The sequence below is a fragment of the Phyllobacterium sp. 1468 genome (assembly GCF_031455525.1).
In the GTDB taxonomy this organism is placed as follows: Bacteria; Pseudomonadota; Alphaproteobacteria; order Rhizobiales; family Rhizobiaceae; genus Phyllobacterium.
In genome coordinates this window covers 1-56,365 of sequence record NZ_JAVDSX010000008.1, presented here as the reverse complement: position 1 = coordinate 56,365, position 56,365 = coordinate 1, and the positions used below count along the sequence as shown (strand labels likewise).

55 protein-coding genes (1 of these 55 cut by a window edge) are annotated in these 56,365 nt (G+C 57.3%); 35 read left to right on the top strand and 20 right to left on the bottom strand.

From position 1 onward, the window contains the following. From J2X72_RS19720 to nikR, 3 genes are all read right to left on the bottom strand, one after another. Positions 1–448, bottom strand: the 5' portion of a protein-coding gene (locus tag J2X72_RS19720; protein ID WP_310074748.1) for a class II aldolase/adducin family protein. Its footprint begins 236 nt before the window's first position; only the first 448 of its 684 coding nucleotides appear in the window; its start codon is at positions 446–448; its stop codon lies beyond the left edge, outside the window. 42 nt (positions 449–490) lie between these two features. Next, complete coding sequence (locus tag J2X72_RS19715) at positions 491–1,528, bottom strand: ABC transporter substrate-binding protein (RefSeq protein ID WP_310074746.1); 1,038 nt, start codon at positions 1,526–1,528, stop codon at positions 491–493. 153 nt (positions 1,529–1,681) lie between these two features. Beyond that, on the bottom strand, positions 1,682–2,101 hold the full coding sequence (nikR, locus tag J2X72_RS19710) for a nickel-responsive transcriptional regulator NikR (RefSeq protein WP_210003453.1): 420 nt from the start codon (positions 2,099–2,101) through the stop codon (positions 1,682–1,684). A 148-nt stretch (positions 2,102–2,249) separates the two neighbouring features. Between nikR and J2X72_RS19705 the strand changes: the two genes are divergently transcribed. Continuing rightward, complete coding sequence (locus J2X72_RS19705) at positions 2,250–3,302, top strand: HoxN/HupN/NixA family nickel/cobalt transporter (protein WP_112531442.1); 1,053 nt, start codon at positions 2,250–2,252, stop codon at positions 3,300–3,302. An 8-nt stretch (positions 3,303–3,310) separates the two neighbouring features. Here J2X72_RS19705 and J2X72_RS19700 read toward each other — a convergent pair whose 3' ends face one another. From J2X72_RS19700 to J2X72_RS19685, 4 genes are all read right to left on the bottom strand, one after another. Continuing rightward, positions 3,311–4,831 (bottom strand): ethanolamine ammonia-lyase reactivating factor EutA, encoded by a 1,521-nt coding sequence (locus J2X72_RS19700; RefSeq protein WP_310074745.1) that lies wholly within the window; start codon positions 4,829–4,831, stop codon positions 3,311–3,313. 13 nt (positions 4,832–4,844) lie between these two features. Then, positions 4,845–6,083 (bottom strand): cupin domain-containing protein, encoded by a 1,239-nt coding sequence (locus tag J2X72_RS19695; RefSeq protein WP_310074744.1) that lies wholly within the window; start codon positions 6,081–6,083, stop codon positions 4,845–4,847. Positions 6,084–6,243: 160 nt separating this feature from the next. Next, positions 6,244–7,026, bottom strand: a complete 783-nt coding sequence (locus J2X72_RS19690) for a class II aldolase/adducin family protein (RefSeq protein ID WP_310074742.1) — start codon at positions 7,024–7,026, stop codon at positions 6,244–6,246. Positions 7,027–7,099: 73 nt separating this feature from the next. Then, positions 7,100–7,426, bottom strand: coding sequence for a non-heme iron oxygenase ferredoxin subunit (locus tag J2X72_RS19685; protein ID WP_224506489.1), 327 nt, complete (start codon positions 7,424–7,426; stop codon positions 7,100–7,102). 207 nt (positions 7,427–7,633) lie between these two features. On the opposite strand from J2X72_RS19685, the gene J2X72_RS19680 reads away from it, so the two are divergent. The 6 genes from J2X72_RS19680 (at position 7,634) to J2X72_RS19655 (ending at position 13,826) form a co-directional block, all read left to right on the top strand. After that, positions 7,634–8,920: a Rieske 2Fe-2S domain-containing protein gene (locus J2X72_RS19680; protein WP_112531446.1), complete on the top strand. Its 1,287-nt coding sequence runs from the start codon at positions 7,634–7,636 to the stop codon at positions 8,918–8,920. A 34-nt stretch (positions 8,921–8,954) separates the two neighbouring features. Further along, the gene (locus tag J2X72_RS19675) at positions 8,955–9,476 is read left to right on the top strand and encodes a 3-methyl-2-oxobutanoate hydroxymethyltransferase (RefSeq protein ID WP_183663074.1); all 522 of its coding nucleotides are present in this window, start codon (positions 8,955–8,957) and stop codon (positions 9,474–9,476) included. Positions 9,477–9,645: 169 nt separating this feature from the next. After that, positions 9,646–10,464 carry an IclR family transcriptional regulator gene (locus tag J2X72_RS19670; protein WP_224506490.1) on the top strand — a complete coding sequence of 273 codons (819 nt, stop codon included), beginning with the start codon at positions 9,646–9,648 and terminating at the stop codon, positions 10,462–10,464. 21 nt (positions 10,465–10,485) lie between these two features. Further along, positions 10,486–11,496, top strand: coding sequence for an FAD-binding oxidoreductase (locus tag J2X72_RS19665; RefSeq protein ID WP_310074735.1), 1,011 nt, complete (start codon positions 10,486–10,488; stop codon positions 11,494–11,496). 36 nt (positions 11,497–11,532) lie between these two features. Continuing rightward, on the top strand, positions 11,533–12,483 hold the full coding sequence (locus tag J2X72_RS19660) for a LysR family transcriptional regulator (RefSeq protein WP_210003446.1): 951 nt from the start codon (positions 11,533–11,535) through the stop codon (positions 12,481–12,483). A gap of 407 nt (positions 12,484–12,890) precedes the next feature. Continuing rightward, positions 12,891–13,826, top strand: a complete 936-nt coding sequence (locus J2X72_RS19655) for a LysR family transcriptional regulator (RefSeq protein WP_310074733.1) — start codon at positions 12,891–12,893, stop codon at positions 13,824–13,826. 12 nt (positions 13,827–13,838) lie between these two features. Here J2X72_RS19655 and J2X72_RS19650 read toward each other — a convergent pair whose 3' ends face one another. From J2X72_RS19650 to J2X72_RS19640, 3 genes are read right to left on the bottom strand one after another with little or no spacing between them, the layout of a single operon-like run. Further along, entirely contained in the window at positions 13,839–14,693 is an 855-nt protein-coding gene (locus J2X72_RS19650) for an alpha/beta hydrolase (protein ID WP_310074732.1), read from the bottom strand. 2 nt (positions 14,694–14,695) lie between these two features. Beyond that, positions 14,696–15,373 (bottom strand): RraA family protein, encoded by a 678-nt coding sequence (locus J2X72_RS19645; protein WP_183663056.1) that lies wholly within the window; start codon positions 15,371–15,373, stop codon positions 14,696–14,698. Positions 15,374–15,411: 38 nt separating this feature from the next. Next, on the bottom strand, positions 15,412–16,521 hold the full coding sequence (locus tag J2X72_RS19640; protein ID WP_310074729.1) for an alcohol dehydrogenase catalytic domain-containing protein: 1,110 nt from the start codon (positions 16,519–16,521) through the stop codon (positions 15,412–15,414). A 153-nt stretch (positions 16,522–16,674) separates the two neighbouring features. On the opposite strand from J2X72_RS19640, the gene J2X72_RS19635 reads away from it, so the two are divergent. Beyond that, complete coding sequence (locus J2X72_RS19635) at positions 16,675–16,971, top strand: hypothetical protein (RefSeq protein ID WP_112531621.1); 297 nt, start codon at positions 16,675–16,677, stop codon at positions 16,969–16,971. 16 nt (positions 16,972–16,987) lie between these two features. Here J2X72_RS19635 and J2X72_RS19630 read toward each other — a convergent pair whose 3' ends face one another. The 4 genes from J2X72_RS19630 to J2X72_RS19615 form a co-directional block, all read right to left on the bottom strand. Beyond that, the gene (locus tag J2X72_RS19630) at positions 16,988–18,031 is read right to left on the bottom strand and encodes an amidohydrolase family protein (protein WP_310074727.1); all 1,044 of its coding nucleotides are present in this window, start codon (positions 18,029–18,031) and stop codon (positions 16,988–16,990) included. 32 nt (positions 18,032–18,063) lie between these two features. Continuing rightward, a complete protein-coding gene (locus J2X72_RS19625) occupies positions 18,064–18,927 on the bottom strand; it encodes a phosphate ABC transporter substrate-binding protein (protein ID WP_112531456.1) in 864 nt (287 codons plus the stop codon). Between the two features lie 116 nt (positions 18,928–19,043). Beyond that, the gene (locus J2X72_RS19620; protein WP_183663047.1) at positions 19,044–19,583 is read right to left on the bottom strand and encodes a chromate transporter; all 540 of its coding nucleotides are present in this window, start codon (positions 19,581–19,583) and stop codon (positions 19,044–19,046) included. Continuing rightward, entirely contained in the window at positions 19,576–20,163 is a 588-nt protein-coding gene (locus tag J2X72_RS19615) for a chromate transporter (protein ID WP_162702022.1), read from the bottom strand. Before J2X72_RS19615 ends, J2X72_RS19620 begins: the two co-directional genes overlap by 8 nt. Positions 20,164–20,636: 473 nt before the next feature. On the opposite strand from J2X72_RS19615, the gene J2X72_RS19610 reads away from it, so the two are divergent. The 13 genes from J2X72_RS19610 to J2X72_RS19550 all read left to right on the top strand — a co-directional run bounded on the left by J2X72_RS19610 (position 20,637) and on the right by J2X72_RS19550 (position 35,020). Next, positions 20,637–22,148, top strand: coding sequence for a tripartite tricarboxylate transporter permease (locus J2X72_RS19610; protein WP_310074724.1), 1,512 nt, complete (start codon positions 20,637–20,639; stop codon positions 22,146–22,148). Beyond that, entirely contained in the window at positions 22,145–22,681 is a 537-nt protein-coding gene (locus J2X72_RS19605) for a tripartite tricarboxylate transporter TctB family protein (RefSeq protein ID WP_310074722.1), read from the top strand. Before J2X72_RS19610 ends, J2X72_RS19605 begins: the two co-directional genes overlap by 4 nt. 47 nt (positions 22,682–22,728) lie before the next feature. Continuing rightward, a complete protein-coding gene (locus J2X72_RS19600) occupies positions 22,729–23,733 on the top strand; it encodes a tripartite tricarboxylate transporter substrate-binding protein (RefSeq protein WP_310074720.1) in 1,005 nt (334 codons plus the stop codon). A gap of 76 nt (positions 23,734–23,809) precedes the next feature. Beyond that, positions 23,810–25,588 (top strand): thiamine pyrophosphate-binding protein, encoded by a 1,779-nt coding sequence (locus tag J2X72_RS19595; RefSeq protein WP_310074718.1) that lies wholly within the window; start codon positions 23,810–23,812, stop codon positions 25,586–25,588. A gap of 33 nt (positions 25,589–25,621) precedes the next feature. Beyond that, positions 25,622–26,482 carry an NAD(P)-dependent oxidoreductase gene (locus tag J2X72_RS19590; RefSeq protein WP_310074716.1) on the top strand — a complete coding sequence of 287 codons (861 nt, stop codon included), beginning with the start codon at positions 25,622–25,624 and terminating at the stop codon, positions 26,480–26,482. Positions 26,483–26,580: 98 nt separating this feature from the next. After that, a complete protein-coding gene (locus J2X72_RS19585; protein ID WP_310074714.1) occupies positions 26,581–27,810 on the top strand; it encodes a hypothetical protein in 1,230 nt (409 codons plus the stop codon). 67 nt (positions 27,811–27,877) lie between these two features. Next, positions 27,878–29,383, top strand: a complete 1,506-nt coding sequence (locus J2X72_RS19580) for an ethanolamine ammonia-lyase reactivating factor EutA (RefSeq protein WP_210283542.1) — start codon at positions 27,878–27,880, stop codon at positions 29,381–29,383. Between the two features lie 20 nt (positions 29,384–29,403). Further along, complete coding sequence (locus J2X72_RS19575; protein ID WP_183663034.1) at positions 29,404–30,399, top strand: LysR family transcriptional regulator; 996 nt, start codon at positions 29,404–29,406, stop codon at positions 30,397–30,399. 72 nt (positions 30,400–30,471) lie between these two features. Further along, the gene (locus tag J2X72_RS19570) at positions 30,472–31,113 is read left to right on the top strand and encodes a YjbE family putative metal transport protein (RefSeq protein WP_310074709.1); all 642 of its coding nucleotides are present in this window, start codon (positions 30,472–30,474) and stop codon (positions 31,111–31,113) included. A gap of 115 nt (positions 31,114–31,228) precedes the next feature. Then, positions 31,229–32,188 carry a tripartite tricarboxylate transporter substrate-binding protein gene (locus J2X72_RS19565; protein WP_310074707.1) on the top strand — a complete coding sequence of 320 codons (960 nt, stop codon included), beginning with the start codon at positions 31,229–31,231 and terminating at the stop codon, positions 32,186–32,188. Positions 32,189–32,213: 25 nt separating this feature from the next. Next, positions 32,214–33,716, top strand: coding sequence for a tripartite tricarboxylate transporter permease (locus J2X72_RS19560; protein WP_310074704.1), 1,503 nt, complete (start codon positions 32,214–32,216; stop codon positions 33,714–33,716). Next, entirely contained in the window at positions 33,713–34,231 is a 519-nt protein-coding gene (locus tag J2X72_RS19555; RefSeq protein WP_112531468.1) for a tripartite tricarboxylate transporter TctB family protein, read from the top strand. The genes J2X72_RS19560 and J2X72_RS19555 overlap by 4 nt, the downstream gene beginning before the upstream one ends. Positions 34,232–34,261: 30 nt before the next feature. Then, positions 34,262–35,020, top strand: coding sequence for a class II aldolase/adducin family protein (locus J2X72_RS19550; RefSeq protein ID WP_112531469.1), 759 nt, complete (start codon positions 34,262–34,264; stop codon positions 35,018–35,020). A gap of 15 nt (positions 35,021–35,035) precedes the next feature. Here J2X72_RS19550 and J2X72_RS19545 read toward each other — a convergent pair whose 3' ends face one another. Genes J2X72_RS19545 through ltnD form a run of 4 tightly spaced genes read right to left on the bottom strand, consistent with a single transcriptional unit; the run spans position 35,036 to position 38,364 of the window. Then, positions 35,036–35,320: an acylphosphatase gene (locus J2X72_RS19545; protein WP_310074700.1), complete on the bottom strand. Its 285-nt coding sequence runs from the start codon at positions 35,318–35,320 to the stop codon at positions 35,036–35,038. A gap of 33 nt (positions 35,321–35,353) precedes the next feature. Beyond that, positions 35,354–36,634 carry a 3-oxo-tetronate kinase gene (gene otnK / locus J2X72_RS19540; RefSeq protein WP_310074698.1) on the bottom strand — a complete coding sequence of 427 codons (1,281 nt, stop codon included), beginning with the start codon at positions 36,632–36,634 and terminating at the stop codon, positions 35,354–35,356. 3 nt (positions 36,635–36,637) lie between these two features. After that, positions 36,638–37,414 (bottom strand): 2-oxo-tetronate isomerase, encoded by a 777-nt coding sequence (gene otnI / locus J2X72_RS19535; RefSeq protein WP_310074696.1) that lies wholly within the window; start codon positions 37,412–37,414, stop codon positions 36,638–36,640. 14 nt (positions 37,415–37,428) lie between these two features. Next, positions 37,429–38,364, bottom strand: a complete 936-nt coding sequence (ltnD, locus tag J2X72_RS19530) for an L-threonate dehydrogenase (RefSeq protein ID WP_112531473.1) — start codon at positions 38,362–38,364, stop codon at positions 37,429–37,431. Between the two features lie 190 nt (positions 38,365–38,554). Between ltnD and J2X72_RS19525 the strand changes: the two genes are divergently transcribed. From J2X72_RS19525 to ampC, 6 genes are all read left to right on the top strand, one after another. Beyond that, on the top strand, positions 38,555–39,556 hold the full coding sequence (locus tag J2X72_RS19525) for a LacI family DNA-binding transcriptional regulator (protein ID WP_112531474.1): 1,002 nt from the start codon (positions 38,555–38,557) through the stop codon (positions 39,554–39,556). A 15-nt stretch (positions 39,557–39,571) separates the two neighbouring features. After that, positions 39,572–40,240 carry an aldolase gene (locus J2X72_RS19520; protein ID WP_310074691.1) on the top strand — a complete coding sequence of 223 codons (669 nt, stop codon included), beginning with the start codon at positions 39,572–39,574 and terminating at the stop codon, positions 40,238–40,240. A gap of 80 nt (positions 40,241–40,320) precedes the next feature. After that, on the top strand, positions 40,321–41,391 hold the full coding sequence (locus J2X72_RS19515; RefSeq protein WP_310074688.1) for an ROK family protein: 1,071 nt from the start codon (positions 40,321–40,323) through the stop codon (positions 41,389–41,391). Between the two features lie 197 nt (positions 41,392–41,588). Next, positions 41,589–42,107, top strand: a complete 519-nt coding sequence (locus J2X72_RS19510; RefSeq protein WP_310074686.1) for a DUF992 domain-containing protein — start codon at positions 41,589–41,591, stop codon at positions 42,105–42,107. A gap of 117 nt (positions 42,108–42,224) precedes the next feature. Further along, the gene (locus tag J2X72_RS19505; protein WP_310074683.1) at positions 42,225–42,824 is read left to right on the top strand and encodes a DUF922 domain-containing Zn-dependent protease; all 600 of its coding nucleotides are present in this window, start codon (positions 42,225–42,227) and stop codon (positions 42,822–42,824) included. A gap of 62 nt (positions 42,825–42,886) precedes the next feature. Then, complete coding sequence (gene ampC / locus J2X72_RS19500; RefSeq protein WP_310074681.1) at positions 42,887–44,083, top strand: class C beta-lactamase; 1,197 nt, start codon at positions 42,887–42,889, stop codon at positions 44,081–44,083. A gap of 122 nt (positions 44,084–44,205) precedes the next feature. On the opposite strand, the gene J2X72_RS19495 is transcribed toward ampC, so the two are convergent. Next, positions 44,206–44,565, bottom strand: a complete 360-nt coding sequence (locus tag J2X72_RS19495; RefSeq protein ID WP_310074679.1) for a hypothetical protein — start codon at positions 44,563–44,565, stop codon at positions 44,206–44,208. Positions 44,566–44,990: 425 nt separating this feature from the next. On the opposite strand from J2X72_RS19495, the gene J2X72_RS19490 reads away from it, so the two are divergent. The 8 genes from J2X72_RS19490 to J2X72_RS19455 all read left to right on the top strand — a co-directional run bounded on the left by J2X72_RS19490 (position 44,991) and on the right by J2X72_RS19455 (position 55,710). Then, positions 44,991–45,578 carry an ANTAR domain-containing protein gene (locus J2X72_RS19490; protein ID WP_310074678.1) on the top strand — a complete coding sequence of 196 codons (588 nt, stop codon included), beginning with the start codon at positions 44,991–44,993 and terminating at the stop codon, positions 45,576–45,578. 10 nt (positions 45,579–45,588) lie between these two features. After that, entirely contained in the window at positions 45,589–46,875 is a 1,287-nt protein-coding gene (locus J2X72_RS19485; RefSeq protein WP_310074675.1) for a CmpA/NrtA family ABC transporter substrate-binding protein, read from the top strand. A gap of 354 nt (positions 46,876–47,229) precedes the next feature. Then, a complete protein-coding gene (locus J2X72_RS19480; RefSeq protein WP_310074672.1) occupies positions 47,230–48,528 on the top strand; it encodes a CmpA/NrtA family ABC transporter substrate-binding protein in 1,299 nt (432 codons plus the stop codon). A 10-nt stretch (positions 48,529–48,538) separates the two neighbouring features. Continuing rightward, on the top strand, positions 48,539–49,432 hold the full coding sequence (ntrB, locus tag J2X72_RS19475) for a nitrate ABC transporter permease (protein WP_310074669.1): 894 nt from the start codon (positions 48,539–48,541) through the stop codon (positions 49,430–49,432). Positions 49,433–49,443: 11 nt separating this feature from the next. Beyond that, complete coding sequence (locus tag J2X72_RS19470; protein ID WP_310074667.1) at positions 49,444–50,241, top strand: ABC transporter ATP-binding protein; 798 nt, start codon at positions 49,444–49,446, stop codon at positions 50,239–50,241. Position 50,242: 1 nt separating this feature from the next. Continuing rightward, positions 50,243–52,708, top strand: a complete 2,466-nt coding sequence (nirB, locus tag J2X72_RS19465; RefSeq protein ID WP_310074665.1) for a nitrite reductase large subunit NirB — start codon at positions 50,243–50,245, stop codon at positions 52,706–52,708. 4 nt (positions 52,709–52,712) lie between these two features. Then, a complete protein-coding gene (gene nirD / locus J2X72_RS19460; RefSeq protein ID WP_183662987.1) occupies positions 52,713–53,045 on the top strand; it encodes a nitrite reductase small subunit NirD in 333 nt (110 codons plus the stop codon). 1 nt (position 53,046) lies between these two features. Continuing rightward, complete coding sequence (locus J2X72_RS19455; RefSeq protein ID WP_310074664.1) at positions 53,047–55,710, top strand: molybdopterin-dependent oxidoreductase; 2,664 nt, start codon at positions 53,047–53,049, stop codon at positions 55,708–55,710. A 45-nt stretch (positions 55,711–55,755) separates the two neighbouring features. On the opposite strand, the gene J2X72_RS19450 is transcribed toward J2X72_RS19455, so the two are convergent. Continuing rightward, positions 55,756–56,118, bottom strand: coding sequence for a CAP domain-containing protein (locus J2X72_RS19450; protein WP_224506651.1), 363 nt, complete (start codon positions 56,116–56,118; stop codon positions 55,756–55,758). Positions 56,119–56,365: the final 247 nt, after the last annotated feature.

The window sequence follows — 56,365 nt, the reverse complement described above, 5'->3', positions numbered from 1 at the left end:
GATGTGCGCCAAGCGTCGTGGCAAGCGCTTCACCGAGTTTCTTCGTGTTGATCGATGCTATCTCGCCGAACTGCATGATCTCGCCGATCACAGCTGCCTGCATGATCACCGGCTCGACGGAATTGCCTGTCATGCTGAAAAGCGTTGACCACAGCGGGTGAGCGTGGATGACCGAACCCACATCCGCGCGGCGACGGTAAATCTCCGAGTGTATATGAAACTCCATCGGCGGCACTGCACCGCCGTCGACCGGCTTGCCATCGAAATCTGTCATCACGATATCGTCGATAGTGAGTGCCGAGCGGACCGATGCACCGGAATTGATCAGCATGCGATTTTCGCCAGGAACACGCCAACTGGCATGGCCGTTGAAATCTATGATTCCCGCGCGTTCGAGCATGAGGATCGCATCGACCAGCATGCGCTTCTGTTGAGTGTAATTGTCCATGTCCTGCCAGTTTTCCAAGCCAGATTGCGTCTGGGACCCGCGCTATTTTTTTGGTTGATACGGGCCCAGTTCCTTGACCGCTTCATCTGCGAACGACGCGTCAAGGATTTGGGCGACAGTTGCGCTTGCCGGTACGAGACCTTCGCTCTGGAAGTATTTGAGATCGTTTTCGAGACTGGCGGCGTTGAGCTTGCCGTCTGGATCAATGCCTTGCGGAACAATGGCGCGATAGACGGAAGCATCCTTGATCGGTGTATATTCGGTCAGTATCGAGATCACTTCGTCTGCGGCCGGGCCGGCCAGCTTGCCATTGGCAAGGGCATCATTGTAGTCACGAAGCGCATGGATATAGGCGCGCATGAATGCTTTTGCGGCATCTGGCTGTTCCCCGACGAACTCCGCCGAGTATAGGACCACCGCGAGCTGGTGATTGGGGTAAATCTCGTCATCACCCATAATACGAACGGCGACACCGCGGCGCACAGCTTCTGTTGCGGACGGTTCTGTCGTGAGAGCGGCATCGACAGCCTTGTTCTCGAGCGCGATGATGTGCTGGGGAAACGAGAGGAATACACGCTCGACATCGCTGGGTTTGAGCCCGGCCTTTTTCAACGCCTCGTTCATGGTCGATGTCGAGGCGCTGCCAGTGGCACTGCCCGCGACCTTCATGCCCTTGAGGTCGGCGAGCGACTTATACTTGCCGCTTTCCACGAGATCCTTGCGGACCAGAAGTGGCTGATAGCCGTAACCTGGTGGCGTCGAGCCCTTATCGGCGACAACCTTGATTCCGATCCCTCGTGCCACGGCGTTGTACAATCCCGCCGATACCGAGCCGCCGGCAACGTCGAGCTGGCCAGCTCCCAGCGGAGCAACCATCTTCGCGCCGGAATCGAAGGGCACGAACTCCGCCTCGATACCTTCTTCACGGAAGTAGCCTTTTTTGTCGGCGATGAAGAAAGCGATATCACTGCTCGCGTTGACGATACCGATTTTCACCTTGGTGAGTTCCGCTGCCATCGCACTCATAGCATTCAACGACAAGCAGGCAACAAACGCTGCTCCCAGCAAAAGTTTCTTCATGATGCACTCCCGATACCCGCGCAGCTGGTTGTTCCGCTATAAAGAACAACGTTCCTCTAAATGAGCTTAGCATTGTGAAGGACGATGTCAACCTGACGCGAGCGCGCAAGCATGCTCACCATCCTGCGTAAACACCTGGGTGATGTTTGCGGGTCAAAGCTGGGTTTTTGGCAATCCCGCCGGTACCAAATGCAGATGTCCGTATCTCACCGCACGTTCTGAAATGACATGTTCAGCAAAATGCTGAATCTGGTCCGGCGGTCCTTTGAGGACACCGATTTCGAGGCAGTTGTCGTGATCGAGATGAACATGCATGCTCGATACCGCAAGGGAATGATGATCGTGGAAGGTATTTGTCAACCGGCGGGCAAGGTCGCGTGCCCCATGGTCGAAGACATAGCTCAGAACACCGATCACCTGCGTCGCTGTCCCTGTTTCGATCGATGTCAACTTCATCCCGGCCCTCGCCAGGTCGCGGATGGCCTCGGAGCGATTTTGGTAGCCCTTTGCCGCGATCACCCTGTCAAGTTCCTCCATCAGATCGTCATCGAGGGTAATCGTTATTCTTTGCATCTTCGGCTCCAAGTTTTTTTAAACGGGCGAGTAAGATTTTTTCGCGTAGACATCATACTTTGCGATTTTCTATGGTTGCTTCCGATACAACGGCCCTCTGCGCATGTTTACCAGCACACGCGATACCTGGCCAGCGGAGGAGGCTTATATGATCCCCAATCCTTTCGACGATCAGCCGGCGCGGCTGAAGGCCAAGGTCATCGTGACCTATGTCATCCTGATCGCGGCCAACGTCGGCGCCTGGGCTTGGGCGTGGATTGCCTTTTCCGATCGCCCTTCATTGCTGGGGACTGCTCTTCTCGCCTACATGTTCGGTCTGCGCCATGCTTTCGACGCCGATCATATTGCCGCGATCGATAATGTCGTCCGCAAGTTGATGCAGGAGGGCAAGACGCCTTATTCGGTCGGCTTCTTCTTTTCGCTGGGGCACTCAAGCATCGTCGTCATCGCTTCCCTGATCATTGCCGCGACAGCCGCTGCGATGCAGAGCAATCTTGAATCGTTCCATGATGTCGGCGGTGTCATCGGCACATCTGTGTCGGCCGTGTTCCTCCTCGTTATCGGCCTGGCCAATCTTTTTATCCTGCGGGGTATCTGGTCAGCTTTCAGCCGCGCGCGGCGCGGCGAGAAAATTGTCGACGAGGACCTCGACGCACTGCTGTCAGGACGAGGACTCATCGCTCGCATCTTCCGGCCGATTTTCCGCGTGGTTTCGCGGTCCTGGCATATGTATCCGATCGGCTTCCTGTTCGGGTTGGGTTTCGACACCGCAACGGAAATCGGCCTGCTCGGAATTTCGGCAGCGCAAGCGACGCAGGGCATGTCATTCTGGACGATCCTCGTGTTTCCTGCGCTCTTCACAGCGGGCATGTCGCTCATGGACACGACCGATAGCGTCCTGATGACTGGTGCCTATGGTTGGGCGTCGATCAACCCCATGCGCAAGCTTTGGTACAATCTGACAATCACCGGAGCGTCTGTCATCGTCGCTGTCTTTATCGGCGGCGTGGAAGCTCTTGGTCTGATCAGCGACAAGCTCGGACTTCAAGGAGCGTTCTGGCAGTTCGTTGGAGGGCTGAACGATAATCTGGCCAATTTCGGTTATGCAGTCGTCGGTATATTCGTCATGAGCTGGATCGTTTCGGTCATCGTCTATCGTGCCAAAGGCTATGACAATCTGCACGTCGAAGTATCGGCGTGAAACTTTTCTCACGCCGGTTCGACTGGTTCGAGACCCTTCTGGCCAAGGCCCATATTGGGAAATACCAGTGACTTTATGACGACGGGCACAGCGCCGGACGTTTCGAGCATGGCGCCGATATCAATGAAATCGAACTCGTCGAGCTTGATGCCGTCGATCGAGATGATTGAATTGACGCCGTCCGCACTGACGAAATGCATCCCCACCAGTCCCCCGACGTCGCTGTCGCCGACGAGGATCAGGGGGTGACCTTTGGCAAGGATCTGTGACAAGCCCTCTCGTATCCCCCGACAGAAATCATCGAGGCGCCTGTAGCTTGCCGATCCCTGCCATTCGTAGCAAATGGCCACAGGGCTGTCGCCGTGGGTCAAATCGAGCCGTGCCAGTGCTTCCTTCACCATTAAGCCAACACGTTCGGCGTCGATATCATCATCGAATGCGAATGCGGGCTTTATGACGGGAACATTGCGAACGGGCAGGGCATCGAGTGGCCTGACGAAGATCGTACTGCCGCTAACCTGTACAGTATATTGCGAGGCGCCGACGACGGTCGCCCGGATACCCTGTTCGGGACGTTCAAGGCGCGGCCTCCAGTCGTCGAGCCGCTTGCGCAATTGCCGGGCCAGCAAGGGTCCGAGATCGCTGAACCCTGCATTGGTATCGGCATAGAGAAATTCCGAAACGCCGCCGGAAATCGTGACTATGTCCGGTGGTGGTCCCGCCGGCAGGGCAGGCAGGCGATGGAGACCAGCGGTTTCGCTGCGCATTGCGCCACCCTTCATTGCCTCGAACAGATGGTCGACCATGGACGCGGCAAGTTTTTCGGCATCACCCGGGGTGAGAACCGCGCCGAGCCGCAGCGCCACGTCCGCTCGTTTCGCAAAATATTTGCCGGCTTCTTCCAACCGCGTAACGCGCCGGTCTGCATCGAAGGCGACGACGCGGGCGCCAATGTCGATGGCGCTGATATGGCGAATGGCGCCGTTTTCGCACAGGGCGAGTTTTGACGTTCCTCCGCCGATGTCGACGTTGAGTACGCGCTGGCGCGTTCTGCCGGAAAGAGCGACCGCGCCAGAGCCGAACGCAGCCAGAGTGGTCTCCAGACCATCTCCCGCACTCACCACCACAAATTTGCCGGTCTGCGCCGAAAAAATCTCGCCAATGGCACGCGCATTGCTGCGCCTGACAGCGACGCCGGTGAGGATGAGCGCGCCCGTGTCGATATCCTCAGGCTTAAGGCCGGCGGCTTCATATTGCGCCTCGAAGAACGATGCGAGCGCGTCGGCGTCGATAGCATCATCGCTGCGGTAGGGCGTGAGCAAAACATCGGATTGGTGCAGCAGCGTCCGTTCTACAACCATGTAGCGTGTATCGAGCCGCTCCAGCACGATGCGGGAGAAGGCGAGGTGAGACGTTGATGATCCAATGTCGATACCGACACTGGTCAACTGTATCTCATCCTCGAGTTCCATGCTGCGGCCGATATTGGAGAAGAATATCCGGCCGCCTTCCTCTGGTTCCTCTGACATTGAATTCAGCTGCTCAGACGACGGTAGACATTTTCTTCGTCGTGTCATCCGGCTTGACGTACCATTCCGGCTTCATGCGGATCTCGACGCCATTGCGGTTCAGCTTCTCCTCGTATTCCTTGCGGATATAGGGGTCTTCCATCCAGTACGGAATAGCCGTGCCGCCTTCATTGACGTCGATGGCCGTATAGTCGGTGTGCTTTTCACCCGGCGCGCCGGGGTCGCGGCCAGGGTTATGCGGGCCGAACCACGCCATCAGGCGGAAAGGCTCCTTGGAAACACTGAAGTGCTGATGATACCAGCGCGCACCACCCGGGGCGGCAGACACCATGCCGAATGGACCATAATCAAGGCGCTTGATCTTGTCGGCATGGCCATCCTTCCACGGATTGACGCCGTATTCCTCGGGCCAGGTGTAGGTGTACCCTTCGCCTTTGAGGCAGATCAGAATTGCCGCCGACGTGTGCGCGTGGGCTTTGGAATAGCGGCCGTTCTCGTGCTGGCCGATCCAGTAGTAGAAAGTATTATTGGTCATGAACGGTTCGACGCGGCGGTAGCCTGGCGAGCGTCTGTTGTCGAGCGGCAGTTCGCAATTGACGGCGTCCGGCATGAAGTTGGTCCGCCGCATGGCGAGCCCCCGAACGGGGTCGGGCTCGATTTCCTCGCGATACTTGTAGAAGTCATCGGCTCCGGAAAAGCGGTCGCGGAAGACATATGGGTTGTTGAAAACCGCATCGGCATTCTGGATCTGGTTGAGGACATTGGGCGCGGTCGTGCCGCCAAGCAGAAGTGCCGGACTGTTGGTTGCGTTGACGATCCGGTGCATGGCGTTCATCGGTATCGAAAACATCGACCCTTCCTGCCATTCGAAGATGTGCTTGCGTCCTTCACCCTCGAGCCACACCTCGGTGGAGCCGCGTCCTTCGACGACGATGTAGATTTCCTCATACATGTGCTTTTCCGGATGAAGCGCGCCCGCCGCTGGCACCTCCACCAGATGGCAACCCCATTTGGTTTCTGTCCCAAGCAGCTGGATATAAGTGCCGCGTCCGCCGGTGCGCTTCCACGGTTTCAAGGGAAGGTTTTTGACACTTGATACGCCGAGGTCGCGAAAGACAGGAATGTCTTCTTCCACCATGAACTGGTCATAAGGGGTCGGCTGCTTCTTGAACTCACCGAAACCGGCTTTCTTCGTGCCGGCGGGTTCATGCCAGTGGGTGCCGGTGCCGCCGCCTAGTGGATCCTGGTGCATTGATTCCTCCTGTCGATGCATTTCCGCTGCGCCTGCAGGCACTCGCGGATATTATACTTGCTTCATAGCCTAACAGCCGCTCGGAGCGGCGGTAGTTTGATTTCGGAAAGACCATCTTTCCGGTTGCCAGCGAGGCGCCGCTCGCTCCGCCGGCGTTTTGCTACTTCTGTTCGCTCCAGCTCACCGGGAACAATCCCTCGCGCAACGCGCCGCGCACATAGTAGCTCCAGAGTTTGCGAATGTGATGATCGCGGCGAAAGCTGTGGGCAAATGAATCAAGCTCGGCGTCCGTCAACGGCTTGACCTTGCCGATGGCGGCAGCGCGATAAGCCGCTTCCGCGTTCTCTACGAGATGAAGCGAATCGATGAATGCCCCGCGCACCGTCTCCGCGGTCACGATCTGGCCATGGGCGCGTATCTGCATGGCATGGTGAGCGCCGAGCGTGGCGGCGACACTGCGGCCCTGTTCACTGTTGCTGACATGGGCCGGGTCCGCATGAACGGGAATGCCGCTCCGCCAGCGTATCGCGTGATTCTTGAAGGGTAGAAGGTGCATATCTTCGACAAGGGTGAAGACATTGGTTGCATCATTATGGAAATGCGCAATCGATTTCACATCCGGTCGCTCACGATAAATCTCACAATGAAGGAAAACTTCTGAAGGAGGTTTGACGCCTTTTGGACCTGCCACAACCTTGCCGTCCATGTCGCAGACGAGAAGATCTTCGGGCGACACTTCGGCACGGCTTTTCTCCTGGGGCTGTACGAGCAAGGTCTCGTTGCCGGGCAAGAGGGCGCTGACATGACCACTGTATTCAAGTATTTTCAGGCTGTTCAGGAGCCGCGTGGCAATCGCGATTTCAGCTCGCAATGACGTTTCCGATGGAAGCGCTATCCCCGCCTTTTCGGGGTTTCCATCTGTTGTCCGCGCATGAGAATCCATAATCCCTCCCGTCGTGTTTCTAATAAAATCCCATATTATACAAATCTGTTATGCCCGCGATATCACATATGCTTTACACCTCGATCATCACGTCGTCGTTCTCGACGACCACTTTGTAGGTTCGCACGGGTACCATGCAGGGTGGGGCGACGACCTCGCCGGTGCGAAGATCGAATGCACCATTGTGAAAATCGCATTCGATCGTATGGCCGTCGATATATCCTTCCGACAGCGAGCCCGGGCCGTGGGTGCAGGCATCGTCTGTCACGTAGAACGTCCCATTGACGTTGAAAACGGCCAGCACGAGATCGCCGGATTCGACTCTGATGGCGCTGTCGAAATCAACATCATCCGCAGAACAAAGCCTTATCCTCGAACGCGTTTGCGTCATCTGGTCCATATCCTTTCTCCCTGCTGCCGCCGCGCGCTTGACTAGCTCGCCAACAGCCTGTAGTTTTCTAAAACGAAACAACGTTCTGTATAAAGGAACGCGATGCAAGAATAACCGATCAGAGCGGGACGTCAACTCGAAACTGACGATTAACGTTCTGGCTCGGCCAAACAGCAGCCGGATTTCGTCGCGACTGGACGATTCGAGGAGGATTGAATGCTTAGAAAAGAACAAAACGACCTTCTGACGCAGACTGGCCCAGCCACACCCATGGGCGACATGTTTCGCTGCTACTGGATACCGGCGCTGCTTGCGGAAGAACTGCCGGCCAATGATTGTCCGCCGGTTCGCATAAAACTGCTCAGCGAACGTTTGCTGGCGTTCCGGGATAGCGAAGGCCGCTATGGACTGATCGACGAGTTTTGTGCCCACCGGGGTGTTTCATTGTGGTTTGGCCGCAACGAGAAGGGCGGATTGCGCTGCCCCTATCACGGCTGGAAGTACGACCACACGGGTCAATGTATCGAGGTGCCGTCGGAACCCAAGGAAAGCGGCTTCTGCAACAAGATCAAGCTGAAGTCTTATCCACTCATCAAGATCGGCGATATTCTCTGGACCTATATGGGGCCAGCCGACAAAGAGCCGCCGCATCCGGAATGGGAATTTGCGCTTGTGCCGCCTGAGCAGACGTTCACATCGAAGCGCTGGCAGGAGTCGAACTGGTTGCAGGCCATGGAAGGCGGCATCGATTCGAGCCATGTTTCCTTCCTTCATAGCGGAAGTCTCAACAGCGACCCGCTGTTCAAGGGTGCCCGCGGCAACAAATACAATATGGCAGACTCCAAGCCATTTTTCGAAGTCACGGACAATGAAGGCGGACTATTCATCGGCGCCCGCAGGAATGCCGAGGAAGGCCACTATTACTGGCGTGTAACGCCGTGGGTCATGCCGTCGTTCACCATGGTGCCGCCGCGCGGCAACCATCCTGTCCATGGCCATTTCTGGATCCCGATCGACGACGAGAATTGCTGGGCGTGGAGCTTCGACTACCACCCAGTCCGGGCTCTGACGCCCGAAGAGCGCCAGGCAATGCTCGACGGCAAGGGCATTCATGTCACATACGTTCCTGGAACCTTCCGTCCCGCCGCCAACAAGGACAATGATTATCTCATGGATCGCGAGGCCCAGCGTCTTGGCGTAACCTATTCCGGCGTCGAAGGCATCGCCATGCAGGATGCCTCATTGCAGGAAAGCATGGGACCCATCGTCGACCGGACAAAGGAAAACCTGGTATCGACGGATAACGGGATCATCATGGCGCGTCACCGTTTGCTGAAGGCTGTCCGGGCATTCAAGGACAAAGGTATTACCCCTCCGGGTGTCGATCCTGCCCACCACCGCGTGCGGTCGGCGGCTGTCGTGTTGCCTGTCGATCAGTCCTACATCGATGCAGCCGCCGAAGCGTTGACAGTGATTGAGGGGAAAGCGCCGGCCTCTGTCTGAGCCACGGTGACGGTCCGTTCCAAAGGAGAACGATATGCAGCTTGGTCTCAGTGAAAGTGCGCGCGCTACCACGGCAGAGGAAGCCCGGTTCAGAATTGGTTACCCGAACTCCAGGCCGAGGAAGTCGCGCATCATTGCTCTCGATTCTGACAGCGTCGCGGCTCTGAAGTCGTTGGTGGATCAAGCTTCGGATGGTGCCCACTTTCTGCGATATATCGAACCAAAGGGCGCTACGAACTCGCTGAAAATGTTGTCGGTCGATGCAATACTCGAGGATATTGATGGAAAGCGGACCAATCTCGTCGACGAAATTGCCGACGCGGATGTTATCGTCATGGTCACATCCGCCGGAGCATCGGCTGAAGCCGCCGAGGTAATCGGCAACGCCTGTTTCGTGCGCAGCAAGATGACCACAGGTCTGGTCCTCAATTCGGCCAGCGTTCCTTCCGAACAGTTGAAGCGGACATTGACCACGATGCGTCCCTTCGCGGCAATGCTCGTTGTTTCGACGGGCGCTGAATATGTCAGCGAAATGCTGAGCGCGTTGCGAGTTTGAGATGCTGCTGCCAAGGGACGGAGATATTGGCACCAGCATGACCGGGGGGTGGTGGGTTCCAAAGGAATTCTGGTCTCGGAATGGCTATCGAATGGGTGGTCTGGGAAATTGCGAGGGCTGTGTTATGAACGGCACTGTTGTCCACGCGATCAAACGGAATGCTGAACCCATGAACCCACCTTCCAAAGACACGTCCAGTTCAAAGAAAACGCCATCGTCCAAGCGCAATCGGCTGTCGTCCGTCACGACGGCAATACGGTTGCTGAAAGCCTTTTCAGAAGACGAGGTGGAGATCGGCGTCAGCGCACTGGCATTGAAGCTGAAGGTGGCAAAGAGCACCGTTCATCGCCTTGCCGTGACATTGGTTTCGGAAGGGCTGCTGGAGCAAAACCCGGAAACCGAGCGCTACAAACTCGGGGTCGGGTTATTCGGTCTTGGGACGCTTGTACGCCGGCGTATGAATGTTTCCAATGAAGCGCGCCCGTTTCTTTTCGACCTGCGCAAACACACCGGCGAAACCATCATCCTCGGCATCCCGACAGACATCGAAATCATGCATGTCTATGATCTGGAAAGCCCGCAGGCATTGTCGATAAAATCGGATCTCGGCGTCCGCCGCCCCGCACATTGCACGGCAGTCGGTCGCGCTATCTTTGCATTCGCCCCGGAAGAGACGATCGAACACGTTCTGGCAGGACCGCTCGCCCGCCGTACGCCGCGTACGCCGGTCGATCCCAAGCAGATACGGAAGATATTCGCCGAAGTCCGTGAGCGCGGTTATGCCATTGAAGACGAGGAAAGCGAACCGGGGATCCGGGTCATCGCTGCACCGGTCCGGGATTCAAATGGTGTGGTCGTCGCTGCTGTCGGGATTGGCGGACCCTTGCAGAGATTGTCGATCGAGGCGCTCGAAGGGTTTGCACCACCACTTCTGGAAACCGTTGCAGCGATATCGGCGCGTCTCGGATACTCGGCAAGGCATCGATAGGCAGAAATGGGAAGCCCACGCATGGCAGTCATCACGCTGAATGGAAGCGACCTCCGCTGGGAGTGCGACGAAGGCGACACGATCATGCGATCGGCACTCCGGGCAGGCCTGGGTTTTCCATATGAGTGCAATGTCGGGTCATGCGGTAATTGCCGCTTCGATCTCCTTGAAGGTGAAATCGAAGAATTGCGTGCGGATCCGCCGGGCTTGAGCGAACGCGATCGCGCGCGCGGCCGCCGACTGGGCTGCCAGGCCAGCCCCTCGTCCGATTGCGCCGTCAAGCTGCGGCTGATGCCGCAGTATGAGAGCCTTTTCAGGCCGCAACGCCAGGCTGCGACCTTGGTTGCAACGTCTGACATCACGCATGACATCCGGGAGTTTCGCTTCCGGTCGGAGGCAACGAGCCGTTTCCTTTCAGGTCAATATGCCTTGCTGCATCTGCCCGGAATACCGGGTGGTCGCGCCTATTCAATGGCGAATACCAGCAATGATGACGGGGAATGGCACTTTCAGATACGCCGTGTGCCGGGCGGCGAGGCAACAGGATACTTGTTCTCGCAACTGCGCGTTGGGGATCGTATCGAGCTCGATGGCCCCTATGGCATGGCATATCTTCGTGAGGATTCGCCGAGGGATATCGTTTGTATTGCCGGCGGTTCGGGCCTTTCACCGATGGTGTCCATTACGCGCGCGGCGGCTGTTGTACCAAGCCTTGCCGGAAGACGCATAGATTTTATCTTCGGCGGGCGCACGGCGAAGGATATTTGCGGCAAGGAAATGCTGCAAATGCTACCGGGATTTGGTACAAATATTCACTACCATCCAGTTGTTTCCGGAATGCCTGAAGCCGATGATGGCTGGGATGGTTACAGAGGCTATGTCCATGAAGTCGCTCATAGTCTTTTCGCCGCGCGGCTTCCTTCGTGCGAGATCTATTTTGCAGGTCCCCCCGCAATGGGACAAGCAATACAGAAAATGTTGGTCGACCTTGGCGTTGACGCAACCCAAGTGCATTTCGACCAGTTCTATTGATCATTTGGCCGCAACCGACAGCCGCTGAAAGCCGCAATGAAACCTCGTCAGCTGATATACTTCATAAAGGTCGTTGACGTAGGCAATATTACGAAAGCGGCGGAACAGTTGAATCTGGCGCAGACCGCTCTGGGAATACAGATACGCAATCTCGAGGAATCGCTGCATGTTCAATTGCTCGACCGCCATTCGAGGGGTGTCAGTGCAACACCTGCAGGGCTTTTGCTTTATGAACGTGCGCATGAAATTCTGCAGCGGATCGAGGACACGCGCCGTGACTTGATTTCACTGGCTGGCGAGCGTGCGCGCATCAGGCTTGGTGCTACGCCAAGCATCCTGAAGCTGATCGGAACCGAACTGGTGGTCGCCGCAAAACAGCAACTGCCCGGTATCGCGTTGCATGTGGTGGAGGAGTTGAGTTTCGTCCTGACCGACGCGCTCGAGCGCGGCGAACTTGACTATGTCCTTGCCTATGACATCGAGGAGAATCCGGGTCTCAGACGCCTTGCCCTCATGAAGGAAGACTTGCTCCATATCGCGGCACCGGGGGGAGATACTCCCGAGGGTGGAATATCGTTCAAACAGGCGGTTGCAGGCGATCTGGCACTTGTGTCCAGCCGGGATATTATCTGGCGCCGTATTCATAAGACGGCCTCCCGCCTGTCGCTGGATGTAAACGTGACCTATCAGGTCCAATCGATGGAAGCGATCAAGGCTCTGATTCTTCATGGTCTCGCAGAAAGCATCATGCCGTTCGGTATCGTGTCGGAAGAAATTCAATCGGGAGCATTGATTGCCCGGCGTATCGAACGGCCGTCGGTAAGGTTGACACTCTATCTGGCTCACGCTGCCCACAAGGGATTAAGCGACGACACTGCATTCATCGCGTTTGTCGATGGAATGATAGACAGGCTCGCCGCTACGATCGGGCCATACGCGCACCCGATTGACCGCTCCCAACCGCCCCAAATAGAAGCAGACAATTGACCTCGATCGCATAGACAATCTCCGCCGCTATGCAAAATCGATGTACCAGCCTTGCCAAAGCGTTGTTTCCCGCGTTGTCCGCCTGATTTACATTGCGGTGCACAATGGCAGGAAGGACGTGTTGTGACTATAATTACCCAAGACCGCAATGCTGGAACGCGTTGGTTCCGCAATGTTCTTTCAAGCATCGCCAACATGGCGAGTTGCCTCAGCGCCGCAAAAGAGTGTGCATTGGCCGTTGAAAACAGGCGCACGCCACCGGCGTCGGCACTACGGACCTTGGGTATTGACCCGGCGTCGCTCAAGGATGTTTTCAAGCGCAGCTAGATGCCGATTTAGTACCAGCTTTTAAAGGCTTGACGGTCAAATCCCTTTACTCAGCCATTAAGTTTTTTTATTGTGGCTCAATGAAAAACGTCACCTTTCGAAAGCTCCAGTCGCTGCTGGCGATCGAGACTCATCGAAAGATCGTAGATGCGGCGAAGGCCTTGAGGCTGACCGCACCGGCCATCACATTACAACTGAAGCAGCTGGAAGAAGATGCGGGCGTGACGCTTTTCGAGCGCATGCCGCACGGCATGTTTCCGACAGAAGCCGGAAAAGTTTTTCTCGAAGCGGCGAAAGAGATCGATGAGCGTTTGCAGCGACTTGATGACGACATCAACGCCTTCCGCCGCGTGAAACGCGGGCATATCACGGTCGGGGCCGTGTCCACAGTCAAATATTTTGCGACGCCGTTGTTTGCAGCCTTCTCCAAAGAATATCCCGATGTGCATCTGGAACTGATCATTGATCGCCGGGACGAGACGATCGCCCGGCTGAAGGATCGCGCCGTCGATATCGCGCTGCTGGGACGTCCACCGCGGGATATTTCAGTTCGCGCCACGGTATTCGGCGAGCACTCGCTGGTCGTCGTCAGCGCGCCCGGTCACGCCTTGGCAGGCAAGCGCGATATTACCAAAGCAGAGATTGCCAACGAACATTTTCTGCACCGGGGGAAGGGGTCCGGTACCAGAACGTTTTTAGAGCGCTTCCTGAAGGATATACCCGGCCGGCTTGATGGCCCGAGCACAGAGATGGAAACTGTCGAGGCCATCAAGCAGGCTGTCATGGCCGATCTCGGCATTGCCTTTCTGTCGATGCAGAGCGTAGCCGCCGAGGTTCAGGCAGGCCAGCTTGCCGTTCTCGATGTCGTGGGATTGCCGATTCGCCGCCAGTGGTTTGCCATCAGCCGCAGCGATCGCGCAGTCACGCCTGTCATGGCTGCGTTTCAGTCGTTCCTTGCCACGCGGGGTGAAACGTTCTTGCCGAATTTTGGCGACCCGGCAAAGGTGCCAGCCTGAACGGTATCAGTTTTACCTCGGAATCGCCTGCAGAAAATCGAGCACCTTGGCATTGCAGTTTGCCGCGCTTTGCTCCGGGACCGGTATATCCCAATAGTCTGACCCCGGGATGCATTCCTGCAGATAGCGCGCGGCCGAGGTCGCATGCGACGCGTCGGCTCCGGGAATAATAAGCGTTGGAATGTCGAGGCATAGCAGGTCTTCAGGCTCCGCGCCGGGCGACGTATCCCGATCGAGCAGCGTTCGCACCATCCCGGCCACGATGGCCCTGTAATGGTCGAGGTTGAGACGCGAATACTTGGCCGCAAAGTCGGGGAAATTTCGAATAACCGATACCCAGGGACCGCCTCGCGGATCCGCGCCGAAAGCCTTGGTGCTTTCCTTCGCCAGACTGACGACAGCCTCGAGCCCGTTCTGGTTGACAAAAGCGAGGTGTTCGGCAAACCGCTGGTGACCGGTCATTCGATACCTGGCCCCGCCAACCGGCCAGAACAGGATCATACTTAAAGTCTTGTCGGGATAGGTCGCACCGAAGGCCGAAACTGCGCTGCAGCCCATGCACCCGCCCATGAGATGGGCCTTGTCGATGCCGAGATGGTCTAGCAAGCCCTTGCCCTGTTCGACATAATGCGCCCAGGTCACCCGCTCGACGCGCCCGCCTGATTGCCCTGTTTCCCGTCGGTCAAAGACGATACAACTGTATTTCTTGGAAAGTTGGTCCAGAAACTTGATCTGCGCATAGATGCCCTGGGTGGACCACTTTTCGATCGTTGCGTCGAAGCCGCCCGGCGAATACATGAGCAACGGCTCGCCCGAGCCAACAACTTCGTAGCGCGTCGATATTCCGTCGATAGTGGCCGTCGCCATTTTCAAACTCCTTCGCAACCGAGCCGCTTCAGGCTTTCATCGACCCAAAGTTTGGGATCGAGCTTGCCCGCAAGCGTGTTGGCCACCGTTTTTAATTCGGCTTCATGCTTCGCCTTGGCGAGCGGATAAATCTCGCCAGTCAGTTCATATGGAACACAGAGCAGTCCATCGTCATCGCCCATGATCAGATCGCCCGGATTGATGACCATGCCATCGAGCGAGATCGGCGCGTTGATTTCGCCCGGACCGTCCTTGTAGGGACCGCGATGCGTGATGCCTGCTGCAAACACCGGAAAGCTGTTGTTCTTGATCCAGCCGTAGTCGCGAACGGCGCCATTTATCACAACGCCGGCAACGCCGATCTGTATGGCGTGCGAAAGCATCATCTCGCCGACAAGCGCATTTGACAACTCTCCGCCGGCATCGACGACGATCACGTCGCCGGGCTTCGCCATCAGCAGTGCCTTGTGAATCATCAGATTGTCGCCGGGCCGGGTCTTTACCGTGAAAGCCGGTCCCGCCAAAGGCCCGCCTGCGTGCAACGGGCGGAGATTCGGTCCGCCTGCGGTCAGCCGCGACATGACATCGCTGACATTGGCCACCGGCAGTTCGCGAAACTGCCTGACCGTTTGTTCGTCCACCCTGCGTGTCCGTTCGAGTATTCGAAATCCATGTGCCATGGCGGTGTTCCTTTCCAGATTCTTATGAGATATCGAGGCTATTCCCAGGGTAGCAATGATGCATGGATCACATCCGGCACGCCGTGTCCGCCGACGGACCGGATGGCGAGGGCCGCGTCCTTCAACCCGAAACGGTGGGTCGTGATCTTTTCGAGATCGAAGCGTTTGGAGGCGATCTGTTCGAGAGCAAGTTCACAGGCCTGATAGCTGTGGCCTCGGGCACTCTTGAGTGTGATCGCCTTGACGGTCATCTTCTCGAGGGGAAAGTTCGGAAATTCCTTCAGTTCGCCCTGAACGAGAATGGTGCCGGCTTTACGCACCAGAGCCTCGATGCCGAGCAGGATCGGAATCGTACCTGCACCCGCCGTACAATCCAGTGAGACATCAACGCCCTTTCCGCCTGTAATCTCCATGATGCGGGCAAGCGGGTCCTCTTTCTGCACGTCGATGACGTAGTCGGCTCCGAGCGACTTTGCCACTTCGAGGCGCGCCGCGTCCTTGGTGGTTCCGGTGACGATGATGAGCGAAGCGCCCGCCTGCTTGCATATGACGGTCTGCGAAAGCCCTTGCTGACCAGGTCCCTGGATAAGCACCGTGGAATTGTAGCCGACATTGGAATCGAAAAGTGACCATTCGACACCGTTGGCCATGGGCGTTACCAGGCCTGCAAGTTCGGGTGTCACGCCTGCCGGAACGCGGTGCACCACGGCATTCCACGGCAGATAGACGTATTGCGCAAAGCCTCCCCAGAGATGCGGGGTGCGTTCTGCACTGGTATAGCCATAGCGAATACCGTCCGGATTATTGCGCCAATCGGTGTTTTCGCAATGGCGGTATTGGCCTTGATGGCACCATTTGCATTTGCCGCACATGACATAATGCTCGACGAAAACCAGGTCGCCTTCCTTGAAGCCCTTGCGCCGGGTGAATTCACGGCCTGCCTTGGCGATATAGCCGATGTTTTCGTGGCCCATGATGGTCGGAGCATTTGAGGGCGGCGTTTTGAACAGCTTGACATCGGTCCCGCAGATACCCGCCACTTCCATCTTCAGTAGCGCCGCGTCTTCAGGAATATCGGGCATCGGATATTCGCGAATCTCCATCTGGCTTGGCCCGGTGCGGACAGCAGCTAAGACTTGTTCTGTCATTTCAAACTCCCTGGAAGTTCTCGTCGCTGACTGGCGAACATGCAAGTTCTGTCAGTGGTGCGGTTCTGCGTTCAGTTTTGACAAATTCGCGTTTGTCATCCTATTTAGATGTCCGGTACCGGCAGCATTTGCGCCGGCCCTCAGGTTGAAACCATGCTCAAATCCGCCATTCCCGACCGCGAACGACTTACCGCTATCAGGCGCGTAAAGACCTGGACGGCGGAGCGTTTCAGTCTTTCGGACGACATGACAGTCTCGGTGATCGAGGTCGCTTGCGGATTGCCCGGATGCCCGCCGCTCGAAACCATCGTGACATTCTGGACCACGAGCGATAGCCGGCACGCATTTAAGGTGTTCAAACCCATCAGCGAGGTCACGCCGGAAGACTTGCCGCCATCGTGGATGAAGCAGGCCATCGTCTCGAATGGCGATGACCTGTCCTGCTGCTGAGTGCAGTGACCTCATCTCAGTTTGCCGGCTTGGCGGGATGCCCGCGTTTCGTCAGCTGCGCGTCAAGGCGCGGATAGACCCGCCGTGCATTGCCTTCAAAAATCTTGTAGCGGCTTGGCTCGTCCAGTGTCGCAAGCTGGTCGATATAGCGCTTGGTGTCGTCATAGTAATGACCGGTTTCCGGATCGATGCCTTTAACGGCGCCCAGCATTTCCGAGGCGAATAAGATGTTGTCGACCGGGATGACCTTGGCCATCAGTTCGATCCCCGGATAGTGGTAGATACATGTGTCGAAGAAGACGTTCTTCAAAAGATGGTCGGCCAGCAGCGGTTTCTTCATCTCCTGCGCAAGACCGCGATATCGGCCCCAATGGAAGGGTACTGCGCCACCTCCATGCGGTATGACGAGTTTCAGCGTCGGAAAATCTTTGAAAAGATCGCCCTGTATGAGCTGCATGAAGGCTGTCGTATCGCCGTTGATGTAGTGCGCGCCCGTGTGATGGAAATTCGGGTTGCACGATGATGTCACGTGGATCATCGCCGGCACGTCGAGTTCGCAGAGCTTTTCGTAGAGCGGGTACCATTGAGGATCGGTAAGCGGCGGATCCGTCCAGTAGCCGCCGGACGGGTCGGGATTGAGATTGACCCCGATGAATCCAAGCTCGTTAACGAGACGCTCCAGTTCCGGAATACAGTTCTTCGGGGGAGATCCGGGATGCTGCGGCAATTGACCGACGGCGGCGAAATTATCGGGGAGCAGTTGGCAGATCCGGTAGATCAAATCATTGGAAAGTGTGGTCCACTGCATGCTGACAGCCTCGGTTCCCACATGGTGGGCCATACCCGCAGCGCGCGGCGAAAAGATCGTCAGGTCGCTGCCGCGTTCGCGTTGAAGCCTGAGTTGCGGCTCGACGGACTGGCGCAGCATGTCATCGGTGATGCCAAGATCCGTGCTCGTCGGGCGCCGCATGGGATCAGCGAGGCCGGCCAGCTGCTTGTCCCTGAACTGGTGCAGTGCCTGGGGTTCCGTGGTGTAGTGACCGTGAATATCGATGATCATGAAAATTGCCCAAGAATGAAGTTGTGTTGGATTCAGATTTTCCAGAAAAGCTCATCGACTTCGTAGGGTCGTGAACTCAGCCGTTGATCGAAGGCGTAGTCGAGCAGCGTCTGCATTGGCTTGCGTGTCGCTCCCAGTCCGTAGGGCAAAGCAGCTGTCCCCTTGGCACCGGATTTCACCCGCGCCTCTTCAAAGAGCGCCATCAGTTCACCGCCAAGCCAGGGATGCTGTTCGAGAAGTTCTTTTCTGACGGAAACGATGTGGTTGACCGGGAATATTCCCGTTTTTTCGGACCACTTCAGTGCTGCATCTTCTGCATCCCGTATGACAGGACGCACATCGGCGGGATCGACATTGCGTTCACCCATGATTGCTGCAAGTTCGCCCGACAGCAGGAGTTCACGCAGACCCTTGCCGCTGGTGTTGCGGACCGCATTTTCCGGATCCCTGTATTCGGCGACATGGGCATCTTCCATGGTCACCCATGTGATGCGATTGAGGTCCACGCCATATTCCGATTTGAGAATACCGCGGATCCAGACGCCGGTGGTCTGTGTATAGGCGCGCACGCCAACCTTCTTGTCTTGAAGTTCGGCCGGATCGCCGAGGTCCGATCCTGCAGCGCAAACCAGATTGTCGTGATGCAGCCTGCGCCAGAGCGGGATGGGAAGCGCTGTAATGGGTTTGCCCAGGTCAACGGCAACGAGGTGGGTCGTCAACGCCATCTCGCTGACATCGAGATCCCCGCCCCGGACCATCGTCCGGAAAGCCTTCGGCAGGGGATCAAACTCCTCGAACTCCAGTTTGAGACGCGGCGATTTTACGCTGCCATCCTTGAGCGGCCGCCCGTGATCGTGCTTGCCAAGGGCTATGCGTAATACCAGTGGTTCGACCATTTCTGCCTCCTCCCGCAGCTTTAATAAAGATAGCATGTTCTTCTATGAGGAACTGCGTTCTATTTTACGCATAATACCGCGAATTGCGCGCCGGTCAATTGCCGAGAAGGGCGTAACTAGATTTTGCCGGCTGCACTCAGGCAGAAATAGAGCGCTCCAACGGTGCCAAGGACCGGATAGGGACCAACCCTTGTGAGTGTGAGAAACGCCGCGGCGGCGAGAGTTGTAGCGATTTCGAAAAGGCTCAGCCCCGCAGACTGCGAAACCGCCAGCCCGCCTGCGACGATCAACCCAACTGCAATCGGTGTCAGCCCTCGTTCGACGGCGCGTCCCCAGGGGGAAAGGCGATGTTGCTGCCACCAGCTGCCAAAAATGCAGATCAATGCCGAGGACGGAATGAAGATCGCCAGCGTGGCGATGACTGCACCCCAGAAACCGCTGATCCCCCAGCCGATCAGCGCCACAATGAGCGTGCTAGGACCGGGCGAGGCGCGCGAGATGGCGTAGAGATCAGTGAACTGGCGGCTTGTCAGGAGGTGCTGCACATCGACGGTCTGGTGCTGCAAGCTGGCAACGATGGTCTGACCCCCGCCAAAGGAGACGAGAGAGAGCGGAACACACAAAAGGACGAGGCCGAGGAGCTTGTCGTCATCCATGCTTTTTGTCCCTGCTCAACAGGTAGGATACCAGTACGCTGGGCGGAATGCTTGCGAAGACGACTGGAACGAGCGGCCAACGCAACACACCAACCATGATAAATACGGCTAGTGCAATAATAATGGGTAGCGTCTGTCCATGCAGTCGCCGCGCCGTCTTCATCCCCATCGTCAGCGTCGATGCTATTCCGACGCAGGCAAGTCCCCGCAGAACCGAATGCGTCTCGGGATACGCACTCAATTGCCGGTAAACCGTGCTCAGCAGGATGATGACAGTGAAAGCCGGCGCCACCATCGCGAATGTGGCAATGATGGCGCCTGGAAGGCCGCGCAATTTCAGGCCGATATAGACCGCGAGATTTACCGGATTGGCACCCGGCAATATCTGGGCGATGGTTTGTGTCTGCAAGAAATTCTCATCGGTCATCCAGCCGCGCCTTTCGACAATCTCCCGATACGTCCAGGCTGCCATTCCTCCGCCAAAGGACGAAGCACCGAGTTTGAGAAAGGACACGAGCAAGGATCCGAGCGATGCGTGCGGCTCCTCTGGTGGGCTAGATGCGTCGACACGTTGTTCCAAGAAATCTTCTCCCCGCCGCAAGGCCAGCTGCCACCCGATCTCACCTGATATGCTGAAGCGGCGAGGGCGCCGATGACACTGATTGGAATCTTTGTAGCCGTGATGCCGGGGCACACAGACTTATAAAAATCACATAAAAACTTTGCCTCTAATGCAGAGGAAGTCCACGCTATTTCGCCTTAGCGGCCAACTAAGAAAAACTTAGTGCGTTGGGATTTCCCCTTATCTTCCGTGCGGCGGCGACAAACTCGTTAGCTAAGCCGCTGCGCCAGCCCACACAAAAACAACTGGTCTGAGCGTAATATTTTGCTTTGGACAAAATGCATCGGATTGACCCTAATTGGAGAGCCGCTGCCGTTTTAGCCAGCGCAATAACCGTGCATGCGCCCTGCTCGTGGAGGAGCTTAGCAGCAATTGCATGACGGACAGCAATCCAGGATTGCCGTTCGTTGGATGGGAGGATTGATACTGCAATGATCGACACCATGTTTGCCGCGCTCTACGGCCTAGTGAGCTCGCCCCACATAATGGGCCTCATGCTGATAGCCGTGATCTTCGGATTGCTGGTCGGTGTCACGCCGGGTATTGGCGGGAAGCTTTCCATCGCAATGGCCATTCCATTCGTCTACGGCATGGACAAGGTTTCAGGAGCGGTGTTCCTCCTGACGATGCACGCCGTAAACGGCACCAGCGGCCAGATATCCAGTATCATGTTCGGCATACCCGGTGACGGGGACGATGCCGCGACGACTCTCGATGGATATCCGCTAGCCAAGCAGGGGCAGGCGGCGCGGGCACTCGGTGCCAGCATCACTGCATCCGGCGTCGGGGGCATCATCGGCGCGATCGTATTCGCCATCATGATACCCGTTCTCGAACCCGTCATCCTGATGTTCAGTCCTGCAGAGTTCTTCTTGATCGCGCTTCTTGGCATCAGCTTCATCGCGTTTCTTTCCAGCGGCAAGAAGATCGTCAAAGGCCTGATCGTCGGCTTTTACGGCTTGATGCTGTCTACGATTGGCATGGACCCGATCACGGGTACGCCGCGCTATGCCGGCGACATGCTGTTCCTGTGGGATGGCGTCAGTCTCGTCACCGCCGTACTCGCTCTTTTTGCAGTGCCGGAGATGATCGCGCTCAGCACCAAGGGCGGAGCCATCTCGGCGGTGCCAATGGATAAGGGCTTCAACTATCAGCAATTGCTTTCGGGCGTCATGGACGTGCCGCGCCATTGGTGGCTCGTCCTGCGCACGTCGGTAATCGGCGCTGTGATCGGCATGATCCCGGGCCTTGGCGGTTCGACCGCTGCCTGGCTTTGCTATGGCCATGCGGTACAAAGCTCGAAGACGCCGGAGCGTTTCGGCAAGGGCGCTATCGAGGGTGTGATCGCGCCTGAGACCGCAAGTAACGGCAAGGAAGGCGGCTCGCTGCTGCCGACCCTCTTCTTCGGTATTCCCGGAAGTTCCGGAATGGCCGTGCTGCTCGGAGCGTTCCTCATTCTCGGCATCCAGCCGGGCGCGACGATGGTCACCCAACACCTTGACCTCGTCTGGACGTTGATATGGGCATTGGTCGTCGGCAATCTGATTGCAGTCGGCATCCTGCTCGTCGTTTGCCGCTGGGTCGCGGTGCTTACCTTCGTCAATGGCCGCTATCTGGTGCCGTTTATTCTCGTCTTCGTATCACTTGGCTGCTTCGTCAGCGATTATCAGTGGCAAAATCTCATCATCCTCGTGCTGTTCAGCGCGATTGGGTATGGCTTCCTTCGGGCCGGGTGGCCACGCTCGCCTTTCGTGATCGGTCTCGTTCTTGGAGGCAAAGCCGAAGCGTCACTCAATCAGGCGCTGCAGCTCTGGGGTTACAGCTTCTTCCTGCGTCCCATCTCGCTTGTCCTGATCGCCATGATCGTTGGACTGATGGTCTATGCGTTCTACCGCAATTTCAGGCCGCATCGCGCCAATTCAAGTGTTGGAGTGAACCTATGAAACAGCTCAGCTTCAGCACCTGGCTTACCTTCGTCATGCTCGCGATCTTCGGCACGATGGTGGCAATGGCTACTCAGTTCCCGCCGAACGCACGGTTCATGCCATTCGTGGTCGGCATTCCGGGCATCGCGCTGTGCCTGCTGCAACTCGGCATGGATCTGTTGCGCGCACCTGGCAACCAGCTGGCCGAAAACTTCCAAGCGGCATCGAAAGCTGGCGTGCCGGCCAATCTCGTCCCCGAGGAAGAGCCGGAGTTCGGTCCGCACACCGTGTCGGGCGAACTGACGATGTGGGCTTACTTTGTCGGCTTTATCGCGGCGGTCCTCGTCTTCGGCTTCTATATCAGCGTGCCGGTGATGTTGTTGTCGTTCCTCCGCAGGCAGGCCGAGGCGAGCTGGAAGTTCGCACTGTTCCTCGCGGTAACGGCGACAGTCGTTCTCTACCTGATGTTTGGCGTGTTGCTGCGCGTGCAGCTCTTTCACGGCTTTCTGACGCCAATCGTTTTGCGAGCTCTCGGGTTCGAAGTGAGTTAACCGACTAAATACTATCAACAAAAGGCAGTAAAAAGGGAGGGAATGGAATGATCAAACAATCAATTCGCGCGGCAGCTCTAGGTGCCGTCTTAGTCGCCGGGCTCGGGTCCGCGATAGCGCTGGCGGACGATGCCGCCGACTTCTACAAGGGTAAAACCGTGACCTATATCGTCGCGACGGCCCCCGGCGGCGGTTACGATACGAACGGCCGTCTCATCACGGAGTTCATGCAGAAGCACCTGCCGGGATCGACGTTCGTCGTGCAGAACATGCCAGGCGCCGGCCACCTCATCGGCACAAACTATATCTATGCTTCCGATCCGGACGGTCTAACCTTCGGTACTTTCAACACCGGCCTTATCTATGGACAGTTGGCCGGCGATCCCGGCATCAAATTCGATCTGACCAAAATGTCCTGGATCGGCAAGGTATCCTCCGATCCGCGCGTCATAGTGGTTTCGAAGGATTCCGGAATCACGAGCTTCGATCAGCTGAAAAACCTGAAGGAACCGATAAAGTTTGCGGCCGCCGGTGTTGGCAGCGCGTCGACGATCGAAACGACGATGCTGGTCAAGTCGATCGGCCTGCCAATCCAGGTCATCACCGGCTACAACGGCAATGAAGATCAGCTGGCGATGCGCCGCGGCGAAGTGCAAGGCATCGTTGGGTCGCGCTCGACGTTCCAGCAGTTCGTCGATGACGGAAATGGCAAGTTCATCGCGCAGATCGGCGGCTCCGAGTCCGACGTTCCGCAGCTTGCCTCGATGGTTACGAGCGAGGAGGGCAAGAAGGCCATCGCGCTGGTTGAATCGCAGAGCGATATTTCGCGATTGACCGCTGGACCTGCGGGCATTCCAGCCGATCGCCTGAAAGTGCTGCGCGACGCCTATGGCGCGGCAACGTCCGATCCCGAATTTATCGCCAAAGCCAAGACGCTCGGTCTGCCGCTTGATCCGCTGATCGGCGATGCCGTGGGCGATTCCGTGAAAACGGCCATGGATCAGACGCCGGAAATCGTCCAGTTCCTCAAAGATTCTCTGAAGAAGGAATAGCAGAACTTTCTTCCGACATGGGGCGACCGGACCACTTTGGTCGCCCTAAATTTGCTCAACGGGACAAGGACTGAAGATGGATAGCTCGGCGCCAACAGCATCAGTGACGCAGAATGACGGACTCGGGTGGCAATCCGATATTATTGCTGACCTGATCAAGCAATATGGGTTTCCCTTCATAACGCTCAATCCTGGCGCCAGCTATCGCGGGCTGCATGATTCACTCGTCAACCACAATGGCGATGAGCCGCCAATGCTGCTGTGTCAGCACGAAAAAATCGCGGTCCAGATAGCGCATGGCTACGCGAAAGCGTCCGGCCAGCCTTTGGCTGTCATTGTACACAATGTCGTCGGTCTCCTGCACGCCACCATGGGTATCTACTACGCCTATACGGATCGCGCCCCGGTCTTCGTTATCGGCGCTACCGGGCCGATGGACGAGGGCAAGCGGCGACCCCGGGTCGATTGGGCCCACACGGCGAACGTTCAGGGGACGCAGATCCGCGACTATGTGAAATGGGATTATCAGCCGGGCGGCATGGGCGGCATTGTGGACAGTTTTGCCCGCGCTTACTCGATCATGATGACCGAGCCGCAAGGCCCGATCTACATGTGCTACGATGCCGCCTTGCAGGAAGCGCCGTTATCCGAACCGATTGCGTTGCCATCGCTGAAATCCACGAAAACACCGAGCCGGATCGCTCCCGATCCCGCCGCACTTGAAGAGGCCACAGACCGCTTGGTCGCAGCGGATTGGCCTGTGCTGGTGCCGCAATTCGTCGGTCGCGACAAGAACGGCTATTCGGACATGGTTGCCCTTGCGGAAACGCTAGGCGCCCCCGTCGCCGACACGCAATGGCGGCTTAATTTTCCAACGGAGCATTCGCTCGACATGCGGATGAACCGGGATGTCTTCAAACAGGCCGATCTCATTACCCTGCTCGACTGCCGGGATTGGGAGCGGCCAACGCACGAAAATGATCGTATCAATCGTACGCTGAAGCCGCTATTCCCCGAGCATTGCGAGTGGCTGGATATTGGCTTTGCCGACATCGAGATTTCGAAATGGGCAACCGACTATCAGCGGTTTCCCGAATGCGCGCAGCGCGTGCTCGCCGATACGGCTCTTGCCCTGCCTGCACTGACATCGATCATTGGCAAGCGTGCCAGGGATGACGCGAAACTTGCCCGGAAAATTACGGAACGCGGGCAGGCTGTTGCCGAAATGCATGACGCACAGCGGGCGAAATGGCGTGAACAGGCAAAGGTCGATTGGGATGCAAGCCCGATCACTTTGCCCCGGCTCGCCACCGAAGTGTGGAACAAGATCCAGCATGAGGATTGGGTTTTAACGACCAACGCATTCGAGGACTGGGCGCTGAAGCTCTGGGACTTCGATACCCCCTACCGCTGGCCCGGCAAGGCGCTCGGAACAGGAACACAGATCGGCATGGCGACAGGCGTGGCGCTTGCCCATCGCGGCACCGGGCGTCTCGTTGTCGATTGCCAGACCGATGGCGATTTGCTGTTCGATGTCGGTGCTCTTTGGTTTGCGGCAAAACACAAAGTGCCGTTCCTTTGCGTCATGCACAATAACCGCGCCTATTACAACGATTGGGAGCACCAGATCACCGTGGCGCGCCAGCGAGGAACGCCCGTCGAACGCGCCTATATCGGCATGGACATCATGGATCCGGCCCCGGACTTTTCCACGATAGCCCGCGGATTTGGCTGGTACGCCGAGGGCCCGATCGAAGATGCCAAGGACATCGCCAGTGCGCTCGACCGGGCGATAGCGCAGGTCAAAAGCGGTGTTCCCGCGCTGATCGACATCATCACCCAACATGCCGGGTGAACCGTTGGAGTATCGACTTATGGGGAGGCAGACATGAGGGTTGGAGTCGTGGGAGTTGGAGAGATGGGGCTGGCGATGGCCGGCCACATACTCGACCATGACATCGAAGTTGCTGTCTTCGACGTCAACCAGGAAAAACTCGGAAAGGCTCGCGAGCGCGGCCTCGCAACGAAGGAAAGCCTCGCCCAACTGGCCGATGTGGCGGATGTGTTCATTCTTGTTGTGGCAACGGATCAACAGGTGATCGACGTTTCGCAGGAACTGGCCGAAAACGCCGCCGACGGAGCTATCATCGTCGTAGCCGCCACTATTAGCCCCGAGACAATGCTCGAGCTCGGACTGCAGATCGAAGCCAGGGGCAAGCGGTTTGTAGACGCGCCTGTCGTCTACGGAGCCTCAGGCGCCCGCGAAGGTACCCTGCTTTCGCTGTGCGGCGGTTCGCAACAAGATATCGAGCGCATTCGGCCAGTATTGATGAGCTACAGCCGCGACCTCATTCACGTAGGGCCACGCGGAGCCGGTCAGATTGCCAAATCCTGCAACAACCTCCTGCATTGGGTTCACTGCGTGGCCAACTTCGAGACGCTGCTGATCGCCAAGCGTTACGGGATCGATGCACAGCGAATGCGCGAAGTGCTCCTGCAATGCCCGGGAACCAACGGCACCCTCAGCCGGTGGGACAGCACGCGCTTCACCTGGCAGGAAAAGGATATGGACGTGACGCTGGACCTTGCCCAGAAGGGCGGCCTGATGCTGCCGCTTTCCGGACAAGTCGATCAGATCATCAAGACGTTGCATGCCGATGATGTCAAAGCACTGCTGTATGGGCCTGAGGCAAGCTATCTCGGCAGGGTGGTGCGGCCATTGTCCGCGTCGGAAGGCGGCGTTGGCTGACGGGAAGACGGTTTTTCCGAAATGGCGATAGCGAAGCCCCGGCCAGAAACGGATACTTCCGCAATCAGGAATAGAAACGTAAATCGAGAGTGAGTTCTATGGCGACCAGTGCTGAAAAAGCGACGACATTTGCTTCCGAACCCGTTGCGGTTCAAGACCCGAACAATTCGAAATTTCTGGTAGACCCCTACAAGGATTGGTCGACGGGTGAGGGAATCCCTATCCATTTCGATTTTGGTCACGACCTGCTCGAACTTGAGACAGGACCATGGGATCGTTACGATGCCCGCGGTTGTTTTGCGCATACCGTAGGTATGGGCGACTTCATGGCCAACTATGTCATCGAGGTTTTGCCCGGGCGCAAGACCAGTCCCGTCAAGCACCTCTATGAAGCATTCTTCTTCGTACTCTCCGGATATGGCTCGACGACAGTCTGGCTGCCGTACGGCGAAGTCCGGACCTTCGAATGGGGACCGAAGGCGCTGTTCGCCATACCGCTGAACTGCGCTTACCAGATACACAACGGATCGGGGCGCGAACCGGTGCGGCTGTCATGCACGAATGATGCTCCGCTGAGCATCAATCTTTATCACAATCTGGATTTCATCTTCAAAAACGACTTCGCCTTTCCCGAACGGACCGGGCAGTCGAAGCACTTCGAAGGCGAAGGGGTGCTTTATTCCTACGGGACCGAGTCAGCCCGCAAGATCCAGAATGTCTGGGAAACCAATTTCGTTCATGACCTCACCAGCTTCAAGCTTTACGAGTTCGAAGGACGAGGCAAGGGATCGCTCAACGTTAACTTCGTGCTTGCCGATGGCACCATGCACGCGCACGTGTCGCAGATGCCCGTAGGCCGGTACAAGAAGGCACACCGCCACGCCGCGGGTACACATGTTCATGCGGTCGATGGTACGGGCTATTCGCTGCTCTGGTACGAGGGCGAGTCGGAGTTCAAGGAGTTCCCGTGGAAGCACGGCTTCATGTATACGCCGCCATTCTGGATGTATCATCAGCACTTCAACACGGGGCCTGAACCAGCGCGCTATGTCGCGTGCAGCTTGGGAAGCCGACGCTACCCCTTCATATCACTCCGGCGTAAAAGTGCGGAGGGCAAGGGCGCAACGTCGGTGAAGGACGGCGGCCGCCAGATCGAGTACGAGGATCAGGATCCGCGCGTCCATCGCAAATTCCTGGAGGCGCTCAAGGAGACGGGCGTGCCGTCTGCCATGGGCGACACCTTCGACGAAGCCGCAGTATTGGCGCTGCCCAAGGAATCGCTGACGGGTGTCATCCAGACCCCTGTTCTGGTGGGACCGGCCATCTAGTTCTTCGTTGAGGAAGTCGCGCTGACCGGCGCGACTTCCATTGCAATTCGTATAGCAGGAGCAACGCGTGCACGATTTTGATCTGGACCACGAGCACGAGGATTTGTCGGAATCCGATCAGCTGGCGATTTCGCGGTCGATTTGGGAACAGGAAAACCTCGAACTTCTCACAGTCGGTATCGATATCGGCAGTTCCACCTCGCACCTGCTGTTTGCCCGTATCGTTCTGCAGCGGGAGAAGGATGATCTGTCGAGCCGGTTTGTGGTTGTCGAACGCACTGTTCTGTGGCGATCGCCCATTCTCCTCACGCCCTTCCTGCCAGACGGCACGATCGATGCCCATGAGCTTCGCCATTTCTTCCATCATTGCTATCACGATGCCGGCTACAAGCGGGCCGATGTTGATTCAGGCGCGGTCATATTGACCGGTGAGGCGATAAAACGGACGAACGCCCGCGCGATCGATGAAATATTCGCGAATGAGTCGGGCAAATTCGTTTGCGCAACCGCTGGCCACAAACTTGAATCCATCCTGGCTGCACACGGCTCGGGCGCTACGGCTCTCTCGAGAAAACGCAATGCTTGCGGGCTTCACGTTGATATTGGAGGCGGCACGACCAAACTTGCGCTCATCGACAAGGGGGAAATCCTCAGCGTTGCCGCTTTCGCCGTCGGCGGACGTTTGCTGGCAAAAGACCAGCATGGAAAATGGTCTCGCATCGACGAGTCGGCAAGGATCGTCGCGCAATCGTTCGGTATAGAAATCTCCGGTGATGAATTGCCCGACGAAGCGTCCCGCCAAGCCATCACGAAGCGGCTCGCCGCGCTTGCGGTCGATCAGATTTTGGGACAGCCGCTTGACGATCTCGGCGAGAAATTGCTGCTGACCGACGCCTTGGAGAGAGCTGTCACGCCGACTTACATCACGTTCTCGGGCGGCGTTTCCGAATATATTTTTGGTTATGAGACCGAGGATCACGGAGACATCGCACAAACTCTGGCACAGGAGATCGTGGCGCAGCTGGGTCCGCGCATCGACGTGCCGGTTATCGACGCAGGGCAACGCATCAGGGCAACGGTCATTGGAGCGTCGCAGTTCACCGTTCAGGTTAGCGGCAAGACGCTCTACATGAGCGGCATCAAAGCATTGCCTGCCCATAATATTCCTGTCGTTCACTTGGGGACCACTTTACCCGAAGTCATCGACGCCGATGAGATCGCAGGGATTTTCAAGGCAAGTGCAGAACGTCAGGACCGGGATCTGTCACTGCCCTTGGCTCTGGCATTCTCATGGAGTGGATTGCCGGACTATCCGCGGCTTCTGGCCATGGCCACCGCCATCAAGTCGGTAGCGGCACCGGCAGGACAGCGCGAGGAACTGCTGGTGTTGGTGATCGACGGCGATATCGGGCAGACGATCGGCCGTATTCTCGAGAAAGAACTCGATCTTGGATCAAACCTGGTTTCCATCGACGGCGTGCAGCTCAAGGATCTGGATTTTGTCGATCTCGGCGAATTTATCGACCCGCCCGGTGTGATCCCGGTCGTCATCAAGTCGCTGCTCTTTTCATGATCTGCAGCGGTTGACAGGTAATGGCAAAAGCCCAGGAACCGAGCCAGTCTGCCGGTGCTGCCCGGTCAAGTTTCGATGGGCTGGACCTCAATGACATCGTTATATTCACACGTGTCGTCCAGTATGGCAGCTTTACCGAAGCGGCAAAGATCTTCGCAAAGTCGCCGTCCTATATGAGCAAACACGTCACTCAGCTCGAAAATTCTCTGGCCCTGACACTGCTGCACCGCTCGACGCACAAGGTGTTTCTGACCGACGCTGGCAGTGTGCTGTTCGAACATTGCGTCCGGATACTCGCGGAACTAGATGCGGCCAAGGCGGATGCCAGCGGGCTCAGCAGTGAGCTGATCGGAAATCTCAGAATACACACCACACCGGGGGTAGGGCAGGGGCTGGTCGTCCCGGCCATCATCGATTTCAATACGGGATACCCTGCCGTGAAAGTGGAACTTACCGTCAGCGTGAATTCGGTGAGCCTCATGGAGCGAGGGGTGGACGTCGTCGTCGGCAGTCGTCATTTTGAAGATGATGAGTCGTTTCACAGCGGCCTTTTCGAACGCAAACTCGGCCCGGCCCCCTATGCCATTTGTGCGGCGCCGGGTTATTTTGTTCGCCATGGAATGCCGAATCATCCGCTCGATCTTCAAAACCACAATTGCCTTGTCCATATGACGCAGAAACGAGATCCCAAGATCTGGCAAATCAGATCCGATGGCGAGGATGTTGCCGTTCCTGTCGACGGAACGTTTCATTCCAACCTTGAGGGCGCGATTTTGCTCGCAGCGGTTGAAGGGGCCGGCATCGTGCGCCTGCCACTTTATAGCGTTGCTGCTGAAATCCAGACGGGGCAACTGGTTTCGATTTTTGACGGAGACGTCGTTTCTGATCGGGTGATCAAGGCATTCTATCCGAAGAGCCGGTTCGTACCAAAGAAGGTACGCGCGTTTCTGGCCATCCTGGAAACCAGATTGAAGACGCGTATGCAGGACTATGAGAAATCGAGCGTCGCCAGTTAGCGCCTATATCAGGCGGACAATTCCCCAGACTGTGATGCGTTTCACCCACAACTAAAGCGAGACTACCCAACGATGCCGTTCCATTTAGATCAAGCCACCATTACCGCTTATTTCGAAGTGATTATGATCAACGTGCTTCTGTCAGGAGACAACGTGATCGTCATCGCCATGGCGGCGGCAGGTCTCGCCAACGATCTGCGTGGCAAGGCCATTGCCGCTGGCATTGCGGCGGCTGCGGTCATCCGGATCGTTTTCGCAGTGACGGCGGTCAAGCTCCTCGCAATCACTGGTATCACATTCGCCGGCGGCCTGCTTCTCCTGTGGATCTGCTGGACGATGCTGCAGGAGCTACGTGCTTCCAGGGAGGATGATGAAGGTCATCGTGCAGCAGTCGATGGCGGCGGCGCGCTCGCCATCAAACCCAAGATGTTCCGCCAGGCCATCTTTCAGATCATACTTGCCGATGTATCCATGTCCCTCGACAATGTGCTGGCTGTCGCCGGGGCGGCCAAGGAAAATATGCACGCGCTGATATTCGGATTGATCCTGTCCGTTCTGCTGATGGGACTGGCATCGTCGTTCGTTGCGAAGCTCCTCAACAGATACAAGTGGATTGGCTGGATTGGCTTGGCGATCATCGTCTACGTCGCCCTCGACATGGTCTGGCAAGGTGGCAATGAACTCGCGACACTCTACGGGATTCACATAGCCTGATCGAATCGATCGAAGCTTGCCAGCTAATTTCCATGGGGCAGATAGCTAAAATTTGTTCTTGTCACCGCTAGGTCACGATGTGACGTTCCCCGCGGAGGACATGGAGGAGAGATTAATGAACAAGTTGCTCGCAGCACTTACCACCTGCGTCGGCATGGTGACTGCCCCTGTGGCGATGGCTGCGGATTTTCCGGCCAAGAACATCCAATTCGTCATACCCGTCAGCCCGGGCGGTGGTTTCGACACCTACGTGCGGGCCGTTGCGCCAATCCTTGAGCGTCACCTGCCGCAGTCCGTCAACATTGTCCCGACAAACATTCCAGCCGCGGGGGGTGCGCGGGGCGCCGCACAGGTCTATCGCGCAAAACCCGATGGCTACACGATCGGCATCTTCAACATACCGGGCATGCTTGTTCCACAGATTCGGGGCGACAGCGATCTGCAGTATGATCTGAAAAAGATGACTTGGCTCGGCAGTTTCGGACAGGATGGTTACGGCGTCGGCGTGCCTACAGCGTCGCCCTACAAAACGGTCGCGGATTTGAAGGCACTTGATCGTCCGGTGAAATTCACCGCCTCGGGACCTTCGTCGACCGCCTATTCGGCGACAATGATTGCCACCGACATGCTTGGTATCAAGCGTGAAATCATCTCGGGTTACAAGGGCAGCAATGATTATGTGCTCGCGGTCATTCGCGGCGACGGGGATGCGGTGATCGGTCCTCTGCCGGTCATGGAGAAATTCGTCGAATCCGGCGAATTGCGGATCATCGGAACCTTCGAGGAAAAATCGTCGGTACCGGGCGCTCAAAACGCCATCGAAATGGGCCAGCCCGATCTGTCGAAACTGTCAGTCGGACGTCTGGTAGCCGGTCCTCCAGATCTGCCGCCAGAGGTGGCCAAGACCCTTTCCGAGAGCCTTATGGCGGCGATGCAGGACCCGGCGATGGCGACATGGTCGAGGGAAAGCGGCATTGCGGTCGAACCTGGCGATGCAGCATCCGCCAAGGGAATCTTGGAAGGCCAATTCAACTTCTACGAGCGCTACAGCAAGTATCTGGGTCCTGCCAACTAGGCTGTAATCTGTTCGAGGAATATCCATGCTTGATGTCGCGCTAACCGCTGCTGGCAACGTATTTACATTCCAGTCTCTGCTTTTCCTGACCATTGGAATGTTGATTGGGCTTGTCGTCGGTGTCGTTCCCGGTATGGGCGGCACCACTGCGCTTGCCGTATTCGGACCGATGACGGTCGGTCTTGATCCCTATTCAGCACTCTCGCTCGCCGGCGGGCTCATGGGCGCCGTATCCTTCGGTGGGTCGGTCACGTCGATCCTTATCAACCTGCCGGGTGGCGCTCCAAATGCAGCAACCTGTCTCGATGGCTATCCGCTCGCACAACAAGGCAAGGCAGGACTGGCGCTTGGTGCTTCCGCCAGCGCCTCGTCGGTGGGCGGGGTCATCGGCGTGTTCACGTTGTTGCTGGTTATTCCCATATCCAAGAAGATCGTGCTTGCCTTTGGTCCATCGGAATTCTTCCTGCTGGCAACCCTTGGCCTTGTGACGATCGCAGCCTGCGCACCAGGGCGCATGCTTCGCGCCATGATCGTCGGCGGCATCGGGCTGCTATTCGCGTTTATCGGCTTCGACAATGTCAATGGCGGGACGAGGTTCACATTTGGCTTAGAGCATTTGTGGGAAGGCATCCCGCTCGCACCGGCGATGATCGGCCTGTTCGCTTTTCCTGAAATGATCGAGCTTTCGGCCAAGGGCGGCTCGATCGCCAAGGACAAGGGGCAGGTCGGCCTGACGGGAACACTCGATGGCGTCTGGGCTTCGTTCAAATATTGGAAGACCCTTCTGCGCGGTTCGCTGATCGGAACGCTAGTGGGGGCCATACCCGGCGTCGGCGGCACCGTTGCTGCGTTCCTCGCTTATTTCAGTACGGTTCAGGCATCCAAAAATCCGGAAAGCTTCGGCAAGGGCAACATCGAAGGCGTGATCGCACCGGAGGCCGCCAATAACGCCAAGGATGGCGGCAACCTCATCCCGACGCTCGCATTCGGCATTCCCGGTACAGCCGAAATGGCGGTGCTGCTCGGTGTTCTCGTGCTGCACGGGATGGAACCCGGACCAACGATGATCCTGCATCATGAGGCAGAGATCTACGGTCTTATTCTCACCCTTACGCTGTCGTCGATTCTCGCATCGGTGATCGGATTGATGATGGTCCGGCCTCTCGCGATGATTACGCGGCTCGATGCGCATATCCTGGTTCCGTCGGTCATTGCGATCTCGTTCGTCGGTGCCTACGCCAACAACTCGCTGCCCGGCGACATCGTGCTTGCCTTTGTCTTCGGCGTGATCGGTTATCTGCTGATCCGTTTCGATTATCCGCGGTTGCCGCTGGTCATCGCATTGGTGCTCGGCGAGCTTGCCGAACGCAGTTTCGCGCAGGCGATGATGATCTCGGGTGGCAGCTGGTCGATCTTCGTGACACGGCCGATTTCCGCGCTGCTGTTTGCCCTGATCGTCATGGCTTTGACCTATCCAATGATACGCACGCTCTTGCAGCGGCGCCATTCAGTCGAGGAAGTATCATGAGCGCTCCACGAAAGAGCTTTTCGGCGCTTGCCGAGAATTTTGGCCCGCCGCTGGTGTTTCTTGCGGTTACGCTGATATTCATTGTCGCGGCCTATGGCTATCCTCCGGCTTCGCGTGAGGTCCCGCTTCTCATCGGTTATGTCCTGATCGTCTTGATTGCGCTGGATATACTTTCGCGGACCTCGACCTCGACCGGAGAATTGGTCCGGCGCTATCTCAACCCGGCAAGCGGGTTGCCGGGCGTTCCGAAGTCGGCAGGCGATGAAGGCGAAGAACATCCTTCAGGGCAAAAGGAACTATTGGCCGTCGGTTGGGTCGCTGCATTTACAGCTGCCGTCATGATAGTCGGCATTCTCCCTGCAGTGCCGGCCTATGTCGCATCTTACATGATCGTCGAGGGCCGCAAGAGCGTCAAGTTCAGTATCCTGATCGCAGCTTCGATCGCACTGTTCCTTTGGCTCAGCTTCGAGATGATCCTCTCCATCCCCCTTTACCGCGGCATGCTGTTCGAATGATGCGCATGAAATCTATGCCCAGGAGCTACAATGACCATTAATCAGCCACCCCTGTCTGGAAGTGTTGAGCAGAAATTGCGCGAAGAGGTCGCCGCTTGTACGCTTATCCTCAACAGTCTCGACATTCTTGGCTATAGCGGCCATGTGAGTGCGCGGCTGCCGGACGGAAAGCATCTGTTGATCCAGTCGTTCGATCAAAGCCGTGCTTCCTTGCGGCGTGACGACCTGTTGATCTGTGATCTCGATGGTGTCGTGGTGGCCGGTCCGGAAGGTATTCGCGCCCCGGCTGAAGTGTACCTCCACACCGAAATACTCCGGGCAAGGCCGGATGTTCAGGCTGTCGCGCATTTCCACGATGATCTCGCAACGACGTTCACGATTGTTAAGAACCGGCCGCTTTTGCCTGTCAAAAACCATGCAATCCGCTGGGCGAGCGGTATTCCCGTTCACCCGGATCCAAGTCACGTGAGCGATGCCACTCTTGGCAGAGCGCTCGCGAAGACGCTGGGGCAAAAGCAGGCGCTGCAGATCAGGGCTCATGGTCAGGTGATTGTCGCCGAATCGGTCAAGCATCTCTTGATCGATTCGATCCACTTCGTTGAGAACGCCAAGGCATTGTACGACGCCCACATGCTGGGAGAGGTTGAGCCGCTTACGGCGGGCGAACTGGAAGACTTTGGACGTACGTTCAATCGCGACAGACATGTCCACAAGCTTTGGAAATATTACGCGGGAAGAGCGATCGACTCGGGTATTGTTCCCGCGGATTGGTCTTACGCGGCACCCTGAGCGTAGTGATCAGTCCTAACTGACGATGTTGAAACCGTCAGTCGGCTGGTCGCCATCGACGGCTTCGCTGGTGACGCTCGAAACCGAAGCTGCTTGCGGTCCTTCTTTGAAGCGTTGCAGCATCGTGGATACAGCTTGTTCCGGCCCGGCGATGCGGGCGGTGACCGAGCCGTCACTGCCATTGCGCACCCAGCCGCTCAGGCCGAGCTTTTTTGCCTCCGACTGCGTCCAGTAGCGAAAACCTACGCCCTGCACCCTTCCGCGGATGTGAACCATCAATGCTTTGGGTTCGGTCGTCATCGCCGCCTCCATCAACTGCCCGCGCTATTGTCTTTAACGCATCATGGTCAGAGCGGTTGCAAAGAAGTCCTTGCCTCCAAAGTTTCCCGATTTGAGAGCCATGAGCATATCTCCCTGCGCATTCCCCACTGTACGCAGGACTGGCACGCCCGGTGCAATTTCGGGCCCGATCAGGAAAGCCGGAATGGCAAGCCGATCCACCACTGCGCCTGAGGTTTCGCCGCCTGCGACCACCAGACGCCGTACGCCCCTTGCCACGAGTTCGGCTGCGATAGTCGACGTTGCGGTCTCGATCGCATGGCCCGATGCCTCACGTCCGTATCGCGACTGGAGCCAGGAAACCCTTTCGGGTGACGCACTTGCCGCGATAGCGACGGGACCAGCTGAAATGCGCTCGCCAGCCCAGCTAAGAGCCGCGGCTATTTCGTCTGAACCTGCAATCAGCTTTTCGCTGTCGAGCTTCAGAACGGGCATGGACCGCTCGGCAACTTCCAGCTGCTCGAGCGTCGCCCGGGAGCAGCTGCCGGCAACAATGGCGGCCAGTCCGCCGACGGGACGCATGGCACCATCTGTCGTTCCCGTCTGCAATGGCACCTGACCGGATTTTACAAGAGCGCGGGCAAGTCCAAGCCCCAGACCGGATGCTCCGGTTGAGATCCCCATTTCGACCGCGACATCACCGAGTGTTTCGAGATCGCGTTCAACGATTGCGTCGGCGATTGCTGTGGTGAAGCCCTGCATGCGTAAGCTGTCGAGACGCGCCTTCACAGCCGCCGGCCCGCCTGCGACCGTCGTCAGATCGACGAGGCCCACGGTACCCTGCGACTGCCTTGCCATGACGCGTACCAGATTGGCATCGTGCATCGGATTGAGAGGATGATCTTTCAGGGGGCTTTCGTTCAGCGGTTGTCCGTTAACGAAGAGATGGCCGAAATAGACCGTGCGCCCCGTCTCCGGAAAGGCCGGCGTCACGAAGACTGTCCCGCTTTCTGCTATGTTACGGAGTGCTTCAGTGACCGGACCGATATTGCCCGCATCCGTCGAATCGAATGTCGAGCAGATTTTGTACATTACGTGTTTGGCACCATGCCCCTCCAGCCATCGATACGCCTGCGATGCGGCGGACACAGCATCCGCTGCAGTCACGGAGCGGATCTTCAGCGCGACCACGACTGCATCGACGTCGGGCAGGTCCAACGCGGCGTCGGGTATGCCTACGGTCTGGATCGTACGCAGGCTACTTTTCGTCAGCGTATTGGCGAGATCGGACGCCCCTGTGTAATCATCCGCGATTGATCCAAGCAAGATAGCCATCGTCTAGCTCCGTCTGAAGGGTTCGAACCAGTTCAAGCCATCCAGTGTTTTGGCTCTCGGGATGTATTCGCAGCCGATGAAACCGCCATAGTCAAGCCGGTCGATCTCACCGAACAGATAGGGATAGTTCAACTCCTCCCCATCTGGCTCGTGGCGCGAGGGAACGCTGGCAATCTGGATGTGTCCCACGATCGGCATGAGGCGTCGCAAGGCCATGGCCACATCGCCGTGCATGATCTGACGATGATAGATATCGAACTGCAGTTTCAGGTTCGGCAGATCGAGTTCGGTGATGAGCTCTTCGGCTGTGCTGAAATCATTGAGGTAATATCCTGGCATGTTCCGCCCGTTGATCGGCTCGAGCAACAGGTCGATACCGGCTTCGGCAAGCTGGCCGGCTGTGTAGGTGACCGAGCGCCGGTAACAGGATGGGGCCGTCTCGTCATGGGGATCCGCAATGCCGGCCATCAGGTGCAGCCGCTTTACGCCGGTCGCCAATGCATAGTCGAGCGCCCGCTCCACATCCGACTTCAAGGCATCGAACCGCCCGGGCAGCGCGGCTATACCGCGCTCACCCGCGGCCCAGTCGCCCGGGGGAAGGTTGAACAGGGCTTGCTGAAGATTGTTGCGGACGAGCCTTTCGGAGATCGCTTCGGGCGGAAACTCGTAGGGAAACAGATATTCAACCGCAGTGAAACCGGCATCGGCAGCAGCGGTGAAGCGATCAAGGAACGGCCACTCGTTAAACATCATTGACAGGTTGGCGGCAAATACCGGCATCAGCGCTTTCCTTCTCAACCCTTGGGTTTCGCATCCGGCAGCCTTGCACCGGACAGGCTGGCATATATCCGTGCAAGAGACGCGTCATCATCGTGACCCATGCCGGCACCGGAGGCTGCCAGATACATTTGCAAAGCCGCAGCGACGAGCGGCACCGGATAACGCTCTGCCCGTGCCATATCCTGGACGATGCCAAGATCCTTGACGAAAATCTCGACCGTGCTGAGGGGTGTATAGTCTCCCGCCAGCACGTGCGGTACCCGGTTTTCGAACATCCAGGAGTTGCCGGCGGAAGCGGTAATTACCTCATATACCTTGTCGAGATCGAGCCCCTGTTTGGCAGCGAAGGTTATTGCCTCGCAGGCGGCGGCGATGTGGACGCCGGCTAGCAGCTGGTTGACCATCTTGAAGGCCGCACCGGCTCCGGCTGCATCGCCGAGTTCGTAGACCTTGCCTGCCATGGCATCAAGAGCCGTACGGGCAAGCTCGAAGGCCTGTCTGGAGCCTGACGCCATGATCGTCAGTTCGCCGCTCGCCGCCTTTGCCGCGCCTCCGGATATCGGGGCGTCCAGATAATGAAGGCCGAGAGCCTCGACTCGTTGCGCAAGATCCCGTGCGACAGCAGGATCCATCGTTGCGGACGAGATGAACACAGCGCCGGGTTTCATTGTAGCGGCGATGCCGTCTGGCCCGAACAGTATGGCCTCGGTTTGCGCACCGTTTACGACCACGGACACAACGATATCGGCACCTTTGGCGGCGCCGGCGGCTGTGGTCGCGCCACGCCCGCCATCCGCTATGAACCGATCGACGGCCGCGGGTGCAATGTCACAGCCGATCACGTCAATACCGGCACGGTGCATGGATTTGGCCATCCCCATCCCCATTGAACCAAGTCCGATTACCGCCGCCACAACGGCATTTTGGCGGACCGCATTGGGCTCTGACATAAACATATCCTCCGGTCTGGGGTTATCCGAGTGGCGCACCACGGGATCCAACGATCGCCCCTGAAGTGATAAACCACGGATGGCAGCGCTGCCAACCATAAAATGGTAGCGCTGCCAAAAAAACTTTACTAGGGAAGTAGTTGAGGCAAATGCTGTCTGTCGACCGCGCGTTGGAAAGAATAGAAGAGGGATGGGTACCTCCAGAAATCAGACGGCAGTAACGCTTGCGCAGGTCGCGGAGGCGGCCGGCGTTGGAGAAAGCACGGTTTCGCGCGTCTTAAGAAACCATGGCTCTTATTCCGGCAAGACAAGGGATCGTGTCATGACAGCCGTTGAGCGGCTCGGTTATGTGCCGAACCGCATCGCCGGTACGCTGGCCTCGACCGGGTCTCGCCTCGTCGCCTTTGTCATACCGTCACTGTCCAATATCGTTTTTGCCGATGTTTTGAGAGGCGCGGGCGCAACGCTTGAGGAACATCAATATCAGGCGGTTTTTGCTGTCACTGATTATGATCCCGCAAGGGAGGAGGCGCTGGTTGCTTCTATGCTCGCCTGGCGGCCTGCGGCCGTGATGCTGGCAGGCTACGAACATACCGAGCGCACGATCAAAATGCTGCGCGCCGCCAATTGCCGGGTGGTGGAAATGCTCGATGTGGATGGTACCGCGCTGGACCTTGCCGTTGGCTTTTCGAACCGCGCCGCCGGCCGTGCGAGCGCCGAGTTCCTGTTGAAGCGCGGTTATCGCCGGATAGGCTATGTCGGCCATGATCTCGACCGCGATACCCGTGCCGGCAAACGCTATTCGAGCTTCTGCGAGACATTGAGTGCGAATGGCGTGCCGCTTGCAGATCGGGAAATTTATCGGGAGGCTTCGTCAGTCGAAAGAGGGCGTTTGGGTCTCGATCTTCTGCTGGCCAGAACCCCTGACCTCGACGCCGTCTACTTTTCCAATGATGATATGGCGCTCGGTGGCTATTTCCACTGTTTGGCGCTAGGAATTGTCATCCCGTCCCAACTGGCGATTTTTGGCTATAATGGCCTTGATCTCGGCCGGGTTATGCCGCAAGCCCTGTCGACGATACGCACGCCGCGCGTCGCCACCGGGCAGTTGGCGGCAAAGCTCATCGTGGACAACGCACCATCACAGGTTATCGATCTCGGTTTTGAGTTGATCGAAGGTGCAACTGCCTGACACCGGAGGATTCGAATGTCTGATGCACGCCTGCGTGAGGAAATCTGCCGATACGGGCGTTCGCTATTCGAGCGGGGGCTGACACCCGGTTCGTCGGGCAATATATCGTTGCGGCTTGATGATGGCGGCTGGCTGGTGACACCGACGAATGCCTCGCTCGGCTTTCTGGACCCAGCCCGGCTTTCTCGTCTCGATGCTGCAGGAGCCTTGGTTTCAGGCGATAAGCCGACCAAGGAAATTCCGCTGCACAGCGCCCTTTACGAAACTCGCGGAAGTGCGTGCGCGGTCGTCCATCTTCACTCGACGCACGCCGTTGCCCTGACAATGCTGCCGGAGATCGATCCACGCGCCGCACTGCCGCCAATGACACCCTATTATCTCATGCGCGCCGGCCAGACCGCCCTCGTGCCCTATTACCGGCCCGGCGATCCTGCAGTTGCCGACGCGATCCGTGGGCTTGCGGGCAAATATTCCTCCGTGCTTCTGGCCAATCATGGCCCCGTTGTGGCTGGCGATAGTCTGGAAGCCGCCGTTTTTGCCACCGAAGAGCTGGAAGAGACAGCGAAGCTTTATCTCCTCTTGCGCAACCTCAATCCACGTTACCTCAGTCCTGCCCAGGTCGCCGATCTGGTCACGACTTTCGGCCTTGATCTCCCCGTTCATGACGAGCACGATCACAAGTGAGTGCGACATCCGGCTGGAACTTCGGCTAAGCCGCCGCGTTCCTGTCACGATCATCGTAGAAATTTGTGCAAGGGGCAGGCATGACGAAACACCAGGACAACTTGAAACAGGATAATCCTGTGCCAGTTGCGCACGGCGCCCCTTCATTGCCGTCGGTAACGGTCGACGGCTACAATTTGAAGCTGCGCGACAAGGACGGTTTCATTGGCGACAAGGCCAGTAAATCGGCGTTCCAGCAGAAACTAGACGATTGGCGCAAACGTATCCGAAACGGCGGCGATGATCCGCTTGGGAATACGCCGACAAAGGATCTGTCGAAGAAAGAGATCGATGCGTTGGTGCAGGGTAAGGACAAGGAAGCGGCCGCTCTCATTCTCGGCGCTGTCGATGATTTCGCCGGTGAGCTCGCCCAGGTGCTTGCCCGGTTCCTGAAGGAAAAAAGCTGGAAGGGCACTGAACGCGTCGTCGTCGGCGGGGGCATGAGAGAAAGCGCTTTCGGGGAACTGGCCATTGCCCGGGCGATGGTGCTCTTGAAATCGGATGGCTTGAAAATCGAGCTTTTGCCGATCGCGCATCATCCGGATGAAGCCGGACTTATCGGTGCAGTACAACTCATGCCCGCCTGGATGCTTGAGGGTCACGATTCGCTGATCGCCGTTGACATCGGCGGCACTAACATTCGCGCTGGTGTTATCGAAACACGTAGCAAAGACAAAGCCGATCTATCGAAAGCCAGAGTTTGGAAATCGGAACTTTGGCGCCACGCCGATGATGAGCCCAACCGCACCACAACCGTAGAGCACATCGTAAGCGTGTTGGAACGCCTCGTCGCCAAAGCCCAAAAGGCGGGTCTTATGCCGGCGCCGGTCATTGGAATTGCTTGTCCAGGTACGATCATGCCGGACGGTTCCATCGCGAATGGCGGGCAAAATCTTCCCGGCGGGAATTGGGAGAGCAAGAATTTCAATCTTCCGGCGGCTCTCGTTGAAGCCATTCCGAAAATCGGCGACCATCCCACCTTTGTCATCATGCACAATGATGCGGTGGTGCAGGGGCTCTCACAGGTTCCGTTCATGCGAGACGTTGAGCGTTGGGGCGTCGTGACGATAGGCACAGGCCTCGGAAATGCCCGTTTTACCAACAAGGAGTGACCAGATGAGCACAGTGGGATGCGAATTGTGGAACAGCAAATCCGACCAGCACAATGCCTTCAAAATGTCCCAATGGCGCTGAACTGTGCGGCTGTCTGCTACTACGCCCTCACATATCTGATGACCTATACAGCTTGCTGAATTTGTCGGCTGAACGACCGATTGCGGTGCACCGGTCATACTAAAAGGAGAAAATTATGAAAAAGATTCTTGCGATGGCACTCACGGCAGCGTCGCTAACTCTCGCGGGCACGATGGCTGCCAAGGCGGCGGACACCATCCGGACCTATCAGGAACCGGATCTGCGCAGCGGTGTGAAGATCGGCTACCTCGATTGCACTATTGGCGGCGGCATTGGTTATGTGCTTGGCTCGGCCAAGGAGATTGAATGCGATTTCCGCTCGAGCCTTAGCGGCGAACGTTCGGACCACTACAGCGGCGCAATCAAGAAGCTCGGCGTTGACGTTGGCTTCACCACACGCAGCCGGCTTATCTGGGCCGTGTTCGCACCGACAGCCGGCTACCATCATGGCTCGCTCGGCGGCATCTATCGCGGCGCTACGGCGGAAGCGACAGTCGGCGCCGGCATCGGCACCAACGTGCTGTTTGGCGGCACGGCAGGCTCGATCCATCTTCAGGCCATCAGTGTGACGGGCCAGATTGGTCTTAATCTTGCCGCCACCGGCACGTCGATGACGCTCGCCTCGGCGAACTGACGGCACTGTATTATAGCTCCCTTTCGCCCCGGCGGAAGGGAGCAAGTCTCTAGGCGCGCCGAACGCCGATAGGTGAAGGCGTCATTTTCACGATTTTGACGATCCGGGGGGATTCTGGTGAAAACAGCCGTCCAACTTTCGTTGCTGGCTGCCTGTTGCGCCTTGCTACCTGCAATTGCACATGCCGAGTGGCAAGCAGTGGAAAAAGTAGAGAGCTACGCGGTTTCAGGAAAATCCGGCGCCGAGCTTTACGCATCGATTGGGAAGAGGGGACCGAAAGCCGGTGATAACGGAAGCGCCATCGCGCACACGAATTTCCGCCTGACATGGTCGAGGAAATACGAAAACCAGGGCGATGCCTGCACGCTCGTCTCCGCAAAGCCCAAACTTGTAATCACCTACACTATACCGAAGCCTGCTGGAAAGCTGCCGGACGCCGTTGCCAGAAACTGGGAGACGTTTATCACCGGGATCCGTCGTCATGAAGCCGTGCACGGCGATATGATCCGCGAGATGGTAAAATCAATCGAGGCTGCAACGGTCGGCTTGTCGGTGCCCGATGATCCCAAATGCACCAAGATCAGAACGGAGATGACGAAGCGCCTTTCCGAACTGTCTCAAACCCAGCGTCAGCGCAGCCGTGATTTTGATCGAACTGAACTTAGTGAAGGCGGAAATATCCACCAGCTCATCCTTGCATTGGTGAACGGGGCTTAGACAGGGATGCTTGCGTGCCGTCACGCGGCACCGGACGTGTATTTTTTGAAGGATGAAAGCTGATGAACCTGAAACTTCTTGCTCCAATGATCGCGGCCGCCGTCGTTTTCGCCACAACCGCGAGCCCTGTTGGCGCAGCGGAGAATCAACGGGATAACGTCGAAGTCTGGGTAAATGACGCCGTGCGACCGGTCATGAGCCAGTACGATATTCCAGGCATGGCTGTCGGGGTCGTTCTTGATGGGAAATCTTACATTTTCAACTATGGGAGAATGGCGAAGGATGGCGGCAAGCCGATAACAGACAAAACGCTGTTCGAGATCGGTTCAATCAGCAAGACGTTGACCGCCACGCTGGCTACCTACGCACAAGCCAACGGAGATCTCGCCTTGACGGATCCGGCAGGCAAGTACGTTCCAGCCCTGCAAGGCAGCCCCTTTGGCGATGTGGAAATTCTGCATCTGGCGACGCACACGCCGGGAGGCTTTCCGCTGCAAGTACCGGACAACGTCACGAACGAACGGCAGATGCTGAAATATTTCAAGGAATGGCAGCCGGCTTACCTGCCCGGTACACACCGGACCTATGCCAACCCCAGTATTGGCATGCTCGGCTACATAACGGCGCACAGCATGAAAGGGGATTTCCCTACGCTGGTCGAACAGAAGCTGTTTCGACCGATGGGCATGGCCAACAGCTATATCAACGTCCCGAGCGACAGGATGGCGGATTATGCGCAAGGGTACACGAAAGCGGGCAAGCCCGTGCGCATGAGCAATGCGGTCCTGTCATCGGAGGCTTATGGTGTGCGAACGACGGCCGCTGATCTGGTCCAGTTCCTCAAGGCAAATATGAAGCTCGTTCCGCTGGATGAGAAGCTGGCGCGCGCAATAAGGGATACGCATGCCGGTTATTTCAGGGTCGGCGAGATGACCCAGGACCTCGTATGGGAACAATTTGACTATCCGGCCGCGCTTCCCGCGCTGCTCGAAGGCAATTCCCAGAGAACGTCAAGGCCGGCGCTTCCCGTCAAGCGGATAAGTCCTCCGATGTCACCGCGTCAGGACGTCCTCATCAACAAGACGGGATCGACAAATGGGTTCGGCGCCTATGTCGCATTCGTACCAGAGAAGCGGATGGGCATCGTGATCCTGGCCAACAGGTTCTACCCCAACGAAGACCGGGTGAAGATCGTTCACCAGCTTTTCGCCCGCTTCGAGAGCGGCGGTGTGGGTCATGAGCCAGCTCCAGTCGAATAAGACTTCCTCTGCGCATCATTTTGGGGCGGCTAATGCGGTCCACAGCGGTGCAATCCAACCAAACAGCAACGCCCCCGGGCCGTTCCCGGAGGCGCTGTCCAGCTGGGAGGAAGCCGGTGTATCTAGTTTAGATGGTCCCACCGATAATACGGTTCGCCGAATAACTGACCATTCACCTTCTCGATTTTCCCCATCAATGGCCGATACTCTCCCATCGGGATCACACCATCCCTGTTGACGGCGATTGCGTCTTTACGGATCGAAGACAGTTCGGCCTTGAGACCATGGGCCTCGGCGGGTGTCATCAACCTTTGGCTGCGTTCTTGAGAAATCCGCGTGTCCGCATTGTTAACGTCGGTAAGAATGGAATTGAGCTGGCCACTTGGTACATACCGGGTAGGGCCGGGCGCCGCGAAGGCCATTGTAAGGGGAGCGGAGGTGAGAAGTGCGGCAAGAGCCGCTTTCAGAATAGTTGAGCGCATTTTGCGTCTCCGGTTCTCATGGAGCGACAGGTCGCTCCGTCGTCAGCCGCCCGTCTCGATCCGTCGGGTCGCGATGTGATCATCGCCGGCGGTTCCCGGGTAGCTGGTTAAGGGTAGATCTTGCAGGGGCCGGAGAAAACTAGCCATAGGTATTGACGGAGGCAAACTTGAGTATGACAGCGTCGAACAGCCGATACTATCCGTCTTGGTAGAGTTGTATGCCTGCTGGATTTTCGGCATAGGAATGCTTTGAAAACACATGAATCTCACACAAACATTGCGCATTCTTGCACACGAATCCTCGAATCCGGGGCAAGAATTTCAACCCCCAGAGGGAAATTTAGTTGCGCAAAGTTGATGTTCTTTTCCACCAGTGTGGCCTAATGTAGCATTGCACAATATTCATGCATGCGCAAAAATGAGGCATGAATGCAGCCCTGTCGATCATGATTTTCGACGAGAACCGTATCCGCGCCGCTATTATCGAAGAGGGCTTGCGGGAGGCGGGGCATACGCACGTGGTGGTGCTGCACGATATTGTCGGACTGGCGCGGCAGATAGAGGTTATCGGTCCGGATGTCATTGTTATCGATATCGAAACGCCCAACCGCGATATGCTTGAGCATTTGTTTCAGCTAACGCGCTCTGTACGCAAACCTATTGCGATGTTTGTGGATCGCTCGGATACTTTATCTATTGAAGCGGCTGTTGAAGCTGGTGTTTCGGCCTATGTGGTCGATGGTTTGAGGAAAGAACGTGTGAAGCCCATCCTTGATATGGCCGTCAGCCGTTTCAAGGCGTTCAGCCGGTTGCAGCAGGAACTGGCCGACGCCAAGAGTGCCCTTGAGGAGCGCAAGATCATCGACCGGGCCAAAGGAATCCTGATGAAATCGCGCAAATTATCCGAAGATGAGGCCTATGCGCTTTTGCGTCAGACAGCCATGAACGAAAAGAAGAAACTTGCCGATATTGCCCAAAGCGTCGTCATGGCGGCGGCAATTCTGGGAAGTTAGGAAGAGCCGAATGAGTTTCATCCCGACCGGAATTGATCAGCACAAGAGCGGGCTAACAGCTCCTGCCACGATCCGCACGGAAAGTGCCAAGCTGGTTCGCGCCGGGTTCATCCCGCTCGTCGATGCCGCTGTTCTCATTGCCGCTTCGGAATTCGGATTTGCCGCTCGCGAAGGTATCCAGATAGATCTGGTCAAGGACGTTTCATGGGCCAATATCCGCGACCGGCTGGCGTTCCGCCAGTTCGACATCGCGCATATGCTTGCTCCGATGCCGGTCGCCGCGGCGCTAGGCCTCGGGTCCAATCCTTCTCCGGCAATTGCTCCTTTCATGCTCGGGCGTGGCGGTAACGCCATCACGCTTTCCGTAGAGCTCTATCGTCGTATGCAGGAAAAGGCAGGTCTTGCTGGACATGAAGATGCCCTGACCAATGCCAAAGCGCTGAAACTGGTAATCGAGGAAATGCGGGCAAAGGGCGAGGCTTTGCCGGTCTTGGGGATGACCTATCCCTTCTCCTCACATAATTATGAATTGCGCTATTGGCTGTCAGCTGGCGGTCTTCATCCGGAAGAGGATGTAAAACTGGTCGTGGTGCCACCACCGATGACATCCGACGCCTTGTCCGCGGGAGCGATCGACGGGTTCTGCGTAGGGGCACCGTGGAATATGGTAGCAGTGTCGCGCGAAGTTGGGCGCATCGTTGCCGTCAAGGAAGATATCTGGCCTTCCAGTCCGGAAAAGGTCATCGGCGCCAGACCGGAATGGGCAGAGCAGAATCCCGAAACACTCTCACGGTTGATTGTGGCGCTCGATCGCGCGGCAGCATGGTGCGATGTTTCGGACAACCGGCGTGACCTGGCGCAGATCTTGGCGGAACCCCGTTATCTCGACGTGCCATTCGACATTCTCCACCGGGTGCTCGTGGGACAATTCACTACTGATCCGAACGGGACCGAGCGGACTGTTCCAGAATATTTTACCTTCCATCGCCAGGGGGCAAATTTCCCTTGGATCAGTCAGGCTCAATGGATATTCAGCCAGATGGTGCGTTGGGGGCAGGTCACCTATTCGCCGGAAGCCCATCGGCAGGTCGCTTCAGCCTTCCGGCCGGATCTATATCGAAACGCGCTTGGAAGCCGCTCTGATATCCCTATGGAGAATGTGCGCATCGAGGGAAACGCTGAGGATGACGTGTTTATCGATGGCGCCACGTTCGATCCAGAAGATGTTCGTGGCTATGTTGCAAGTTTCCCAATTCGAAATACCGGCTCCGGAACCACGGACCAGAGTGACGTTTAGGGCCGCACATGTTTTGTGCCGTGCACAATAAATTCGCACTCGACTGACGTTATCTGCACAAATCTGTTGCTTTGATTATTAATAGGCCCTCGCTTCGTGCAAGGCCAAACAAAAAATGTGTAACTTTTTCATATAGTTGCCGTTTTTATTAAGAGTTGGCACGCTGCTTGCATTGATAATCTTGTTCCGTCAATGACGACAGGAACCGCAGGCACCGGCATCGGGTGCTTTCAAAGACACAGACGTCGCTCGGGCGAGTTCATTCCGTAGGTATGCCTGGAATGCACTCCATCCAGCGGCGTTTTTTTATGGCTCAACCGGCTGCAAAGGCCGACGCGTTTCAGGGGAAATACTATGAAAGACATTCTCTCGACTGGCATGCACAGACGAAAACTTCTGAAAGCGGGCGGAACGCTGGCACTGTTTGCTGCCGCCAAATCTGCTTTTCCTGGTGGCGCTTTTGCGGCAGCTGCCGGTCCCGAGACCACAAAGGCAACGCTTGGCTTCATTGCGCTCACCGACTCCGCACCATTGATCGTCGCCAAGGAAAAAGGTCTGTTCGCAAAATATGGCATGCCAGATGTCGAGGTAGTCAAGCAAGCCTCCTGGGGCACAACACGCGACAATCTCGTATTGGGTTCGGCCGGTAACGGTATCGACGGCGCACATATTCTCACTCCGATGCCGTACCTTATCAGTACCGGCAAGGTGACCCAGAACAACCAGCCTTTACCGATGGTCATTCTCGCACGGCTCAATCTCGACGCGCAGGGGATCTCCGTTGGTGCCGCCTATGCGGATATCAAAGTCGGCGCAGATTCTGGTTTGCTGAAAGAGGCTTTTGCCAAGAAGAAGGCAGAGGGCAGCCCAGCCAAGGCCGCAATGACATTCCCGGGCGGTACACATGACCTCTGGATTCGTTACTGGCTCGCAGCCGGTGGAATCGACCCCGACAAGGATGTCGAAACCATCGTGGTTCCGCCGCCGCAGATGGTTGCCAACATGAAAGTCGGCACGATGGACTGTTTCTGTGTGGGTGAGCCGTGGAATGCGCAGCTTGTCAACCAAGGCATCGGTTACACAGCAATCAATACGGCGGAAATCTGGGCCAAGCATCCGGAAAAATCTTTCGCCATGCGCGCCGATTGGGTCGAGAAGAATCCCATTGCGACCAAGGCCCTGCTGATGGCCGTCCTGGAAGCCCAGCAATGGGCTGACGACATGGCGAACAAGGACGAACTGGCAGCAATCGTCGGCAAGCGCGCCTGGTTCAATGTTCCCGCCACCGATATCGCTGGACGATTGAAGGGCGATTATGACTATGGCTCCGGGCGTATCGAGCCGGCCAGTCCGCATTTGATGAAATTCTGGCGCGATCACGCATCTTATCCGTTTCAGAGCCATGAAAAATGGTTCCTGACCGAGAATATCCGATGGGGCAAATTTGCACCGGACACGGACATCAACGCATTGGTTGGCAAGGTCAATCGGGAGGATCTCTGGCGCGAGGCGGCATCGGCCCTTGGCGTTGCCGCAACGGATATCCCCGCTTCGACATCGCGAGGTGCCGAGACCTTTTTCGATGGCAAAGTCTTCGACCCGGACAACCCGCAGACCTATCTCGCCAGCCTCGACATCAAACGTTTTGCGTGAAGGAACCGGTATGACTGCCAGCCCCGTACGGATGAATCCACAAAAACAGCCACACACCCAAGCAAAGGTCGTGACTTTGAGCACTCCGAGATCATCTGTTGCTCGGCGGCCCTTCCCACAGTGGCTCTCCGCCCTAGCAGGACATATATTGCCGCCGCTGGTAACGCTGGCGTTTCTGCTGGTTCTTTGGGAAGTCATTTGCTCCTCGCCAACGGCGAGTGTTCCCCCGCCGTCGCGCGTTGTATCCGAAACCTGGGAATTGATTGTCCATCCATTCTATGTCGGACAAGGCGTCGACCAAGGTCTGTTCTGGCACATCCTCGCCAGTCTCAAGCGTGTGGCCCTCGGCTATTGCCTTGCGGCGATCGCTGGGATCGCTCTCGGTGCGCTGGTAGGTCAGAGCGACTGGGCGATGCGGGGTCTTGATCCGATCTTCCAGGTCTTGCGCACCGTTCCGCCGCTGGCCTGGCTGCCGCTGTCATTGGCAGCTTTCAAGGACGGCAACCCCTCAGCGATCTTCGTGATCTTCATTACGGCCATTTGGCCGGTCATCATCAATACGGCGGTTGGTATCCGCAATATTCCGCAGGATTACCGGAACGTTGCAAGGGTGCTGCGTCTCAATCAGTTCGAGTATTTCACCAAGATCATGATCCCGGCCGCCGCACCGTACATCTTCACGGGTTTGCGCATCGGCATCGGTCTGTCCTGGCTCGCCATCGTTGCTGCTGAAATGCTCATTGGTGGTGTCGGCATAGGCTTTTTCATCTGGGACGCATGGAACTCCTCGCGCATGAGCGACATCATTCTCGCGCTCATTTATGTCGGCATGGTTGGCTATCTCCTCGATCGTGCCATTGCGTCCATTGCCAAAGTCGTCACCCGCAACACGCTCAGCGCCTGAAGGAAATAATCATGTCAAAACCCTATCTCTCGCTCGAACAGATCGACATGGTGTTCAGTCGCGGTGGTGCGAGCACACAAGTTCTGAACCAGGTCTCCCTCGACGTCGACAAAGGTGAGTTCATATCGATTATCGGCCATTCCGGCTGCGGGAAATCGACGCTGCTCAACATTGTCGCCGGCTTGACAGAGGCAACGCGCGGCGTGGTGCTTCTTGAGGGCGCTGTCGTCGATGCACCGGGACCAGACCGGGCGGTGGTGTTTCAGAACCATTCTCTCCTTCCGTGGCTGACAGTTTATGAGAACGTCAAACTGGCCGTGGACAAGGTTTTCTCAGGCACGAAAAGCCGGGCCGAGCGGCATGAGTGGACCATGCGCAACCTCGAACTGGTTCAGATGGTTCATGCCAAGGACAAGCGCCCGTCGGAGGTATCGGGCGGCATGAAGCAGCGTGTCGGCATTGCTCGGGCATTGGCCATGGAGCCAAAAGTCCTGCTTCTCGACGAACCGTTTGGGGCTCTCGACGCACTGACGCGTGCACACCTTCAGGATCAGGTCATGCAGATTCATGCCGAACTTGCCAATACAGTACTGATGATCACTCACGACGTGGATGAAGCGGTGCTTCTCTCTGATCGCATTGTCATGATGACAAACGGACCATCGGCCAAGATCGGAGAGGTCCTGGACGTACCGCTTGTTCGTCCGCGCCGCCGCATCGAACTCGCGTCGGATGCTACCTATATTCGCTGCCGCTCGGCAGTGCTGAAGTTCCTCTACGAACGTCATCGGCTTGTGGAGGCTGCGTGAGATGGAAGCACCTGAGAAAAAGCAGAAGCTGGTTATCATTGGCAACGGCATGGCACCGGGCCGCGCGCTGGAACATTTGTTTGAACTGGCGCCAGACGATTATGACGTGACGATTTTCAATGCCGAACCGCGCGTCAATTATGATCGGATCATGTTGTCGCCGGTGCTTTCCGGCGAAAAGGAATTCGAGGAAATCATCATCCATGGCGACGGCTGGTACATCAAGCACGGAATCATGCTTTATAAGGGCCACAAGGTGGTCAGTATCGACCGCGTTGCCAAAACGGTTACATCCGATGCGGGAACGACCGAACCCTACGACAAGCTTCTGATCGCCACCGGGTCTTTACCTTTTATCCTGCCGGTGCCAGGCAATAACCTTCCCGGTGTTTTGACCTATCGCGACCTCGATGACGTCAGGGCCATGCTGCTGGCGGCGCAATCGCGGGCAAAAGCCATTGTCATCGGCGGCGGATTGCTGGGTCTCGAAGCGGCGGCTGGACTCAAATCCCGCGACATGGACGTGACCGTCCTGCATGTCATGCCGACATTGATGGAGCGGCAGCTCGATCCTGCCGCGGGCTATCTCCTCGAAAAGGCGGTTGAAGCACGCGGCATCAAGGTCCTCACCAAAGCCAGCACCAAGGAGATTATCGGGGAAAAGAAAGTCGAGGGTGTCCTGCTTGCCGACGGGACGGTGCTCCCCGCCGATCTTGTGGTGATGGCCGTCGGGATCCGGCCAAGTGGTTCGCTCGCCAAGGAGGCGGGGCTTGAATGCAATCGCGGCATTGTCACGGATGCCGGTATGCGCACCTCCGATCCGGACATTTTTGCCATTGGCGAATGCGCGGAAGTCGGCGGTCAATGCTATGGGCTTGTCGCACCGCTCTACGAGATGGCGCGGGTGGTGGCGGCCCAGCTTGCAGGCAATAGCGAAGCAGCCTTTGTCCATAGCGAAACGCCGACCAAGCTGAAGGTCACCGGCATTAACTTGTTTTCGGTCGGCGATCTCGGGGAGGGGGACGACCGGCAGGAAATCGTGTTGCGCGATGCCTCTGCGGGCGTTTACAAGCGCCTCGTTCTCAAGGATGACCGCATCATCGGGACCGTTCTCTATGGCGAAACGTCCGACGGTGCCTGGTTCCACGATCTCACCAAAAAGTGCACCGACATTTCAGAGATGCGCGATACCCTGATTTTCGGCCAGTCCTATCAGGGAGGGTCCCCGCTGGACCCTATGGCGGCCGTTGCAGCCTTGCCAGATGATGCGGAAATCTGCGGTTGCAACGGCATTTGTAAGGGAAAGATCACCGGCGCCATTACGGGCAAAGGACTGACATCGCTTGACGATGTGCGTGCACATACCAAGGCTTCCGCCTCCTGCGGAAGCTGCACCGGACTTGTCGAGCAGCTTTTGTCGCTGACATTGGGAGATAGCTATAACCCTTCCGCAGTCACGCCCATGTGCAGCTGTACCGATCTCGGCCATGACGATGTGCGCCGCCTGATCAAGGCAAAGAGTCTGAAATCCATTCCTGCTGTGATGCAGGAGCTTGAGTGGAAGACCTCCTGCGGCTGCGCCAAATGCCGCCCGGCGTTGAACTATTATCTCGTCTCGGATTGGCCGGATGAATATGCCGACGATTACCAGTCACGTTTCATCAATGAGCGCGTCCACGCCAATATCCAGAAAGACGGGACCTATTCGGTCGTTCCGCGCATGTGGGGCGGGATGACCAGCTCGAAGGAACTGCGTGCCATCGCCGATGTCGTCGATAAGTTCGAGATACCGGCGGTGAAGGTCACCGGTGGTCAGCGCATCGACATGCTCGGCATCAAGAAAGAAGATTTGCCCGCTGTCTGGGCCGATCTTGGCAAGGCTGGCTTCGTCTCAGGCCAGGCCTATGCCAAGGGTCTGCGCACCGTGAAGACCTGCGTCGGGACGGACTGGTGCCGGTTCGGTACGCAGGATTCCACTGGACTGGGCATCCGCATCGAGAAGTTCATGTGGGGATCGTGGACGCCAGCCAAACTGAAAATGGCGGTATCCGGCTGCCCACGCAATTGCGCCGAGGCGACCTGCAAGGACATCGGAATTATCTGCGTCGATTCAGGCTTCGAGATTCATTTTGCCGGTGCAGCCGGGCTCGATATCAAAGGAACGGAAGTCCTTGGCCTGGTCCATACTGAGGATGAGGCGCTGGAGCACGTGGTGGCACTGGCTCAGATGTACCGCGAGCAGGGCCGTTATCTGGAGCGCATCTATAAATGGGCCAAGCGTGTCGGCCTCGATGAAATCCGCCGGCAGATCATGGGCGATGCGGATAAGCGCAAGAGGTATTTCGACCGCTTCGTCTTCAGCCAGAAATTTGCGCAGGTCGATCCCTGGTCCGAGCGAGTGTCCGGCGTGGACAAGCACGAGTTCCAGCCCATGGCGACCATAGCTTACCAGCAAGCAGCGGAGTGAGGGCATGAACGACTGGATTGAAATCGGTGCGCTCAACGATATTCCTCGGCGTGGCGCGCGCTGTGTGATGACACCGCAAGGCAAGATCGCCGTATTCCGCACGATGGAGGATCAGGTCTTCGCCATTGACGATCATTGTCCGCACAAAGGCGGGCCGTTGAGCCAAGGGATTGTCCATGGTGCTTCGGTGACTTGCCCGCTGCACAATTGGGTGATTTCGTTCGAAACCGGCAAGGCGCTTGGAGCCGATGAGGGCAGCGTCAAAACCATTGCGATAAAGCGCGATGGCGAGCGGATATTTGCCCTGCTTGAGCGCACTGCCGTGGCGGCGGAATAGAATGCTTGAATTCCCCACTACCGTTCGCACCACCTGCGCTTATTGCGGAGTGGGCTGCGGCGTTCTCGCCACAAGGGAGGAGAGCGGAGCGGTTCGCATCAAGGGTGATCCCCTGCACCCTGCCAATTTCGGGCGTCTTTGCTCGAAAGGCTCCGCTCTTGGCGAGACGCTCGATCTGGAGGGGCGGCTGCTCGAACCGCAGATCGGGGGCAAGCCCGCAAGCTGGGATACAGCGCTCGATCTCGTGGCAAGCCGCTTTACTGAAACCATAAGCGAACATGGCCCTGACAGCGTAGCCTTCTATGTCTCCGGCCAATTGCTGACCGAAGACTATTATGTCGCCAACAAGCTGATGAAGGGCTTTATCGGTTCGGCCAATATCGACACCAATTCGCGGCTGTGCATGTCGTCTTCGGTGGCGGGACACAGGCGCGCTTTCGGGTCGGATACGGTTCCCGGAACCTATGAGGATCTGGATCTCGCCGATCTCATCGTCCTGACGGGCTCCAATCTTGCCTGGTGCCATCCTGTGCTCTATCAGCGCATCGCCGCTGCAAAGGTCAGGCGTCCGGAGATGCGCGTCGTGCTTATCGATCCGCGCCGCACCGTGACCGCCGATATTGCCGACATGCATCTCAAAATAAAACCGGATGGCGATACGGCATTGTTCGTCGGTCTGCTCGGGTTTCTCGCAGCGCAGGGCGCGGTCGAGCGGCATTATGTCGAGCGATACACGTCGGGGTTCGAGGCGGCATTGGCTATCGCCAACTGTCACGATCTGCGCAGCATTGCCGCACGGACCGGGATCTCTCCCGAAGAACTTCGTGCGTTTTTTGAACTGTTTACGCGAACCGAGCGAAGCGTGACGGTTTACAGCCAGGGTGTGAACCAATCCGCCAGCGGCACCGACAAGGTCAATGCCATTATCAACTGCCATCTGGCAACGGGTCGCATCGGTCGTCCGGGTATGGGGCCGTTTTCGATTACCGGTCAGCCCAATGCCATGGGCGGCCGCGAGGTTGGCGGATTGGCGAACATGCTGGCGGGCCATATGCATCTGGAAAATGCCGGGCATCGCCAGCTCGTGCAGGCGTTCTGGGACGCTCCGACCATTGCGTCGAAGCCGGGATTGAAAGCTGTCGATCTTTTTGATGCCGCGCGGGCAGGGAAGATAAAGGCACTGTGGATCATGGCCACCAATCCGGTGGATTCCATGCCGGAGGCGGATCTTGTCATCGAAGCCATGAAGACTTGTCCTTTCGTCGTCGTTTCCGACATCAATGCGATGACAGATACGACATGCTATGCCGATGTGCTTTTGCCGGCGGCCGGTTGGGGCGAGAAAGATGGCACCGTCACAAACTCCGAGCGGTGCATTAGCCGGCAGCGTGCGTTCCTGCCGCTGCCGGGCGAGGCGAAGCCGGACTGGTGGATTGTTACACAGGTGGCCCGGCGCATGGGATTTGCCCCTGGTTTTCCATATGAAAGCGCAGCGCAGATTTTTGCCGAACATGCGGCGCTTTCGGGCCACGGAAATCACGGCACACGCGACTTCGACATCAGCGCGCACTCCGCCATAGTAGACGCGGACTACGATGCACTTTCGCCATTTCAATGGCCCCAGGGCAGGGATGAGCCCGCGACCGAAAAGCGCTTCTTCGGGCAAGGCGAGTTCTATACCGACGACCGCCGCGCCCGCTTCGTGGCGGTGCGACCGGCGAATGAGGAAGCAATCGATCCGCGCTTCGCCTTCACGCTGAATACCGGCCGTGTCCGCGATCATTGGCATACCATGACCCGCACAGGAAAAAGCGCGCGTCTTTCCGCCCACTTTGCCGAACCCTTTGCCGAGATCAATCCGCTCGATGCCGCAGAGCAGGGCATTGCCGACGCCAGTCTGGTCAAACTCGGTAACGATCATGGTAAGATCCTCGTCCGGGCATTGCTGACGGACCGGCAGGAGAGGGGCAATATCTTCGTGCCCATGCACTGGAACGGGCAATTTGCCGGCAATGCGCGGGTGGACAGGCTGGTTACCGCCAATGTCGATCCGGTTTCCGGGCAACCCGCTTTGAAGATGGCACGCGTCGCGGTCAAACCGTTCGCTGCCCGCTGGTATGGCTTTGCCGTATTGCATCATAAGCCTCTGCCCGATGCGGAATATTGGGCCTTGGCCAGGACGGACGGAGGCTACCGGCTCGAACTTGCCGGTCATAGCGTGCCTGGGGACTGGAGCGCCTTCGCGCGGAACCTATTTCAGGCAGAGAGGGATATCGAATTGCTTGCCTATCACGATGCACACCAGGATCAGCATCGTATCGCGGCATTCGATGATGAGAGGCTGCTCGGCGCACTTTACGTGGCGCGCGAACCGGTGACTGTTTCGCGCAGCTGGGCCAGCGAACAACTGACACGGCAATTCACAGATGCGCGACAACGCTTCCAGCTTCTGGCGGGGCGACCGGGCAAGGATGTGCCGGACAAGGGTGCAATTGTCTGCGCCTGTTTCTCGGTCGGCTGTAACGAGATTGCCTCTGCCGCCCATGAGGGTTGCACGACTGTGGAAGCAATCGGCGAACGCCTGAAGGCCGGAACCAATTGCGGCTCCTGCCGCGCCGAAATCCGCGGAGTTATCGACGCATGCAAAATCGTTGCGGCGGAATGACGTCTGCCAACGGGTGTCCTGGCTGTTCGCGGCAACACTCTGCCGTTATCCGCAAGCAAAGAAAGTCGAATAAGCTCCGTACACAGAAACTCCGGCGTATCGCATGTTGGGCCGAAGCATGTTCGTGTTGTGACCTGCGGAATTCCTCCATCCAGAAAAAAGAGCCTGTGCACTTCTATATCTAACACCGACGTTTTCCGTACACACTCCACTCAGTCCGGCTGCTTTTGCTTGGGCTGATCTCTGGCGGAAGCCATCATGGCCGATAGTTCCCCGGGCCGCTTGCTCCCGGCTGTGTTGCCGTGCCAGGGCTTTCAGCGTGCCATTGGCGGCCAGCGGCGATAGGCCATGGCTCGTCCTGTAGGAATTGATAAGCGTTAGCGTCTGGGGGCCAAAATCGCCCGCCATTGCGATGGGCTGTGTCGTACCTGCACATCCAGAAACCAGAACCGCAACTGCCATCGTGTGTAAGATTTTCATTCTCGGATTTCCCCCTGTGTCGTTTACTACGGCTTGAGACACTGTTGCGGCAGGGCCGCAATCAAACTTGAACCCACCCGTGTGGGTTCTACTTCAAATGCAACGGCGGGCGAGGGTAGGCTATAGTGGTGGCGATATGATTTCAACAAGCTGGTCTCTGAACACTTCGGTTGGT

Bases quoted from the DNA above. Each gene is read 5' to 3' on its own strand.
- J2X72_RS19715 (WP_310074746.1), bottom strand. From the start codon at position 1,528: ATGAAGAAACTTTTGCTGGGAGCAGCGTTTGTTGCCTGCTTGTCGTTG.
- nikR (WP_210003453.1), bottom strand. From the start codon at position 2,101: ATGCAAAGAATAACGATTACCCTCGATGACGATCTGATGGAGGAACTT.
- J2X72_RS19705 (WP_112531442.1), top strand. From the start codon at position 2,250: ATGATCCCCAATCCTTTCGACGATCAGCCGGCGCGGCTGAAGGCCAAG.
- J2X72_RS19700 (WP_310074745.1), bottom strand. From the start codon at position 4,831: ATGTCAGAGGAACCAGAGGAAGGCGGCCGGATATTCTTCTCCAATATC.
- J2X72_RS19695 (WP_310074744.1), bottom strand. From the start codon at position 6,083: ATGCACCAGGATCCACTAGGCGGCGGCACCGGCACCCACTGGCATGAA.
- J2X72_RS19690 (WP_310074742.1), bottom strand. From the start codon at position 7,026: ATGGATTCTCATGCGCGGACAACAGATGGAAACCCCGAAAAGGCGGGG.
- J2X72_RS19685 (WP_224506489.1), bottom strand. From the start codon at position 7,426: ATGGACCAGATGACGCAAACGCGTTCGAGGATAAGGCTTTGTTCTGCG.
- J2X72_RS19680 (WP_112531446.1), top strand. From the start codon at position 7,634: ATGCTTAGAAAAGAACAAAACGACCTTCTGACGCAGACTGGCCCAGCC.
- J2X72_RS19675 (WP_183663074.1), top strand. From the start codon at position 8,955: ATGCAGCTTGGTCTCAGTGAAAGTGCGCGCGCTACCACGGCAGAGGAA.
- J2X72_RS19670 (WP_224506490.1), top strand. From the start codon at position 9,646: ATGAACCCACCTTCCAAAGACACGTCCAGTTCAAAGAAAACGCCATCG.
- J2X72_RS19665 (WP_310074735.1), top strand. From the start codon at position 10,486: ATGGCAGTCATCACGCTGAATGGAAGCGACCTCCGCTGGGAGTGCGAC.
- J2X72_RS19660 (WP_210003446.1), top strand. From the start codon at position 11,533: ATGAAACCTCGTCAGCTGATATACTTCATAAAGGTCGTTGACGTAGGC.
- J2X72_RS19655 (WP_310074733.1), top strand. From the start codon at position 12,891: ATGAAAAACGTCACCTTTCGAAAGCTCCAGTCGCTGCTGGCGATCGAG.
- J2X72_RS19650 (WP_310074732.1), bottom strand. From the start codon at position 14,693: ATGGCGACGGCCACTATCGACGGAATATCGACGCGCTACGAAGTTGTT.
- J2X72_RS19645 (WP_183663056.1), bottom strand. From the start codon at position 15,373: ATGGCACATGGATTTCGAATACTCGAACGGACACGCAGGGTGGACGAA.
- J2X72_RS19640 (WP_310074729.1), bottom strand. From the start codon at position 16,521: ATGACAGAACAAGTCTTAGCTGCTGTCCGCACCGGGCCAAGCCAGATG.
- J2X72_RS19635 (WP_112531621.1), top strand. From the start codon at position 16,675: ATGCTCAAATCCGCCATTCCCGACCGCGAACGACTTACCGCTATCAGG.
- J2X72_RS19630 (WP_310074727.1), bottom strand. From the start codon at position 18,031: ATGATCATCGATATTCACGGTCACTACACCACGGAACCCCAGGCACTG.
- J2X72_RS19625 (WP_112531456.1), bottom strand. From the start codon at position 18,927: ATGGTCGAACCACTGGTATTACGCATAGCCCTTGGCAAGCACGATCAC.
- J2X72_RS19620 (WP_183663047.1), bottom strand. From the start codon at position 19,583: ATGGATGACGACAAGCTCCTCGGCCTCGTCCTTTTGTGTGTTCCGCTC.
- J2X72_RS19610 (WP_310074724.1), top strand. From the start codon at position 20,637: ATGATCGACACCATGTTTGCCGCGCTCTACGGCCTAGTGAGCTCGCCC.
- J2X72_RS19605 (WP_310074722.1), top strand. From the start codon at position 22,145: ATGAAACAGCTCAGCTTCAGCACCTGGCTTACCTTCGTCATGCTCGCG.
- J2X72_RS19600 (WP_310074720.1), top strand. From the start codon at position 22,729: ATGATCAAACAATCAATTCGCGCGGCAGCTCTAGGTGCCGTCTTAGTC.
- J2X72_RS19595 (WP_310074718.1), top strand. From the start codon at position 23,810: ATGGATAGCTCGGCGCCAACAGCATCAGTGACGCAGAATGACGGACTC.
- J2X72_RS19590 (WP_310074716.1), top strand. From the start codon at position 25,622: ATGAGGGTTGGAGTCGTGGGAGTTGGAGAGATGGGGCTGGCGATGGCC.
- J2X72_RS19585 (WP_310074714.1), top strand. From the start codon at position 26,581: ATGGCGACCAGTGCTGAAAAAGCGACGACATTTGCTTCCGAACCCGTT.
- J2X72_RS19575 (WP_183663034.1), top strand. From the start codon at position 29,404: ATGGCAAAAGCCCAGGAACCGAGCCAGTCTGCCGGTGCTGCCCGGTCA.
- J2X72_RS19570 (WP_310074709.1), top strand. From the start codon at position 30,472: ATGCCGTTCCATTTAGATCAAGCCACCATTACCGCTTATTTCGAAGTG.
- J2X72_RS19565 (WP_310074707.1), top strand. From the start codon at position 31,229: ATGAACAAGTTGCTCGCAGCACTTACCACCTGCGTCGGCATGGTGACT.
- J2X72_RS19560 (WP_310074704.1), top strand. From the start codon at position 32,214: ATGCTTGATGTCGCGCTAACCGCTGCTGGCAACGTATTTACATTCCAG.
- J2X72_RS19555 (WP_112531468.1), top strand. From the start codon at position 33,713: ATGAGCGCTCCACGAAAGAGCTTTTCGGCGCTTGCCGAGAATTTTGGC.
- J2X72_RS19550 (WP_112531469.1), top strand. From the start codon at position 34,262: ATGACCATTAATCAGCCACCCCTGTCTGGAAGTGTTGAGCAGAAATTG.
- J2X72_RS19545 (WP_310074700.1), bottom strand. From the start codon at position 35,320: ATGACGACCGAACCCAAAGCATTGATGGTTCACATCCGCGGAAGGGTG.
- otnK (WP_310074698.1), bottom strand. From the start codon at position 36,634: ATGGCTATCTTGCTTGGATCAATCGCGGATGATTACACAGGGGCGTCC.
- otnI (WP_310074696.1), bottom strand. From the start codon at position 37,414: ATGCCGGTATTTGCCGCCAACCTGTCAATGATGTTTAACGAGTGGCCG.
- ltnD (WP_112531473.1), bottom strand. From the start codon at position 38,364: ATGTCAGAGCCCAATGCGGTCCGCCAAAATGCCGTTGTGGCGGCGGTA.
- J2X72_RS19525 (WP_112531474.1), top strand. From the start codon at position 38,555: ATGGGTACCTCCAGAAATCAGACGGCAGTAACGCTTGCGCAGGTCGCG.
- J2X72_RS19520 (WP_310074691.1), top strand. From the start codon at position 39,572: ATGTCTGATGCACGCCTGCGTGAGGAAATCTGCCGATACGGGCGTTCG.
- J2X72_RS19515 (WP_310074688.1), top strand. From the start codon at position 40,321: ATGACGAAACACCAGGACAACTTGAAACAGGATAATCCTGTGCCAGTT.
- J2X72_RS19510 (WP_310074686.1), top strand. From the start codon at position 41,589: ATGAAAAAGATTCTTGCGATGGCACTCACGGCAGCGTCGCTAACTCTC.
- ampC (WP_310074681.1), top strand. From the start codon at position 42,887: ATGAACCTGAAACTTCTTGCTCCAATGATCGCGGCCGCCGTCGTTTTC.
- J2X72_RS19495 (WP_310074679.1), bottom strand. From the start codon at position 44,565: ATGCGCTCAACTATTCTGAAAGCGGCTCTTGCCGCACTTCTCACCTCC.
- J2X72_RS19490 (WP_310074678.1), top strand. From the start codon at position 44,991: ATGAATGCAGCCCTGTCGATCATGATTTTCGACGAGAACCGTATCCGC.
- J2X72_RS19485 (WP_310074675.1), top strand. From the start codon at position 45,589: ATGAGTTTCATCCCGACCGGAATTGATCAGCACAAGAGCGGGCTAACA.
- J2X72_RS19480 (WP_310074672.1), top strand. From the start codon at position 47,230: ATGAAAGACATTCTCTCGACTGGCATGCACAGACGAAAACTTCTGAAA.
- ntrB (WP_310074669.1), top strand. From the start codon at position 48,539: ATGACTGCCAGCCCCGTACGGATGAATCCACAAAAACAGCCACACACC.
- J2X72_RS19470 (WP_310074667.1), top strand. From the start codon at position 49,444: ATGTCAAAACCCTATCTCTCGCTCGAACAGATCGACATGGTGTTCAGT.
- nirB (WP_310074665.1), top strand. From the start codon at position 50,243: ATGGAAGCACCTGAGAAAAAGCAGAAGCTGGTTATCATTGGCAACGGC.
- nirD (WP_183662987.1), top strand. From the start codon at position 52,713: ATGAACGACTGGATTGAAATCGGTGCGCTCAACGATATTCCTCGGCGT.
- J2X72_RS19455 (WP_310074664.1), top strand. From the start codon at position 53,047: ATGCTTGAATTCCCCACTACCGTTCGCACCACCTGCGCTTATTGCGGA.
- J2X72_RS19450 (WP_224506651.1), bottom strand. From the start codon at position 56,118: ATGGCGGGCGATTTTGGCCCCCAGACGCTAACGCTTATCAATTCCTAC.